We start from the raw sequence: 57,296 nt of genomic DNA, 5'->3' as shown, positions 1-57,296 counted from the left end.
AAGGTCATTTCCAGATTTTTCTGGGTGAAGGTGTCCGCAGTCAGCCCATAGGCCAGCACCGTGCCCTTAATGAGGATCGTGCGGTCGCAAAACTCCGGCACGGAACCGAGATTATGCGTTGAAACCAGCATCACGCGGCCTTCGTCGCGCAGTTCGCGCAACAGCGTAATGATCTGCTCTTCGGTCTTCACATCGACGCCCGTAAACGGCTCATCGAGCAGAATGACACGACCGTCCTGCGCCAGCGCACGGGCAAGGAAAACGCGCTTTTTCTGTCCACCGGACAGCTCGCCGATTTGGCGCTTGCGAAACTCGCTCATATTCACACGAGCAAGCGCATTGGCCACCGCTTCATGATCGGCAGTCTTCGGTATCCGCATCATGCCCATATGGCCATAGCGGCCCATCATCACCACATCCTCGACCAGAACCGGAAAATTCCAGTCCACCTCTTCCGATTGCGGCACATAGGCGACGAGGTTCTTGCGCAAGGCTTCCTCAACCGTCATACCCAGCACCCGGATTGAGCCACGCGCAACACGCACAAAACCCATGATCGCCTTGAACAAGGTCGACTTGCCCGACCCGTTGACGCCGACAAGAGCGGCAATCGTGCCGGTCGGGATGCGAAAACTCGCATCGCGCAAGGCGGTCAGGCCGTTGCGATAGGTCACGGTAGCGCCATCGACGGCAATGCCGTCATCTTCAGAACCGGAACCGAGACGGCTCTGCCAGTCGGGTTGAGCATTCATCGGATAAATCTTTCATAAGGATCGAATAAGCGCCCGCCACGATGACGGGCGCCGGCATGGGCAATGATCAGATCAGGACTGATGGGTCAGTCCCTTGACGATGGTGTCGGAGGTGACGCGCAGGAGATCGATATAGGTTGGCACCGGGCCATCCGCGTCCGTCAGAGAATCCACATAGAGCACGCCGCCATAGCGGGCGCCGGTTTCGCGGGCCACCTGCTCAGCAGGAGCGGACGAAATCGTGCTTTCGGAGAAGACGACGGTGATGCCATTCTTGCGCACGGCATCGATCACCTTGCGCACCTGCTGCGGCGTGCCCTGCTGGTCTGCATTGATCGGCCAGAGATACAGTTCCTTCAGACCGAAATCGCGCGCGAGATATGAAAATGCCCCTTCGCTCGAAACGAGCCAGCGCTTGTCTTCCGGAACGGTGGCAAGCTTCGCCTTGATCGGCTCTATCGCGGCCCGGATCTTCTGCTTGTAGGCTTCGGCATTCGCCTTATAGGTGCCGGCATTTGCCGGATCGTATTTGACGAAGGCATCACGAATATTATCGACATAGATCAGTGCAACAGTGGGCGACATCCAGGCATGGGGGTTCGGCTTGCCGCTATATGGCCCTTCGGTAATGCCGATCGGCGTGACACCGTCTGACACCACAACACTCGGCACGTCCTTCAGATTGTGAAAGAACTTTTCAAACCAGAGTTCGAGGTTAAGCCCGTTCCACAGGACAAGCTGCGCGCCCTGTGCCCGTTTTATGTCGCCAGGTGTCGGCTGGTAATTATGGATTTCCGCACCGGGCTTGGTGATCGATTCCACGACGGCAGCGTCGCCTGCAACATTTCGCGCAATATCGGCAATGACTGTGAAGGTTGTGACAGCCTTGAACTTTTCCTGCGCTGCGGAGGGCGCAACGGCCAATACTGCCGCCAGCGCCGCTCCCGCCATTCCGGTCAGGATCAATCGTCTCAGCTTGTTGAACATCTATTCCTCAATCTTGCTATTAGGAGTTATTTGCAACTGAAATATAGTATTCCGGCCTGCAAACGGGATCACTTGCACACCGGAAAGAATCCTCTGGGCTCCCATATTCTGCAATTGCAAATGAATTGCAATAAGGAATTGCTAAAACGCGGAATTTTTGCCCGCAAAGCGGGTGCAGTCTTCAACAAGCCCCTAAAACCGCATGCCGCAACCGACCATTAGAGCATTTCCAGCAAAAGTGCGTAGCGCCTACGCAGGGAAATCAGTCCACTGGACTGATTCCTGATCCTGCTTCGATGCGTAGGATAATGCGTAAAAACAAATAGATAGGGTGGTTCCACGATTCCGTTTTAACCGGAGCCACTCTAGGCCAGTTGCGGCATGATTGATGAAAGCGCATCCCAAAAAGTGTGAAACAGTTCTCGGGCTGCGCGTAAAGACAGAAGCCAAAAGCACCGCTCTGCTTCAATCAGATTGGCGCTTTTGAAGCTGCGACGCCGCCTATTCCTTCACCGCTCCGGTCATTGACGACACGTAGTAGTCAACGAAGAAGGAATAGAGGATCACCACCGGCAGCGAACCGAACAAGGCCCCCGCCATCAGCGCGCCCCATTCGAAAATATCGCCGCGCACCAGCTCGGTCAGCACGCCCACTGGAACAGTCTTGTTTTCCGAAGACTGAATGAATGTCAGCGCATAGATGAATTCGTTCCACGAAAGCGTGAAGGCGAAGATACCCGCCGAGATCAAGCCCGGCACTGCAAGCGGCAAGATGATCTTGAGCAGAATCTGCCAGCGATTGGCGCCATCCACCAGCGCACTTTCCTCCAGCTCGAAAGGAATGGAGCGGAAATATCCCATCAGCAGCCATGTGCAGAACGGAATGAGGAAGGTGGGATAGGTGAAGATCAGCGCCAGACGCGAGTCATAGATGCCGAGCTTGAACACGATGAACGCCAGCGGAATGAACAGGATCGATGGCGGCACCAGATAGGCCAGAAAGATGAACAGGCCGACAGAGCGTGAGCCGGTAAACCGGATGCGTTCAATCGCATAAGCTCCCAAAACCGAAGCAATCAGCGACAGGAATGTGGAAGCCGTCGCCACCAGCATCGTGTTCCACAGCCAGCCCGGATAAGAGGTCTCGAACAACAGATATTTGATATGGTCGAGTGTTGGCCCCACCACCCAGAAGGGGCTGAAATTGTCATAATCCGTCAGCTGCGAATTGGGTTTTACGGCAGTGATCGCCATCCAGTAGAATGGAAACAGCAGCACGAAGACGAAAAGCGCTATGGGTATGTAAATCGTCACCACCCGCCGCGGCAGGCGATTGAGATAGGACATGCCTTGGCTATCGTCCTTCAAAGCGGCTTCATTGGAAGGTGCCTTGGACTTCATGGTCATCTCCATTGTCAGTCGCTCCCGCCCTGCTGCCATTTGCGACGTTGCAAGCCGAAGAAAGAAAACATGATGGCGGCAAGCAGGAACGGGATCATCGCGACAGCAATCGCTGCGCCCTCACCCAATTGGCCGCCGGGAATGGCACGCTGGAAAGACAGGGTCGCCATCAGATGGGTTGCATTGACGGGACCGCCCTTGGTCAGAACGTAGATCAGCTGGAAATCCGTGAAGGTGAACAGCACGGAGAATGTCATCACAACAGCAATGATCGGCGTCAGCATCGGCAATGTCACATGCCGGAAACGCTGCCAGCTTGAGGCGCCATCCAGCGATGCCGCTTCCTGCAACGAGGCCGGAATAGTCTGCAAACCGGCGAGAAGCGAGATTGCCACGAAGGGAATGCCGCGCCAGACATTGGCCGCAATCACCGAAAGCCGCGCATTGGTCGGATCACCAAGGAAGTTGATGGGCTGCTCGATGAGACCCATTTTGATCAGCGACCATGAAATGATCGAGAACTGGGAATCGTAGATCCACCAGAATGCCAGCGCTGAAAGCACCGTCGGCACCACCCATGGCAGCAGCACGATGGCGCGGAAGAAGGATTTGCACGGCAGGTTTTCGTTCAGCAGCAGCGCAAGCCAGAGGCCGAGACCGAATTTCAGCACCGACGCGACGGTTGTGTAGAGCACCGTATTGAACACCGACAACCAGAAGACGCTGTCATCCCACAGGAATTCGTAATTTTCCAAGCCGATGAAAATGCCATCGCGGCCAATCTTCGTGTCGGTAAAGCCGAGCCAGACGCCAAGACCGAGCGGATAGGTCAGAAAGCAGACCAGAAAGACCGCTGCGGGCAGCATGAACAGAAAGCCCAGCATGTTGTGATTGTTTGCCAGGCGAGACATGAAAGGCCGTTTTATCGCACCGGGGTCTCCGGATAGTCCGCCACCGGTAGAATTGGTCATCGTCATGGATACACATCTCCAGAACCACAAAAGAAACGAGGCGCGGGGTACACCCTCGCGCCTCAGCTCTAGCGACTAGACGCGATAATAGCGGTTGGCTCGCTTTTCTGCGCTCGCGACAGCCTCTTCCGGCGTGGAAGCGCCTGTGACAGCGGCGGCAAACATGTCGACCAGAACATAGTCGGCCATGACGGCTGCCGAAGCATAGCCGAGCGGACCGGCATAACCGTTCGGACGCAGCGTTTCCGAAGCGCGGGCATAAGGCGCATGGATCGGGTTGGCCTTCCAGACCGGATTATCCGCAAACGCCTTGAGCGGCTGGCAGCAATAGGCGCTGGAGCCTTCGAGCCAGGCATTCATCTGGTCGGCTTCCATCATGAACTTGATGTAAGCCTTGGCTGCTTCCGGATATTTCGTATGCTTGAACAACAGAAGCGAACTGGTCTGATGCAGCTCGACGCTCTTGCCGACCGGACCGACGGGGAAGTTGGTGCTGCGCATGTCAGCAGCAAATTCCGCGAGCTTCGGGTCGTTCTTCGCAGCGTAATAGATGGAAACGCCATTGGCCGTCAGCGACACCTGCCCCGCAAGGAAGGCGCGGTTGTTATTGATGTCGAGCCAGCTTTCCGTACCCGGAATGAAGGTCTTGTAAAGCTCCTTGGCATAGTTGATGGCGGCAATCGTTTCCGGCGAATTGATCGTCACCTTGCCGCTTTCATCGACCATCTGTGCACCATGGCTCCAGAGCAGCCAATGCGCATAGTTGTTGCCGTCACCGACAGCCTTGCCATGCGGGAAACCGGCAGGCGTTCCCTTGGCCTTCATGGCCTTGCACAGCTCAAGGAAGCCTTTCGTGTCCTGCGGGAACTCGTTGAAACCAGCCGCTTTCATGTGGCTGTCACGATAGACAATCGCATTGCCAATGGCCGTCAGCGGCATGGCGATGAACTTGCCGTCACGGGTCGCATAACCCTTGAGGCCGTCATAGAAGCCACCATATTTCCCGTCTAGATAAGTGCCAAGCTCGGTCAGATCGACCAGCTTGTCGGGATATTGATGGGCATCGTCGAACCAGCACATCACGATATCGGGGCCGGAACCCACATTGGCGGCAACCGCGGCCTTTGGACGAATATCTTCCCAGCTTTCCTTGTCGATACGGACTTCGACGCCGGTGGCTTCGGTGAACTTCTTGGTGTTGGCGAGCCAGCTGTCCTCGTCGCCCTTCACGAAAGGCGTCCAGCGCAACACGCGCAGGCTTGCACCGGCTTCCGGCTTATATTCCGGTTCGGCTGCGAAAGATGGACGAATGCCCATACCCGAAAGACCAGCCGCACCAACAAGACTTGCCGTTCCCGTCAGGAATGTTCTTCTTCTGATAGTCATTATGCTCCTCCTCCAAAAATGGGACTTTGCTACGCCGCATTCGCTGTCCCTACAGGCGAAAACGGGTATCTGGTGAAATGCGATTTCCCAGAAAAGACACAGCCTCCGGCTCTCCCCTCCTTCAGCGTGTCTTGTGTAAATTCATGCAATAAGACGCATGCCACTCTCTTCGTCGAAGAGGTGAACATTGCCTGGATCGATCGAAATATTGATCGCCTCTCCGGGGCGCACTTCGACGCGCTCGCGGAAAACACAGGTGACTTCGGTACCGCCGAAATTCACCACCATCTGCGTTTCGTAGCCGGTTGGTTCTATCACCACCACCGGCGCAGCCAGCCCGGCACCATCAAGCCGGATATATTCCGGACGCAGGCCGTAAACGAGGTCTCGTCCCGCCGCCTGTGGATAGGCGCGCGACAATGGCAGCCTTGTGCCATCGGTAGCTACGAACACCTGCGGATTTTGTGGATCGAGCTTGCCCTTGATCATGTTCATGGCCGGGGAACCGATAAAGCCAGCCACAAACAGATTGTTGGGATTATCATAGAGTTCCAGCGGCGAACCGACCTGCTCCACAATGCCGTCATGCATGACGACGATCTTGTCGGCCATGGTCATGGCCTCAATCTGATCATGCGTCACGTAGACAGTCGTCGTTTTCAAGCGGTGATGCAGTTCCTTGATCTCGGCACGCATCGCCACGCGCAGCTTGGCGTCGAGGTTCGACAAAGGCTCATCGAACAGAAAGACCTGCGGATCGCGAACGATGGCGCGGCCCATAGCCACGCGCTGGCGCTGACCGCCGGAAAGCTGACGTGGATAACGGTCGAGCAGATTGGTCAGGCCCAGAATGCCAGCGGCATAATTCACGCGCTTGTCGATTTCAGCCTGCGGTGCCGAATTCAGCATCAGCGAGAACGCCATGTTCTTGGCGACCGTCATATGCGGGTAGAGCGCATAGTTCTGGAACACCATGGCGATATCGCGTTCCTTGGGCGGCAGGTTGTTGACCGGCCGTCCGCCGATGCGGATTTCGCCGCCGGAGATATTCTCCAGCCCGGCCAGCATGCGCAGCAAGGTCGATTTTCCGCAGCCCGAAGGACCGACGAGAATGACAAACTCGCCGTCTTCAATATCAATATTGACGCCTTTGATGACGGGGAAATTGCCGAAAGACTTTTTCACTTCGGCGAACTGAACAGTGGCCATGCATCTCCTCCCAGACTGCATTCTGTTTTTTCAGAAAATGTGAACGACGGCTCCTCACTTCCGTCATACCCATCTTCCCTGGTACGCATCTTGTCCGAAAACCGTTTCACACACTCGAGATACGTACGCGCGAATATTCTCCTTACTTCGGTATTTGCTGCGCCGAATTCCTCTTCCGGCGCCTGTTGTTATCGTCTCGCTGACGATTTAGCCCCGGCCCACAAAGGGCATCTTGGTTGCCATGACCGTCATGGTCAGCACATTGGCGTCGAGCGGCAGGCTTGCCATATAGACAACCGCATTGGCGACATGCGCTGGATCAATGGTCGGCTCCGCCGCCATGGTTCCATTGGCCTGAATGACACCTGTCGAAATCTTCTGCGTCATATCGCTAGCGGCATTACCAATATCGATCTGGCCGCAGGCGATATCGAAGTTGCGACCGTCGAGCGCAGTCGATTTGGTAAGCCCCGCAATGGCGTGTTTCGTCGCGGTATAAGGCGCTGAATTGGGGCGCGGTGTGGTCGCAGAAATGGACCCATTATTGATGATGCGGCCCCCACGCGGATTTTGCGCTTTCATCACCCGGAAAGCCTGCTGGGTGCACAGAAATGCGCCCGTCAGATTGGCACCGACAATCGCGCTCCAGTCCTCGAATGTGACGCCTTCAAGCGGCACACCCGGAACGAGAACGCCCGCATTGTTGACCAGAAGATCGAGCCGCCCGAACTTTTCAACAATCGCATCGAAAAGTTTGCGCACGGCGACCGGATCGCCCACATCGGCTGCGATTGGGTGGAAGCTTCCGCCGGTTTGCGATGCAAGATCGGACGCCGCCTTTTCCAGCACATCGATGCGACGACCGGAAATCACGACATGATAACCTTGTGCTCCGAGGGCCTTGGCGATAGCGCGCCCTACACCTGTACCGCCACCGGTGACAAGCGCAATGGCCCCACTCTTCGCACTTGTTGCCTCACTCATCGCAGCATTCCTCCGTGTTGCGGCTCCGGCCTCAGAGCGCGTTCAATCTGAATTTTCTATTGAAGCAAGATCCTGTCGATCCTCGTAACCCGGAGGGCGGATATGCTTCGGCCTGCATGCATTATCGAATTTCAATATTAGGTCGATGCTGCGCAGCCGATGCTCGGTGCGCTTACTGCGTATGCCGTCAATTCCCTGCCGGTACCGTTCTACCCTTAACTGGTAAGGTGAACGGACCACTTGTCCATTGATGGCCGGTCAAACGCCGTGAGTCAATCTCGTTTTGCCGCAATTGGGAAACATTCGAGCACATCCCGAAAAGTGTGAAACGGTTTTCGGAAAAGATGTGCGTGAAAACAGATAGCTAGAGCGCCGATCTGATTCGATCAGATCGAAATGCGCTCTAGCTAAAGAGATTGCGCGACCCGCTGCTATCATCACAAAGCCCTCAAGCCAGACAGCCAGGACAGCCCGGCGTCAGTCGTGGCTTTCGGGCGATATTCGGCACCAACCGGCTTTTCATAGCCGAGCGTATCGAGCAAATGCACGATATGCCGGTAATCCAGCTCGCCATGGTCGGGTTCTGCACGGTCAGGTACGGCGGCAATCTGGACATGGCCGATATACGGTTGCAACGCTTCCAGCCGCTTGCTGATATCGCCTTCCATGATCTGAAGGTGGTAGCAATCGAACATCAATTTCAGGTTGCTTGCTGCCACTTGATTAATGATTACAATGGCTTGTCCCGATGTCTTCAGAAAATATCCCGGTGCATCGCGGTGGTTCAGCGGTTCGATCAGAATTGTTATGCCATGAGCGGCGGCACGCTCGCAGGCATAGGTGAGATTGGCGACGAATGTGCGATGCGCCGCCTCGCCTTCCGCCTTTCCAGCCATGACATGGATATTAAGCGCTCCGATGGCAACCGCATAATCGACTGCCTGACGAATCGCTGCCTGCGCCTCGTCTTCCCGTCCCGGAATCGCCGCCAGACCATTATCACCAGCTTCGACATTGCCACGACTTGTGTTGAGGCCGAGCATCGTCAGCCCGGTTTCACGCAACGCTGCCGCAACCGCCCCCGCATCAAAATTATAGGGCCAGTGGCATTCCACGGCATCAAACCCGGCAGCTTTTGCCGCGCGTATGGCATCAGGTAGCGGCAGTTCCTGCCAGAGAAAGCCGAGATTGGCTGAAAAACTGGCCATATCAGTCCCACTCCACATCAAATTTTTCGACGATCTGGCGAATTTGCGCCTCCGTCAGCATGTTCGGTTTCAAGCCACGCGTGAGCATGGCGAGCTTCGCCGTTTCCTCAAGTTCTTCAACGGCATAGACAGCCGCTTCCAGATCCTTGGCAGCAACGACCGGCCCATGATTGGCCAGCATTACGGCGCTGCGCTTGCCGGCCAGACCGCGGATCGCATCGCCCATGGCAGGATCGCCGGGGATGAAATAGGGCAGCAATTTCACCTTACCGAGTTTCATGATCGAATAGGCCGTCAGCGGCGGCAGCATATTGTCCGGGTCCACATCCGGCAGCATAGACAGCGCGACGGAATGGCAGGAATGCAGATGGACAACTGCACCCGTCTTGGCTGCCCGCGTTTCGTAAAATGCGACGTGCAGCGGCATTTCCTTGGTTGGCTTGTCGCCACCGACGAAGTTGCCCTGCTGATCGAAAAGCGACAACTTTGACGGATCGAGACTGCCAAAAGAACTACCGGTCGGGGTGACGAGCAGCCGTCCGTCCGACAGGCGCGCCGAAATATTGCCCGACGAGCCACCGGTCAGCCCTCGGTCGAACATGGACTTCGCCATCAGGCATATGGTTTCGCGGAGTTTCGCTTCTTCACTCATGCGGCCTCCAGCTTGCGCAGCGCCGTTTCAAAGAAAGCCTCCGAGCCGAAATTGCCGGATTTGAGCGCAAGCGCGACCACATCGCCTTCCACCGAGGCGAAAGTCCATGGAACGCCGGGCGCGATCTCCTGCCCCACCATCACACGGGAAACCCCGAGCGACTGTGCGACAGCGCCGGATGTTTCACCGCCCGCCACAACGAAACGGCGAATACCGAGGCTAAAAGCCTCGCGCGCCAGCGTGGCAAGAGCCTCTTCGACAATCCGGCCTGCGCGCTCCACACCGAGCTTTTCCTGCGCGGCACGGACCGATGCCGGTTCCGCGCTGGCATAGATGAGCTTTGGCTCATCCACCGGACGCTGCCGGAGCCAGTCGACGCCCTCGCCTGCGCCATGCTCTGCCAGTTGCAGCGGATCGAGACGATAGCTCGCCGCCTTTTCCGCGTAATGCGCAACCTGTTTCAGCGTCATTACCGAACAGCTGCCGGAAAGCACAATCTGGCCTTCGCCAACAACAGGCGTCTGCGCCTCTTGTGTGCTTTGCTGCAATTGTCCTGCTTTAGCGAGAAGGCCGGGCAACGGCATGGCAAGCGCGCTGCCACCGGTGAGCAAGGGCAGATCCAGCGTCGCCTCGGCAATGGTTCCCAGATCCTCGTCGGCAACTGCATCGACGATGACATGCGCCACGCCCTGCCCGGCGAGTTCGGCAAGCCGCGCCTTCAAGGCATCGGCACCACGCGCCACAACGAGGCGATTGGCCAGCCCGACCTTGCCTTTCACCTGCGGCTGCAGCAAGCGCACCAGGCTGGAATCCCGCATCGGCGTCAGCGGATGATCCTTCATCGGGCTTTCATCCAGCGGCTGCTCGCCAACGAAAAGATGCCCCATGAAAATGCTGCGACCATTTTCGGGAAAAGCCGGGCAATAGATCGTCTGCGAAGCGCCGATGTCAGCCATCAGCGCTTCCGCCACCGGCCCGATATTGCCTTCAGCGGTGCTGTCGAAAGTTGAACAATATTTCCAGTAGAACCGCTGCGCACCGGCGGCTTTCAGCCACGCATAGGCTGCACGAACCTGACTGACGGCCTCATCAACCGGGATGGTCCGGCATTTCAGCGCGATGATCTCGAAAGGGGCGATCGTTGTCGCATCGGGTGCTTCCGTTTCATCGGGCAATCCGAAGCGCAGGGAAACCGGATAACCGCTGCGGGCCAGCAATCCGGCGAGGTCCGTTGCTCCGGTGAAGTCATCGGCAATGGCGCCCAATACGATAGCCATGGTTATTTCTCCGCGCCCGGCATGCCCGGCAGGACAATGCCGCTACGGGCGGCCAGAATCTTGGCCACGGCGGCATCATCTTCGAGGCCGAAACCGGCTTCGGATGCCTGACTGAACAGCGCCAGCGCGGCTTCACTCAACGGCGTGGAGCCGCCTGCATCGGATGCTTCGCCCGTGACAATGCCCATATCCTTGACGAAAATATTGACCGCAGAGCGCGGTGTGTAATCGCCATCGACGATGTGCGGCCCGCGATTTTCGAACATCCAGGACGAACCGGCGGAAACGCGGATAACATCGAACACAGTTTGCAGATCGAGGCCAACCTTGGCAGCGAGCGTCAGCGCTTCAGCAGCAGCAGCGATGTGAACACCTGCCAGTAACTGATTGATCATCTTTACTTTTGAGCCAAGGCCCGGCTCTTCGCCAAGCCGGAATACTTTGGCCGCAACAGCATCAAGAGCGGTCGAGGCTTTGGCGAAAGCCGCGTCCGCGCCTGACCCCATAACTGTCATTTCACCGGTCAGCGCCTTTTGATAGCCGCCGGAAACCGGCGCATCGATGACCGCCATGCCCGCGGCTTCTAGCTTGGCGGCGATCTCGACCGTGACACTGGGCGCCATCGTTACGCACAGGAGAAACACGGTGCCGGGTGCGGCAGTCTGCACCGCGCCTTTCGGACCAAACAGCACTTCCTTTGCCTGATCGGAATTGACAACGAAGACAAAGACGACATCGCTTCTGCCTGCATCGGCAGGCGATGAAAAGGCTTCGCCACCTTCCGCCGTGAACCGCTTCAGCACTTCGTCGCGGATATCCACGCCCTTGACGTGAAAACCCGCGCGCAACAGGGACAGGGCAGCACCCCACCCCATCGAGCCAAGACCGATCACGGTTGCCGTATTGCCCGGCGCCATTCGAAACCTCCCGTTATTTTCTATGTTACCGCTCGTCGATATCGAGGCCGGTCAAGCTCTAGGAGAGCTCATCCTCGATATGGATGCGGATGATTTCGTCGAAGGATTTGTCACCCACAAAACCGAGCGCGGTGGCGCGGCTTGCATCGAAATCCTGGGGCCATCCAGACACGATGCTTTCAATCAACGGATCGGGCTGACGACGGATGAGCGCCACCGCCTTGTCGCCCGCAACACTGCGAAGAGCTTCGATCTGCTCGCCAATGGTGGCCGACAAACCCGGCATGTTCAAAACGCAGCGATGACCGACTTTAGCCAGATCGATGGTCGCAGCGTGCAGCAGGAAGCCAACCGCGCGGCGCGGGCTCACATGCCAATGACGCACCGATTCATCGACCGGCAGGATCGCTTCCTGCCCGACCAGAGGTTCGCGGAGAATATTGGAGAAGAAGCCCGATGCCGCCTTGTTTGGCTTGCCGGGACGAATGCAGACCGTCGGCAGACGAATGCCGATGCCATCCAGAAAGCCTTTGCGGGCATAATCCGCGAGAAGCAATTCGCCGATCGCTTTCTGCGCGCCATAGCTGGTGCGGGGAGTCAGGAAAAACTCGTCGTCGATCTTTTCCGGGAATGGCGAACCGAACACGGCAATGGACGATGTGAAGACAACACGCGGCTTGTAGGGCGCTTTTTCGCCTTCCTTGCGGATCGCTTCGAGCAGATAGCGCGTACCGTCGAGATTGATCGCATAGCCCTTGTCGAAATCGAGTTCCGCCTCGCCGGAAACGATGGCGGCGAGATGAAAGATAAGGTCCGGTCGCTTGGCAATCAGTGCGCGCGTGATAGCGGGATCGGAAATATCCCCTGCGCTCGCATGGACTGTGCCTGTAAAGCCTTCTGGCGGAGTTGGAGCAATAACATCCACCAGCGTCAGTTGCTCGACGGGTTTTCCGTCAATACTGCCGTCTCGACCGATTGCTTCGGAAAGCTTGCGACCAACCATCCCTGCCGCGCCGATAATCAAAACATGCATGCAATTCTGCCTTTCCCATTCATGGATGCCGTCAGCATCCAACGCCCTCAGCCGCGCTTGTCGCGCACCTTGGCAAGCAAGTTCTTTGTTGAAACGTAAATCCGCTCTTCATGCGCGGCGAAGGCCGCCATGGCCGCGTGTCGGTCGCGCTTTTCCAGCGCCTGCAAGATCGCCTGATGGTCGGAAAAGCTGCCATCAATCGCGCCCGGCTGCGCAACGGCACGCCGGCGATGCTCCAGCATATAGGTGTACAGATCGGTGACGATGTCGGCGAGCAACGGATTTCCGCATTCGCGATAAATGGTGACATGAAACTCGCGGTCGCAGATGAGAAAGCGCACGGGGTCGTTCAGACAATCGATCTGCGCCTTGAGCGAGCTGCGCAATATATCCAGCGCTTCGTCTGAAATGCGCTCGGCGGCATCGCCGACAATCTGCTGCTCGACCAGAAGCCGCGCCGCATGCACGGCATGAACATCATAAAGATCGACATTGAGCCGCGATGTTATGCCAACCGCCATGCCGGAAAGATCAGCTTTGGCAACGCGCGTGCGCGATCCGTGCGAGACTTCCAGCACGCCACGCGCAGCAAGCGTTTGGATAGCGCTGCGTACCGTCTGACGGCTGACCGAAAGCGCTGCGGACAGTTCCCGCTCGCCCGGCAGCTCATCGCCAACCGCCAGCAAACCGGACGCAATAAGGGCAGCAATCTTGTCGGCGATCACATCCTTGATGGTGCGCCGCTCCAGATTTCGCCCCAGACCCGTATTTTTATCGAGCAGAAAATTATGTGCGACGATCAACGGAGTTCCTACTGACCCACTGGTCTTTCCACTAGTCCAGTTGGAATTTATCGATATCGCGGTTGCTGTCAAGAGCCAGCAAGGCTCCTCGCCGCGATCAACTCTGATCGCGGCGTCTTCATATCATCTTTCGGGGGATGTTGCTGAGCCTGAATCAAAAAGCGGCATGTGTGTGCGAAAATGGTAATTTTCGGGTACCGGAGCGGAGCGTACTTTTGGGTACGTGAGCACCGGAAGCCTCGCATAATCCCGAAAAGTTGCAGACTTTTCGGTTCAGATTATGCGAATGCAAATCTCAAATTGCCATTTGCAGCCACACAGGACGACTTTTGGAACAGGCTTTTAGACTGCGTCCAGAATCTGCTTCTGCAAATCAATCGCGCGAGCATCGGCGAGCTCACGTCGCGGACGCTCCAGATCGATGTCGATATCAAGCGCAATGGACCCTTCGCGCAGCACGATCACACGGTCTGCGAGAGCAACGGCTTCCGACACATCGTGGGTGATCAGCACCGTGGTAAAGCCGCGCTCAGTCCAGATACGCTCCAGAAGACGGTGCATCTCGATGCGTGTCAGCGCATCAAGTGCGCCAAAGGGTTCGTCCAGCAGCAGAATTTTCGGATCGCTGACCAGCGCCCTTGCCAGCGCAACGCGTTGCCGCTGGCCACCAGACAGCACGGATGGCCAGTCATCGCCGCGCCCTTCCAGCCCGACATCGGACAAAACCGAAAGTGCGGCCTCACGCCAGTTCTCACCGCGCGCTATGCCCACATTGTCGGTCACACGCTGCCACGGCACGAGCCGCGCTTCCTGAAAAAGCAGACGCACAGACGGGCTGATGCCGGTCAACGCTTCTCCGCCAACAGCTACGCGCCCCCCATCGGACAGATCGAGCCCCGAAATCAGGCGCAGAAGCGTGGACTTGCCACCGCCAGAGCGCCCGACAACGGCCAGAAACTGCCCGGATGGCACCTCCAGATTGAAGTGCCGCAACACTTTGAGGCTGCCGAATGTACGATCGACATGGGAAAGCGAAATGGGCGACCCGCCCTTCGCATCTGCGCCACGAGCGAGCGCTTCCCCATCATATGAGTCCTGAACCGCAGCCATCAGCTTTTGCCTTTTTCCGGCTGATAGGCCGGATGCCAGACGAGCACACGCTTTTCGATCAGACGGGTTGCCGTATCGGCCACCTTGCCAAGCAGTGCGTAGATGATGATGCCGAGCAGCACCACATCGGTCATCAGAAACTCGCGCGCATTCATGGTCATATAGCCGATACCGCTGGTGGCGGAAATGGTCTCGGCAACGATCAGCGTCAACCACATGAAGCCCAGAGCATAACGCAGACCAACGAGGATCGACGGCAGCGCGCCGGGCAAAATAATACGCTGGATCAGTGCCTTGCGATCCAATCCGTAGACATGCGCCATTTCGATCAATTGCGGGTCGATAGTTCGCACGCCGTAGAACGTGTTGATATAGATCGGGAAGAAAACGCCGATGGAAACCAGAAATATCTTGGCGGTTTCGTCGATGCCGAACCACAGGATGACAAGCGGAACAAGCGCCAGATGCGGTATGTTGCGCAACATCTGCAAGGTGCTGTCGAGCAAGGTTTCGGCAGGCTTCCACAGACCGTTGACGATACCGGCGATAAAGCCCAGCCCGCCGCCGATAATGAGACCGATCAGGGCGCGCTGCGTTGAAATATAGGTATGATAGATCAGCGTGCCATCCAGCAGCGATTTCCAGAACGCCGCCGCCACCGTGCTGGGTGCAGGCATCAGTCGCGCCGTGATCAAACCCGTGCGCGCAGCAATTTCCCAGAGGATCAAAAGAACGATCGGCAGCGCCCATGGTGCAAGCGCCTTGCCGAGCGTTTTAAGACGCGGGACATCAGCTGTCCTGCTCTTTCCGGCAAAGCCGGAAATTGTTGAATCCGCCATCAGGCCGCTCCCTTGCGCGTCACCTCGGCAATGGAAATTTCCTTCGGAATGAGGCCGAGTTTGAAGAAAGTGTCTGCAATTGCCTGTTGCTGGGCGATGACCGACGCGTCAAGCGGCTTGACGCCGTAGGACTGACGCTCGACGGCGCGGACAAGCACATTCTCCGGAATACCGACCGAAGGCGCAAGCTCGGCTGCGACCGTCGCTGTGTTGTTCTTGATCCAGTCATCGATTTCGGCAATCGCATCGATAACGATATCGACGGCTTCCGGGTTCGCATCCACGAAAGGCTGCGCACCGAGATAGAACTGGTGATTGGGAACGAGGCCTTCGCCATTGCGCAATTCGCGTGCTTCGATGGCAATTTCCGCAGCCGCCTGAAACGGGTCCCAGATGACCCATGCATCGACTGCACCGCGCTCGAAAGCGGCGCGTGCATCAGCGGGCGGCAGGAAGGTGGTTTTGATATCGGTATAGGCAAGTCCGGCATCTTCCAGCGCCTTGACCAGAAGATAGTGAACATTCGAGCCTTTATTCAGCGCAACATTCTTGCCCTTCAACTCCGCAACCGTCTTGATGGGGCTGTCTTTCGGCACCAGAATTGCCTCGCCGGTCGGCGCTGGTGGTTCATGCGCGATATAGACAAGCGGTGCACCCGCTGCCTGCGCGAAGATTGGCGGCGTTTCGCCGGTGGTGCCAAAATCGACGGCACCAACATTCAACGCTTCCAGAAGCTGCGGCCCCGCCGGAAATTCGGTCCAGCGTACATCAAAGCCGATCTTCTTCAGCTTCTCTTCGAGAATGCCACGCGCCTTGAGCAGAACAAGCGTGCCATATTTCTGATAGCCGATACGTAGCACTTTTTCCTGCGCAAAAGCAGGCACGCTGCCCACCAATGGCAATGCGGCTGCACCGGCGAGAAGACCTGCAAATTTACGTCTTGAAATGCGCATCAATACTGCTCCTGAACACACCGGTTGCCTCTTTTCCTTATGTTAAAGGCAATTGAGCGCAGCCACAGGAACGAACGTCTAACCTCATACGGTCTGGGGAAAATTCTTTACTTCCGCCGTGTCGCTCTGGCGCAAGGAAGTTCATAAGAGCAATCAGGCAGATATTTTTTCCAAGTTTTGCAACGCAGCCCGGTGCGGAAAAAATGGCCTATCCAATGACAAAAGGTCGGACCATCAATCACGATGTTCCGACCTCTCGATTATCCTTTGCGCTTTACCCAGAAAACCAGGCTCAGCGTGCTCCGCGCACGAAGCTTTCGCCCAGCGCCTGCGGCAGGCTTGCCTTGCGGCCTGCGATCAGCAGCACCAGCATGACCATGGCGAATGGCAACATCTGGATCACGTCTGTTGGCACATTAACACCGGCAACCTGCAAGGCCGTTGCCAGCGACAGGCTGACACCGAACAGCAATGCGCCGCCCAATACCCATAGCGGCCTGCCGCGCGCCAGCATGGCAAGCACAATGGCAATGAAACCATTGCCATGGCTCATGAACGGGATAAACACGCCTGCAACTGCGACCGACATGAAGGCACCGCCAAGACCGGCCAATGCACCCGTTATCAACACGGCAATGCTTCGCGTGCGGACAACATCCACACCGGTTGCATCAAGTGCCGCCGGTTTATCGCCCGCAGCCTGCAGGGCCGTACCGAGATGCGTCATCCGGTAGATCCAGGCGAAAACCGCGACCAAAATGACCGCCACATAGACAACCGGATTATGGTTGAACAGGATTGGCCCCAGCACGGGGATTTCGGACAAAGGCCAGACCGGCCATTTCGGAGCACCGTCCAGACGTGGATATGTTTGCGAAAACTGCACAAAATGCAGGAGTGCGGTCAGACCTTGCACAGCGAGCGTCAGGGCAATGCCGATGACGATCTGATTGAGGCCGAGCCGCACGCAAAACAGTACCATGAAGGATGCGATAAACGCGCCCGCAGCGATGCCGCCGACAAAGCCCAGCCCCATGCTGCCGGTAGTCCATGCCACCAGAAAACCGGCATAGGCACCGGCCAGCATCATGCCTTCGAGACCGATATTCAGCACGCCTGCCTTTTCCGACAATTGCTCGCCCAGCCCGGCCAGCAAAAGTGGCGTACCCGCAGCGATTGCGCCGAGGAACAGGGTGATGATGAAACTTTCCGTAAAAAGCGCCATGTTTTCTCCTCCTCAGACCTTCGCCCGGTAACGGCGGTTCTTGTCAAAATATTCCGCCAGCGCCAGTGTGATCAGCAACAACGCCACGATAACGAGCGAGAAGAAGCTTGGCACACCGAGCCGACGCGCCGCGCTTTCCCCACCGATTGTGAGGGCGGAGAACAGGAAGACATAGGCGATGGAGCCAAAGCCGTTGAGCCGCGCGAGGAAAACCAGCGGCACCACCGTGAGGCTATAGGCCGGGTTCCAGTCCGCGCGGACATTACCTTGCGTACCCAGAATATCCACGGCGCCTGACAACCCGGCGAGGCCTGCCGAAATGGCAAAAACAGCGATAGTCAGCTTCGGAACCGACAGACCGGCATGAACGGCGGCGCGTGGATTGGCTCCGACCAGCCGCAATTTCATGCCAAACGAGGTTTTCGTCATCATCAGATGCATGGCGATGATAACGACGAGGCCGATGATCAGGCCCGACGAAATGGTCGTATCAAACAGTTTCGGCAAGCGCGCATCCACCGGAAGCGTGCGCGTTTGCGGGGTCGTGGTCGCCGGATCGAGAAAAGCAAGCTTTACCAAAACATTGGCCAGCGAAACGCCAAGGAAGCTCATCATCAAAGTGGTGATGATTTCATTGATGCCATGCCACGCCTTGAGCATAGCAGGCAACAGGCCCCAGACCGCCCCGACCGCCAGACCGATCAACAGACCAACTGCGAGGTTGAGCCAGATTGGCAATCCGGCCGTGTGCAAAAGCGGTGTGGTAGCCGCGACAATCACCGCAGCGAGCAGAAACTGCCCGTCGCCGCCAAGATTCCAGATGCCAGCGCGGAAGGCCACAATCAGGCTTGCCGCGATCAGCAGAAACGGTCCCATACGGGTCAGTGTTGCTGAAAGGCCGGAAGGCGACAAAATCCCCCGCTCGACCACATAGGCATAGTAACTCAGCGGATTGACGCCCATGGCGAGCAGGATCAGCCCGCCCAGTACAAGGGCCGCGACCAGCGGTCCAACGCTGACGGCAAGGATTCTGCCCCACGCGGAAAAAGGCGGACGTGTCATCTGTCCAGCCATCCCAGCCGTGCCGGCTTGCTGATCGCTCATTCTTCTTCTCCGGTACTCATCAGACGGCCGATGGCATCGCGCGCGCCTGCTCCATTTTGGACCGTACCGAGCACTCTGCCCTGGTCGATCACGGCTATTCTGTCGGCAAGCTCCAGAAGCTCGTCCAGATCGGTGGAAATCAGCAACACCGCCTTGCCAGCATCTGCGGCATCGCGAATACGCTGGCGGGTGGCCCGAATGTTTTTCACGTCGAGCCCATAGGTCGGCTTTGCAAAAATCACCGCTTCGGCTGCGCCCGTCAGTTCGCGCGCCAGTAGAACCTTCTGGATATTGCCGCCCGACAAAGTGCCAACCGGCGTCTGGACATCCGGCGTGCGGATATCGAAATTGCGGACATGTTCGGCAGCCTGAGCGCGGATCTGTTGCGGTTTTTCCAGCCCCTTGCGCCAGAACGGCGCAGCGCCGATGTCCTTCAGCAGGAAATTGGTGGCGACCGCGAAAGCGCCCACCGTTCCCTCGCCCAGACGATCATCCGTCACGTAGCGCAAGCCTGCCGTACGGCGCTCGCCCACCGAAAGCGCGCCGATTTCAGTTCCGTGCAAGCGAACGCTTCCAACGGATGGAGCCTGACCCGCAAGCGCTTCGGCTAGCTCCTTCTGGCCATTGCCGTCGATACCGGCAATTCCCAGAACTTCCCGTGCACGGATTGTCAGCGAAACATCGCGAACCGGAATACGCCCCGCGCTGGAACTCAGCTTTTCGACCGTCAGCACTGTGGCACCCAGATCGCGACTGACACGTGGCGCGGTTTCACCATCACCCGTGGCGGCATTGCCGAACATGAGCTGGATGATATTGGCAGTGTTTTCTGCATCGGTATGGGATTTCAGCTCTTCCGGCGCGATAGCACCAGCGTTCTTGCCGAGGCGCAGCACGGAAATCCGGTCGCCATAGGCAAGCGCCTCGTTGAGCTTGTGGGTAATGAATATGACCGCGAGCCCTTCCGCCACGAGCCGCCGCATCAACTGCCCCAGCGACACGGCCTCGTTGGGCGTCAGCATGGCTGTCGCCTCGTCAAGGATCAGGCATCGGCTGCCGCGCATCAAGGCACGCAGAATTTCCACCTGCTGGCGTTCGCCGAGTGACAGGCTGGAGACCAGCGCGAAAGGGTCGACCCGCAATCCCACGCGGCTTGCCGTTTCGTTGATACGCTTCGCAACGCCGCTGCGATCCGGTTTCCGCCACCAAGCACCACCCAGCGTAAAATTGTCGACGACCGTCAAACTCGGCACCAGCATGGAATGCTGGAACACAGTGCCGATCCCCAACGACAAGGCATGGCGGGGCGATGTGATATTGACCTGTGCGCCATCCACCTCAATCCAGCCATCATCGGGCTGCTGTAGCCCTGACAGCATGCCGACAAGTGTGGATTTACCAGCGCCGTTTTCGCCAAGGAGAACATGAACCTCGCCCGGCCAGATATCTGTGCTGACATTATTATTGGCGACGACACCCGGAAAGCGCTTGGTTATGCCGCGCAGAGCGACAAAGGGCATGCCCGAAGAACTGACCGGAGAGTTTATTGCGTGTGATGAAAGAGGGACTACTTTTTCTGTTGTCGCCTGCATCAAACTGTCCTTCATGGAAATCCGTCTCGTCGCGACCGGATGGATCACGACAATGCCCGGAAGCAACGAGACGGGTATTCGAGCGCTGTGCGTCCTTTCGGACGCACAAAAGTCGCTCTCACTGCTTTATCCATGCATCCTGCTTTTCAGAAATCGAACCCGATTTCCGTGCCGATGCCAGAGCAAGCCGGTTACTTGGAAGCGACCGTTTTCACCAGCGCATGCACGCTGTCGGCATCGAACTTCGGCTCAACCTTGATCTCGCCGGAGACAACCTTGGCCTGAAGATCTTCGATCTCCTTCCACACATTGTCCGGGATGTTCTTGGTCTTCAGAAGACGCAGGCTGCCGTCATCCAGCTTGATATTATAGTTGTGGCTGCCGTATTTGCCGTCTTTCAGGTCCTGAATCATCGCCGCATAAACGGGTTTCAGATCCCAGATGACGGAGGACAGCAGGAAGCCCTTGTCGATCGGGCTCTTGTCGCCGATGACGTCGATGAAATAGGCCTTGCCGCCATCCGTGGCAGGCGTGGTTTCAACGGCCTGCAACATGCCGAAGCTGGAACCGTTGCCCTGTCCAAAGATAACGTCCGCGCCGGAAGCGATAACCGTTTCCGTCACGCGCTTGCCGCCTGCGGCATCCGCATAGGCAGCTGGTCCAATGACGGCGTAACGAACTTCAACCGCCGGGTTTTCAGCCTTCACGCCCTGCGCAAAAGCAACCGACATGTTGTTCCACGATGGCGGCTCACCCGAAACGACGATACCGACGACCTTGGTGCGGCTGACCTTGGCGGCGAGACGACCGGCGAGATAAGCACCATCGCTACCGGCAGCGGTATAATCGGCCACTTTGCCTGCGGAAAGCTTGTCCGGGCTGTCGACAATCGCGACGGGAACCTTCATTTCCTCACCGATTTCCGGCGCGGCCGTGTTGTAGCCGGAAGCATGAGCGATCAGCAGACCGGCGCCATCTTCGGCAAGCTCGCGCAGCGTCGGGCGCACATCGCCATAGCCGAGATTTTCCGCAACCACGACCTTCACACCGGCAGCTTCGCCAGCGGCCTTGGCAGCGGCTACGCCCTGCTGGTTCCAGCCCATGTCGGTTCCCATTTCCGGAGCCAGAATAGCAATTGATTTGATATCTTCCGCCAATGCAGTACTGGCCATCCAGCCGCTTACTGCAAGAGCAAGCACAGCTTTACTTACTGTACTGATTCCCATTTTCTTCATTTTGTCGTTCCCTATTGTAGAATTTTGTTGACTATTTCTTACTCTCCGGTTGAATCTTAAGTACAAACGGGAGCAAAGTTTGAAAATGCGAATTCACCTTACCTTTCTTGCTACAGCACTTCTTGGACTAAACACCGCGCAGGCCGCCATCAGCGGCCAGTCGCTCGACATTACGGTCGAGAACAGTGGAAAGACTTCACTGGCATGTTCGGCTGCTTTCGCGCACTGGTTCTCCGCCGATCTTGGCGAAGTTGCACCCGGCGCTAGCCGTTCATTCAGCTTTGGTGTCGATGTGAAGACAGGCAATGTCTTCCAGTTGAACTCGGTCGGCGACAAGATGGCCGTGCAGCGCATCTGGTGCGGGCACAAGGGCGATGACTGGGCAACACGCGCCGAAATTCCGATGGAGCGCCGCGCAGGCGTGACGCCGGAACCGGTGCATCTGCGCTGCGAGGCAGGCGTCAAGGCAACCCGATGCGCCGCCCCATAGCGGCGCTCGACCAAGCCCTGGATTGGGCGAATTGCCAATCTGTTACAGCCTCGCATCTGACCCCTCCATTTGGAACGAAGCGGGTCCGAAACGCAGATCACCGAAAGATCTCTGCTGCGCATGAACCTCACCCCGATTGACAGTGCGAGAATACGATAGCATGATCATACCGTAATACAATATTGAAAATCGACTAGCGGTGAATTTGCAGAAAATCCTTGCATCCATTTGGATATAAAGGAAAATTTTAAAATAGGCCGCAGATCAGCATTCATAAGAGAGAGAAAATGCGCACAGCAATTGTTACCGGAGCGAGCCGCGGATTGGGGAAAGCCTTCGCTATCGGACTGGCAAAAGACGGGTTCGCACTTGGTCTTTGCGCCCGTGATGCGGCAGCTCTGGAAGAGACTGCGGAGGCTGCACGCGCCGCTGGTGCGCCGGAGGTCGTGGTCATTGCCGCCGATCTTTCACAACCGGGTGCAGCTGAAAAAGTTGTCGCCGATACGCTCGCCGTCACCGGACGGATCGATGCGCTGATCAACAATGCAGGCGCGACCAAGCGCGGCGACTTTCTGTCGCTGAGCGATGATGACTTTCTGGAAGGCTTTGCGCTCAAATTTCATGCCACCGTGCGTTTCTGTCGGGCCGCGTGGCCAGCCCTTGTCGAGAGCAAAGGCAGCATTGTGAATATATCGGGCGTCGGCGCGCATACGCCCGAGCCCGACTTCACGATTGGCGGCTCGGTCAACTCAGCCCTGATCAATTTTACAAAGGCGATTTCAAAGCGCGCCCAAGGCACCGGCATGCGGATCAATACGCTCTGCCCCGGCCATATCGTGACCGACCGGCTGCTACGTCGTATCGAAGTGCTGGCGAAGGAACGGAATATTTCTCTGGACGCAGCACGCGATGCGCTACGTGACGCGCAAGGCATCCAGCGCTATGGAGAAGCAGAAGAAGTTGCCGACGTCGTGCGCTTTCTTTGCAGCCCTGCGGCTGCCTATGTGCATGGCACGGTCATCAATGTCGACGGTGGTGCGACGCCGGGAATATGATCCCGGCGCCGAACTTTCGGTTTAAGAAGCGCTGGCCTCTTCGGCCAGCCGCTCGCGCAGAATAGCGATTGCGACTTTGCCTGCGTTCATGACGTGATAAGCCGCCGCCTTGCGGGCTTCCTTGCCGCGTCTGGCTGCCAGATGGCCAACGACCTCTTCCAGCTCGGTGAGGCTTTCGCGCGTTCTACCCGGTGCGCCGAGCGACGTTGCGCGGAGAACCATGACGCGGGCGTTCAGTGACGACAGTGTATGCCCCAGCGCCTCATTATGCGCACCGTAGATCAGGCAGTCATAGAAGGCGTTTTTGGCCGTCAGCCGCTCCAAAGGATCCGTGATCTTGTCGCTGTTCTTCAGCACTTCGAATGCTGCCTTCAGAGCTGCAATGTCGTCATCAGTCGCATTTTGGGCGAACAGTTCGCAGGCGAGACCTTCCAGTTCGATACGCACCTGATAGATGCCCTCGGCCTGTTCGGGCTTCAGCCGCGCGACGATCGGGCCGCGATGCGGCACCACTTCCACAAGGCCTTCACTCTCCAGCTGACGCAGCGCCTCGCGCACAGCCGTGCGGCTCACGCCAGTCATTTCGCACAGATCACGTTCCGTGATGCGCTGTCCGGCGGTGAAATACCCAATCGCGATAGAGTTACGGATACTTTCCGTAACGCTATGACGGACAGGTGCAGCGGCCTTTATCACTTTGAAATCAATAGGTGGGTTTTTTCCGTTCATCAATATCGCCATAAGTTTGCGCCCCATAAGCGAAAAGCGGGCATATTACCGTATTACTATACGATAACTGCACTTTTTGAAAGCATCCCCTTGTTCTCCCTGCCCGTTTTAGGTGCAGAACGTTAAGCGGGTGCCTCTTCAATCACCGCCATCGCCGCCGCAACACCTGCGCCAACGTCGATATTTGGCACACCTGCCGCCTTAAGACCGCCTGCAATGGCAGCAACCGAGACGAGCGAATAGGTCGGACGTGCTGTCGGCCCCATATGTCCGATGCGGGTCAGTTTGCCGAGCGTTTCCCCGCGCCCTGACGAAAAGACAACTCCATAGCGGTCGCGGATTGCCGCCCGCAATTTCGCCTCATCCACCCCTTCCGGGATTGCCACAGCCGTACAGGTCGGCGATGCGATCTCTTCCCGTGCAGCCCAAAGTTTGAGACCGGCTGCCTGAATGCCTGCGCGGCAGGCTTTGGCAGTCCATGCATGGCGCGCCCAGACGGCCTGTTCGCCCTCTTCCAGATAGAGATCGAGCGCCGCATCCAGCGCGTTGATTTCGGAAACAGATGGTGTGAATGGGAAGGGCTTGTGTGCTTCATGGGCACGCTTCCAATCAATGATCGACAGGATGGAAGCTTTCGGCGCATTGGGATTGGCGGCGATTTTCTCCCAGGCCTTTTCGCTGACATGCAGGAGTGTCAGCCCGGGCGGGCAACCGAGACACTTGTTCGGACCGGTCACGAACATATCGGCATGCGCCGTTTCAGGCAGCACATCCATACCGCCGAATGCCGATACGGAATCGACGATGAACAATTTGCCCTCAGCCTGAACGACCGCTCCGATTTCAGCGACCGGATTGACCGTACCGGATGGCGTATCGTGGTGGCAGATCGACACAACCGCAACATCAGGACGATTTTTGAGGAAATCAGCCACTGTTTCGGCGGTCAGCACCTCATTATAGGGCACTTCCAGCTCGACCACTTCCTTGGCATAGCGCGCAGCCCAGAAGCCGAAGCCTTTTCCGTAGACGCCCGAAACGAGATTGAGCACCACATCGTTTCTGGTGATCAGCGAAGCGGCTGCCGCTTCCAGCCCAAGAACAGGCTCTCCATGCAGGATAACCGGCGGTGTTTTGGTGTGAAACACGCGCTGCACCTTGGCATTTACAGCCTCGTAGAACGCAAGAAATGCCGGATCGTAATCATAGAGAACCGGTCGCGACAGGGCCCGCAATACAGCCGGATAGGCATCGACGGGACCGGTGGTCAGCGTAAAAATCGGGTCGGCAATTTTTCCTGCATTCATTTCGTTCTCCCTTGCTTATGCTTTTATGTCGATGCGCTATCTGGCTCGCGCCAGGCTGAGAAATGACGTGGCGTCGGCGGTCTTCTCTATCCCTTCAAGGGCAGCGATCAGCGCCTCGCCGTCGATTGCAGTTCCGCGCCAGTCGATCTGCGCCTTGAATTTCTGCGCCAGTTCGGCGTTGCTCATTGGATGAGCCAGCCCACCCTTGGCGCCATCGATCCTGCGCACCAGTTTGCGCCCATCCTCAAGCAGAACGCAAACCTCGACCGCCTCGAATGAAAACGACGGATCGTCGACGAAGGATAGTTTTTCACCCAGCGCCTTCAGTTCGGGATCAGCTACGGCAGCATCTGAGAATGCTGCCAGATCGGCCTTGCCCCACAGCAAGCTGACCGCAACGGCGTGTTGGGCGCTAACCTGCGCCAGCCGCCCGGTGGTAACGCCGGGCCTATCCGTGCGCTGGCGGAGCAGCGGGTGGCCGGTCAGTGTTACAGAGGTAATGGCATCGACCCGCAGACCGCCTTCACCGTGAAGTTCAAGGCAAGCTTCAATCACCGGATTGAGCACCACACCGCATGGATAGGGCTTGAATGTGTTCTTCAAAATTTCCCAGTCGCTGCCAAGTCCGCCGGTCAGCGCATCAAAGTCTGGCGTATCGGAATGCAGGGCCAGAAAGCCGCGCGCACCCTCCAGCGGCTCCGCGGGGCCGGTATATCCGTCGGCAGCCAGCAAGGCCGACATCAGGCCTGATCGCGCCGCCTGCCCTACGGAAAGGCTTTTGGACATGGTGCCCAGTGTTTCGACCGAGCCGGATGCCTGAGCCAGAGCATGGCCCAGCGCATCGACGAGTTGCGACGGTGAAAGCCCCAGCAGTCGACCCGTCGCCAGTGCGGCACCAAATGTCCCGCAGGTGGAGGTAATGTGCCAGCCGCGCGCATAATGAACCGGATGAAGAGCATTGCCCAACCGGCACGTCACTTCCGCACCGAGCACGAAAGCCTCAATCAGATCGGCGCCCGATACCGGACGCCCTTCCCCGGCCATGGCTTCGGCCAGCGCCAGAATAGCTGGCGCGACCGGTGCCGATGGATGGATAACTGTCGGCACATGCGTGTCGTCAAAGTCGAAAATATTGGCGGAAGCGGCATTGATATAGGCCGCCCAAAGCATGTCAGCTCGCTCGGAACGGCCAATGATGCTCGCTTTCGCCGGTCCAGAAAAAGCTGGCAGCATGGCCACCAGCTTTTGTGTCGCTGCTTCGTTCGAGCCGCCTATGGCCGTACCGACCATATTGAGCAATGAGCGCCGTCCCGCAGCGCGCACTGCTTCAGGCAAAGCTGGCGGAGCATGGACAAACTCCGCCAGAGTGAGGCTTAAACCCTTCATGTTATGCGCCAGCAGCTTTGCCGCGCACTTCGGCACCTGCCCACTTCTCGAGCGGGCGAATGATGGCGGTCATGTCGGCATCCGCACCGAGATCGGCCTTGGTGATCGAGAAGAGCATGCGCACCGCATTGCCCACCATCATCGGCACACCGAGCCGTTCGGCTTCTTCGAGGCACAAACGGATATCCTTGAGCGACAAGCCAATTGCAAAACCGAAATCGAAACCGCGCGGCAGCACGAAGCGTGGGATTTTATCGGCGCTCGCGGAGGTGCGACCGGAACCGGCATTCAGGACTTCGATCATGACATCTGCGTCGAGACCGGCCTTGGCACCCATTACCATGGCTTCTGACGTGATCGCCAATGCAGCAGCCGAGCAGATATTATTGATCAGCTTCATCACCTGCGCCTTGCCCGGCTCTTCGGCGACACCGATCACCTTGCCGAGCGCGAGTAGCATCGGCTCCACGACCGAAAAATGCGCCGAAGGACCAGCAGCCATAAGCGCAAGCGTTCCCTTCTTGGCACCTGCGACGCCGCCCGAAACCGGACTATCAATCAGGGCAATGCCCGCAGCCGACAATATTTCAGCCAGATCCATCTCGGCCTTCGGCCCGGTGGTCGACAGATCGACGACGCGTTTCACCACGCCGGGATTGGCCGCAATACTGCGTCCGACAGCGATCACCACCTCGGGCGTCGGCAAAGACAGGAAGATCGTCTCTGCGCGCGCGGTCAATTCGCCGATGGTGCCAGCCTCTTCCGCCCCTGCGGCAACCAATGCGGCCACCGCCGCTTCGGCGCGGTCATTCACGGCAAGCTTGTAGCCTGCGCCGATGATGCGCTCCGCCATTGGGCGCCCCATATTGCCAAGGCCGACAAAACCGACTTCACTCATTCCACTCTCCTGTTATCGCGGTCGCGCCATCAGGCAAACGACCAGCCATTATCCACCGGTATCGCCGCACCGTTGATTCCTTCGCTGGCAGCGCCGCAAAGGAACAGCGCCAAGGCGGTCACCGTCTCCATCGGAATAAATTTGCCACCCGGCTGACGGGTGGAAAGGAAAAGACGCGTCGCCTCTTCAGTGCTGATGCCCTTTTCTGCGGCCAGCACTTCAATGCGGCCAAGGGCGGAATCGGTTGCCATCAGCCCGGGGCAGATCGCGTTGCAGGTGATCGCGGTTGAGGCCAGCTCCAGCGCGACCGTCCGCGTCAGGCCGATCATTGCGTGTTTGGTGGTGACATAATCCGCACGACCGGCCAGCGCGATGAGACTGTAAACCGACGCCATATTGACGATCCGCCCCCAACCCCGGGCCTGCATGCCCGGCAGACAGGCGCGAATCAGACGGAAAGGAGCAGACAGATTGACCTCCAGCGCCTTGTCCCAATCGGAATCGGCCAGCGCCTGCACCGGCGACATTTTGCGGATAACCGCATTGTTGACCAGAATATCGATCCCGCCCAACTGTTCGGTTGCAATGGCTGCAAGATGATCGGCTGCCCCGGTTTCAGACAGATCGATCACCGATGAGCCGACCGGCTGGCCTGTTTCGCGGCTCAGCGCCGTCGCGGCATCGCTTACTTCGGGCAGAACATCGGTCAGAAACACACGATCTCCGGCCTTTGCAAAACTGCGGGTCAGTTCCAGCCCGAGACCAAAGGCCGAACCGGTAATCAGAACACCACGTCCTGTTGCAAGCGTCATCGCGCCAGCTCCTCCCACGTCAAACTTGGGGCGACATCAAGCCGAACGACGATCCCCTCCAGTTCTGCCGAAGGTGCTGAATAGGCCTGCATAACCGCCGGATCGTGGCCCGGAACAATGTGATCGAGGCTTGGCGCCAGTTCGGTCAGCCGTGCATAGCCGCGAATAAGAGAGGCTTCATCGTAGAGCACGGGAAACGGATTGCGATGCTCCACATTGGCGTAAAAATGCGTTGCATCGGAAGCCAGGACTACCCAACCCCGCGCGGTATAGACGCGAACCGCCTGCAAACCGGCGCTGTGGCCCGGCACAGCATGAAGCCAGAATCCGGGCGAAAGTTCCCGGTCGCCCCGGTGAAACTCGATCCTGCCCGCATAAAGGCTGCGGATATAGGCGACAATGTTTTCAACATCGAAAGGAGCACGCGCTTTCGGGTCGCACATGCAGGGGCCGGTCGCGTGGCCCGCCTCATCAACCTGCAAATGAAAATGCGCAGCCGGGAAATCACCAAGCGTTCCCGCATGATCGTAGTGGAGATGCGTCAGCACGACCTGGGACACTTTGTCTGCATCCACACCGAGAAGTGCCAGCGCATCCACCGGCTTTCGCAGCAAGGTTCTCCCCCGCGCATCGGCAGCATCCTGTCCGAAGCCGGTATCGATGACGAAAACCTCGTCACCGCGTCGGGCAAGCCAGACGAAATAGTCGAGATCGGCACCCGACTCATGCGGATCCGAAACATGCAGAAAATTGTCTTTGATTGTCCGTCCGCCATGGGTGGCGTAACGCAAGGCATAAAGCTCGAAGGGCGCTATTTCCCCGTCAGATCCCGTTATCGGCTCCGCCATGATCCTCCCGCCCCACAAGCGCATTCGACGTTGATGCGCCGAACAATTTCATCTTAGCCTACAGTATGACCGTAATCTTGTCATACAATCTATTGACAGGTCAAGTCCGGCATGTCTAACCTTGGGTCAATAAGAAAGACAAAACCACGGGGACAAGCTGGCGCACTGCCACCTTAACGGAGAGATGTATGACTCGTCCTGAATTCAACGGTGAACAATTCCAGAAGGGGCTGAAGGTTCGGCGCGAAGTGCTTGGCGAGGCTTATGTCGCGCCATCGCTGGCCAATGCCGATGACCTGACCGCACCGCTTCAAAAGCTCGTCACCGAATGGTGCTGGGGTGAAATCTGGACCCGCCCCGGTCTCGAGCGCAAGACCCGCAGTTTTCTCAACCTCGCCATGCTGACGGCGCTGAACCGTCCGCATGAAATCAAGATCCACGTTCGCGGCGCATTGAACAATGGCGTGACCGAAAACGAGATCGTCGAGGTCATTCTTCAGGCCGCAATTTACTGCGGTGTGCCTGCCGCGCTCGACGCCATGCGCGTTGCTTCGGATGTGATCCGGCAAATGCGTGAAGAAAAGGCCGAAAGCGCCTGATTTATATAACCGGAAACGCTCCATAAAACCGGGGAACACCGGCGATTCCAATTGCAAATAGGAGGCCCAATGACACAGGGAACAGCTACAAAACCAGCCAGCACGCCGCATCGGCTGAAGACCGGCGCGGAGTATAAGGAGTCCCTCAAGGACAACCGCCAGATCTGGGTCGGCGGTTCGAAACTGAACTCCGTCTATGACGAACCCGCGCTGGCCAGGGGCATCGACCTTCTGGCCTCGATGTTCGACGATCAGTTCACCGAAGAACATGCCGACGCCACCACCTATTACGACGAAAAGGCCGGCGCTGTTCTCAGCCGTTCGTGGCAGATTCCGCGCACCAAGGAAGACCTGGCCGCACGTCGCCGCATGATCGAATATACTTCGCTCAAGACCGCAGGCACTTTCGGACGTCCGCCAGATCTCGCGCCTTCCATCGTTGTTGGCCTCTATGCCTATCTGCCGACCTTCAAGAAGAAGAAGTCGCTGATCGACGGCATCGATCCAGACTTCGCTGAAAACATCGAACGCTACATGGAATATGGTCAGAACAACAATCTGACCGCATCGGAAAGCCTCGCCGGACCGCAGGCTGACCGTTCCTCACCCAAGGCTTCGGAAGCCTCGCTCCTGAAGGCGCGCAAGGTTACGAAGGACGGCGTCTATATCTATGGCGCCAAGACCGTCGGTTCGATTGCCGCTCAGGCCAATGATATTTTCTTCACCAATCTCGGTGGCATTCAGGAAACTCCTGCGGATGCCTGCATCTGGGGTTCGGTTCCAATCGATACGCCCGGCATCAAGATGATCTCGCGTGAAATGGTCTCGCAGCCATTGTCGAGCAAGTTCGACCATCCGGTGTCGAGCCTCGGCGAAGAAGCTGACCAGTTCATCGTGTTTGACAATGTCTTCGTACCGAAGGAACGGCTCTTCAACCTCGGCGATCCGACGGCGATGAGCTATTACGGCCCGGTCTGCGTTTTTGCACACTGGCATGTCCTCACCCGTCTCGCCGTGAAGGCGGAATTGTTCGTCGGTGCAGGCCAGATGGTTCTCGATTATCTCGGCACCGGCAAAATTCCGGCTGTTCAGATGATGCTGGGCCAGCTGGTCGAATATGCGCAGACGCTCCGCGCCTTCGTCACCGCTGCCGAGGCGCTGGCTGTCCCGACCGAAGGCGATGTCATGCGTCCCGATGTCGGCATGCTCACCGCCGGTCGCCTGTATTCGATCGAAAACTACCCGAAGATCATCCATATCCTTCAGGAACTGTGTGGTCAGGGTCTGGTGATGCGTTTTGGCAAGAAGGCGTTCGACAATCCGGAAGTCGGCCACTTCCTGCATGAACTGCTGCCCGGACATGGCGTATCGGCCATGGTCAAGGAACAGCTGATGAATTTCATCTGGGACATGACCTCCGGTTCGCTGGCTGGCCGCGTTGCGCTGTTTGAAAACGTCAACGCCACACCGGCTCCGGCCCTGCGCGCCCGTCTTTATAATGAAGTCAAGCGCGACGGCTATGTCGCCCAGGTGAAGAAGATCGCCGGGATCGAGTAAAGCTCTGACGACCCCGCCTGATGCCAATCGGGCGGGGTTTCTTCTTTCGCGACATGTTGGAGATTGCGATGGATCAGTCCACGCTTATCGACCGCTTTTATAGCGCTTACACTTCGCGCGATGCCGAGGGAGCGGCTTCGCTTTATCACGCCGATGGCTGGCACGAGGAAGTCGCCATGGCAAAACGCCGTCAGGGACACGCCGCTCTGGCCGAGGGGCTGACCGGCTTCTGGCGCATGCTGCCTGACGTTGCATGGGAACGGCGCGGCTATATCCGCTCCGGCAATCAGGTTGCGGTTCCCTATCACATGACCGGCACCTTCACGCCGCGCGGCGACAATGTTGAACCACGCCAGATCGCGCTTGACGGCCTGCATATATTCGAGTTCCAGGACGGTCTGCTGGCGGGCACCAAAGACATGTGGGACCTCGATCTTTTCAAAGCGCAGATGAGTTGAGACGATGAATGATCTGGCGAAACTCGACGGCATCGCGATTGCCGGTCTGATCTCCAGCAAAGAGATCAGCGCAAGCGAAGTCCTCGAAACCACTATCGAACGGATCGAGCGGCTCAACCCGCAGCTCAATGCCGTCGTGCACCCGCATTACGATCTCGCGCGCAAGCAGGTCGCTGACGGCTTGGCCAAAAGCCCGCTTTCAGGCGTTCCGATGCTGTTGAAGAACACCGGCTTCGAAGCGGAAGGCATGCTTCTGTCGAGCGGGTCGGAACTGCTGCGCAATGTCATCAGCAAACGCGATTCCACCATCACCGCGCGCTATAAAGCGGCGGGCATGGTGATTGTCGGCAAGTCCAATACGCCGGAATTTGCGCTGAGCTTCACCACAGAATCCGACGCCTTTGGCCCAACCCGCAATCCTTGGGATATCAACCGCACGGCGGGCGGCTCGTCAGGCGGCTCGACTGCGGCTGTCGCCAGCGGCATGGTGCCGCTTGCCAACAGTTCGGACGGTGCGGGTTCCACACGCCTGCCTGCCAGCCATTGCGGTCTTTTCGGGTTCAAGCCGTCGCGGTTGGTCAATCCCGTTGGCCCGGCTGTGGCTGAAGCCATTGGCGGCATGTCCACACCACACGCCGTTACCTGGTCGGTGCGCGACAATGCGGCCATGCTCGACGTGACAGGCGGTAGCGATCTTGGCGACCCATGGGCGTCTCCGGCCGCCACGCCGGGCAGCTATCTGGCGGCGCTCGACAAAACACCACCTCGCCTCAAGGTCGCGATGATTGTCGCTGCACCAGACGGCAGCCCCATAGACCCAGAAATGGTCGACAGCGTGCGCGCCACGGCGCGGTCGCTGGAAGACCTCGGACACAGTGTCGAAGAAGTTACAGATGCAGGCTATGACGCGGAAGCGCTGAAAGCAGCATGGCGCATCATCGTCGGCGTCAATGTGGCCTTGGGTGTCAGCGGTGGCGATGCAGCCTCTGCCAACATCGCCAAGCTTGAGCCCGTCAATCAGCAATGGGTCCGCGAAGCCTTGGCAATACCCGGCACCCGCTATTTGTGGGCCGTCAACCAGCTGCACGCTTCGGCACGAGCGCTCGGGCGGTTCTTCAGCATATATGACGTCATGCTGACCCCTGCTGCGGCAGAACCCGCGCCGCTCTTGGGCAAGCTTGCCGGTCAGGGCAAGAACATCGACGAATTCTACGATCTGTTCTGGTCGCATTCGCCTTTCACTGCCGTTTTCAACACATCCGGCTGCCCAGCAATGTCGGTTCCACTCGGCATGAGTTCCCATGGCCTGCCCATCGGCTCGCATCTCGGTGCCGGTTTTGGAAACGACGCACTGCTTTTTGCGCTGGCGGCGGAGCTTGAACGCGCCGCTCCCTGGATCGACCGGCGCCCATCCATATTCGGCTGAGGAAATGTTTGATGAACAACTCTGAAATCCTTGCCCTTGATGCTCGCGACATCGCTGCTGCCGTAGCCTCCGGTGCTCTCACCACCCGTGCGGTCACGGAAGCCTATCTTGAACGCATTGCGGACAGGGACGGCCCGGTCATGGCGTGGCAGCATCTTGATGCCGCGCAGGCGCGCGCCGCCGCCGATGCGATGGATGCATCTGGAGCCAAGGGAGCGCTGGCTGGCGTCCCGATTGGCGTCAAGGACGTCATCGACACAGCCGACATGCCCACGGGCTATGGTACGAGCATCTATGAGGGCTTTCAGCCGCCATGGGATGCGCCAGCCGTGCAGATCACCCGCAATGCAGGCGGCTTGATCCTGGGCAAGACGGTGAGCACGGAACTTGCCATGGCAAGCCCGAACAAAACCCGCAACCCTCACAATCCGGCCCATACGCCGGGCGGATCGTCATCCGGTTCCTGTGCTGCTGTTGCCGCTGGCATGGTGCCTCTGGCCTATGGCACGCAAACTTCCGGTTCGGTTATCCGCCCCGCAAGCTTTTGTGGTGTGACGGCCTTCAAGCCAACCTTCGGGGCGATCAACACGGTCGGGATCAAGGTGCTCTGCCATGGGCTGGATACGCTCGGCATTCTCAGCCGCAATATTGGCGATGCCGCCCATTGCGCCGCAGTGCTGACCGGCAAATCCGAACTGGCCACCCTCACAGCACCAGCGCGCCCTCGCATCGGTGTCCTGCTCGGCACGCGACTCGAAAAGGCGGAAGCCTATGCGATCGACATCGTCAACCGGCTGGCGTCCCTTGCGGAAGCATCCGGCGCAGACGTAACCGTGCTGGCCGCTCCGTCCTGGTTTGATGGCATTTTCGACCTGCATGAAGCCGTCATGGGCTGGGAAGTCACCCAGTCACTCGTCTCCGAGACCAGCCGCCATTGGGATCGGCTGACACCCGTTACCCGCGCCATGATGGAAGATCAGGGTCGCGTTGATGAAGTGCGCTATCGTGCCGCCATGGGCGAGATTCCGGGCATTCGCCTGATGATGGACGCGATCCTCTCGCGTTTCGATGCGGTGTTGACGCTGGCCGCTCCGGGCGAAGCGCCGGAAGGAACGCCAACTGGCGACCCGATTTTCAACCGGCTGTGGAGTGTCCTGCAAGTGCCACTCATCTGCCTCCCCGCAGGCAAAGGCCCGAAGGGATTGCCAGTCGGCGTCCAGCTTGTCGGCGCGCGCGGCGCCGACCACCGGCTAGCCTCAGCGGCGCTCTTTCTTGAAACCGTGCTTGCTGCAAAAGGAGGCACCCTATGATCCAGCCAGCTACCGATCAGCTGACCGATGATTTTCGCTCCGCCATGCGTCAGCTTGCAGCGACGGTAAACATCATCACCGCCGGTGAAGGCGATCAGCGGCGCGGCCTGACGGCAACTGCCGTCTGCTCCATGTCGCTGACGCCGCCTTCCATGCTTGTCTGCGTCAATCGCTTCGGTGAGGCGCACAAGGCGATCACCTCGGCGGGAAGCTTCTGCGTCAATATTCTCGCCGACCGCCAGCGTGAAGTCGCCATGCGTTTCGCAGGCCAGATCGGCCAGATGGGCGAAGACAAATTTGCGCCCTATCGCTGGACAAGCCTTGCCACGGGTGCACCCGCTCTTGATGACGCCATGGCCAATCTCGATTGCGAGATCGCCACGGTTTCCGAGACGGACAGCCATTCGATTTTCATCGGCAATGTAAAGGCAATCCGCTTCGGGCCAGAAACATCGCCGCTACTGCACTACAACCGCAACTTTTTCACACTGGCAAACCAAAACGCACTCTAGAGCGGTTTCAGCAGAGGTTGAATCGTAATAACCGCTCTAGCCTTTTGTTTTGTCGCACATCCCGACAGAGTGGGAACAGGCTGCACCAGAAAATTCATAATAACAAATAGATAGAGCACTTTCTTCATCGGTACTGGCCGACGTGCTCTCTGGTGCAGCCACAATGTCAAACGGGCATACGCCCAATGGAGGTATCATATCATGTCAATCAGCGACGCTCAGTTCCTGAAGGGCTGGAGACAGGTGCTCAAAATGTGCAACCTGAAAGCTGGCGAACAGGTCACGATTCTGACGAGTGACGACAGCAACAAGCAGATCGCCTATATCGCCAAGCTTGCAGCTTCCGATCTTGGCGCGGTTGTCACCGAACTGAACCTTGCTCCGGTCAACGCCGAAAAAGCGATTTCGCCAGACAAGTCTGGCTATATCGGCAAGACGCCGCTCGACGGCAATTCGGCCGCACTGGCTTGCCTTATGGCGTCCGACATGGTCATCGACACATTGCAGCTTCTGTTTTCCAAGGAACAGGAAGAAGTGCTGAAGACCGGCACGCGCATGCTGCTGGCGGTGGAACCACCGGCAATCATGATGCGCCAGATTCCGCGCCCAGAAGACAAGCTGCGCGTTCTCGCTGCCGCCAAGAAGATCGGCGCGGCCAAGGAAATGCACGTGACCTCGAAAGCCGGTACGGATTTTCGCTGCCGTCTCGGCCAATATCCGGTTCTCACGCAATATGGCCTTGCCGATGAGCCGGGCCGTTGGGACCACTGGCCAAGCTGCTTTTCCGCCCGCTGGCCGGATGAAGGCAGTGCCGAAGGCACCATCGTCATCGACGAAGGTGACATTCTGCTGCCGTTCAAGAAATACGCTCGCGCGCCGATTACGGTCACCATCGAGAAGGGCTTTATCGTCGATATCAAGGGTGGTTACGACGCCGAGTTCATGCGTAAGTTCATGGACAGCTTCAATGACCCCCGCGCCTATGCCATGGCCCATGTCGGCTGGGGTCTGGAAAACCGCGCCAACTGGACGGTGCTCGGCCTTTACAACCCCGAGGCACAGCTTGGTATGGATGCGCGCTCGTTCGCAGGCAATTTCCTGTGGTCGTCGGGTCCGAATACCGAAGCCGGCGGCGATCGCGATACGCCGTGCCATCTCGATATTCCGCTGCGCAATTGCTCTGTCTCCCTCGATGGCGAAGTCATGACACTGGAAGGCGTCGTGGTTCCTGCGGATCAGAAGTAAGGCCATGGCACAATACGACGTGGCAATCATTGGCGCCGGCTCTGCTGGCGCCCTTCTCGCCGCACGGCTGAGCGAAGATCCGGCACGGCAAGTCGTGCTGATCGAGGCCGGTGGCGAGCCGACAGACCCCGATATCTGGAAACCGGCCATGTGGCCCGCCATCCAGCATCGCCCCTATGATTGGGATTATAATACCGTCCCGCAGCCAGGTGCTGCCGGTCGCAGTTTCGCTTGGGCACGCGGCAAGGCGTTGGGTGGCTCCAGCCTGCTGCATGCCATGGGTTACATGCGCGGCCATCCCGCCGACTTTGCTGCCTGGGCGGAAGCGACGGGCGATGAACGCTGGAGTTGGGAAGGCTTGCAGAAAGCCTTCATGGCAAATGAAGACCACGCACTGGGCGGCGATGGTATCCACGGCAAGGGCGGCCCGATGCCGGTATGGATACCGGACGAGGAGGTCAGCCCCCTGACCCGCGCCTTCATCGAAGCGGGTGCTGCACTTGGCCTGCCCCGCATTCCCGGTCACAGCACCGGCCAGATGATCGGCGTCACGCCGAACTCGCTGATGATCCGTGATGGCCGACGCGTAACGGTCGCCGAAGCATGGCTGACGCCAAGCGTACGCGCGCGTCCCAACCTGACGATACTGACAGGTACCCGCACCCGACATCTCAATTTCGACAACACCCACGTCGTGGGTCTTGAAATAGTCGGCCCGGAAGGTTCCGCCACAATCACCGCCGACCAGATCATCCTTTCAGCGGGTTCATTGGAAGGCCCGGCCCTTCTCATGCGTTCCGGCATTGGACCGGAAGACGTGTTGCATGAGGCTGGCGTGACCTGCCGTATCAAAGCACCTGAACTGGGCCGCAATCTGATGGATCACCTGCTTGGCGCAGGCAATCTCTATGCTGCCAGACAAAAACTTGCACCATCTCGTCTGCAACATTCGGAGAGCATGGCCTATATGCGTGCCGATGGCACTGCTGCTGACGGCCAGCCCGAAATCGTCGTCGGATGCGGTGTTGCGCCCATAGTGTCGGAACTTTTCACGGCACCGGCACCGGGTAGCGCCTATTCCTTCCTGTTCGGCGTTACGCATCCCACAAGCCGTGGTGAAATACGCATAACCGGCACAGGTCTGGACGATCCCCTTAGGATCGACCCCAAATATCTCCAGACCGAGAACGACAGACGATTGTTTCGGGCTGCCCTCGCAGCAGCGCGGGAAATCGGCCATCGCCCCGAACTGGATGGGTGGCGCGACCATGAAATTCTTCCCGGAGCGGTAGAAACCGAGGATGATATCGACGCCTTCATCGCCAAGGCTGCGATCACGCATCACCACCCATCGGGAACCTGCCGCATGGGCAAGGACGATGCCGCAGTGGTCGATCCCGATTTGCGGCTGAATGGGTTGGATAATGTCTATGTCGTGGATGGCTCCGTTCTGCCGAGCCTGACCGCTGGTCCCATTCACGCGGCCATTCAGGCCATTGCCGAGCGCTTTGCCAGCGATTTCATCGGCAAGGCAAATTGACGAAACGGGGCGCCTGCGCATCGCCGTCAAAATTCCCGGCTCTGGTCTGTCATCAATGGAGATGAAAGCGCCCTGAATGAATAGGAGTGTTACTCGCCAGCAGCTTCCAGTTGCTGGCGCTTCCTTTTGCGGGATGACAAAACGGAATCGCTCTGCCTGACCACGAGATCAGCGCCGACGAGCACCTTGACTGCGGGCTGCTTGTCAGCCGCATTGATCAGATCGTCGAGTATCGAAACCGCCAGATTGCCGATCTTGCGCTTGGAGACGTCAACCGTTGTCAGCATCGGCTCCATGGTGGCGCTTTGCGGCAGATTGTCAAAGCCGATCACCGAAACATCTTCCGGAATACGCACGCCGCTTTCCTTCAGCGCCCGGATGAAGCCATAGGCAATGATGTCGTTGGTGCAGAAATAGCATTCAGCCAGATCGTGCCCGGATTTCAGCAATTCACGCGTATCGCGATAAGCGCCTTCATAGGTCGATTCGACCGACAGGATATCCTCGGGCTGAACCTTGAGGTTGAGCCGCTGCATGTTCTTCACATAAGCTTCGCGGCGCAGACGGAAGTTCATCGTCTCGGTGGGGCTGGCGACAAAGCCGATGCGGGAAAAGCCGGATTGCTTGAAGTGCGACAAGACCTTGAAGACGGCGTCTTCATTGTTCATATCCACGAAATTGGCCTCGACGACATCATAAAATGTGTCGATGAAAACGGTAGGCAGGCCCATGCCCTGTATCATGTGGATATCGACGGCCGACAATTCGGTGCCAAGCGCGATGACACCACGAACAGGCGCACCCGCAAGTGATTCCGCCACAGTGCTGACCGGCTGCCCTTCAAAACTGGCAACTTCCAGCGTGTAATTGCGGCGGGATGCTTCCGACGACATGCCGTCGATATAGTCTGAAACAAAGACGCTATGATCGCGATTGACCGTGCCGCCATGTTTGGAAATCTTCAGGAATCGGATGGTTTCACCCGGTCCGCTTGTGCCATTGCCAGTTTTGGTGACGCGTGGCACATAATTCAGCCGTGAGACAGCCTCAAGAACGCGCGCTCGCGTCTCACCCGAAATCTCGCCCTTGCCGTTGAGCACAAGCGAAACCGTGGCCGGAGAAACACCCGCATTCTCGGCGATATCCCTGATCGTAAAAGATTTCTTCTTTTTCATACGCTCCGCACGGCTGCCGTCATCAGCACGTCATTCCCCTATTTGGCCGCTTCAGGCCTCACCCGCCCGACTGACCCGCTTTGGCAGCGCCAGAATGACAGGCTGGATTCCTCTTCACTGCGTATCTTATTCGGAAATCTGCGCCACGCTACTCAGAAAGCACGGCGATAAAACACTATTTGTTTAGTAAACACAACTGCCGTGTTTTTAAAACGATTAAGCTGAAAACCTGCGTAAATCAACCAAAAATTAGGCACACTCCGCTTGACATCGCCGTTAGCAAAGCAATAGGTTTAGTGAAATAATTTTTTGTTTAGTAAACGCTGTAGGAGGAGACCATGCAGAGGACAAGCAACCCGCTTGCCATGCTTGTTGTCATTAATGTGGGATTGCTCGCGCTTGGCGCGTACATCTCCGGCGGGTCTTTTCTCTCCCTGTTCAACTTGCAGTCCATGGCTGGTCAGGTTCCTGAAATCGGCCTTCTTGCCATCGGCGTGATGCTTGCCATGTGCGCCGGTAACGGCGGCATCGATCTGTCGGGCATCGCGCTTGCCAATCTGGCAGGCGTGGTTGCAGCGGTTATTGCATCGTCCTTCGTGTCCGCCTCCGTGAACCCGCTCGCCTTTAGCGTCGCATTCATCGTGCTTGCGCTGATCATCGGCCTTGCAGGCGGCATCATCAACGGCATCCTGATTGCGCGTTTCAACATCACGCCGATTCTCTGCACGCTTGGTACGCAGATGGCCTTCATGGGTCTTGCTGTCGTGGTTTCAGAAGGCCGCGCCGTGATGGTCGGCAGTCCCGACCTTCTGTCGCGCATTGGCAATGACATGTTCCTGGCCGTGCCGATCAGCTTCCTGATTTTCCTTGCGGTCGCCATTCTCATCGGCGCTGTGGTTCGCTTCACGCCTTTCGGCGCTTGGCTGATGCTGATGGGCACCAATCCGAAGGCAGCTGTCTTCGCTGGCTTCCCCCGCGCTCGCGTTCTGATTGCAACCTATGCAACGAGCGGCCTTTTGGCTGGCATTGCAGGCGTCATCATCGCCGCACGCAACGTCAACGTGAAATATGATTACGGCAGCTCCTATCTGCTGGTGGCCATTCTCATCGTCGTTATGGCGGGCGTGAAGCCTGAAGGTGGCTATGGTCGCATCATCTGCGTGGTGCTGAGCGCCATCGCCTTGCAGCTCATGTCGAGCCTGCTGAATTTCGGTGGACTGTCCAACTTTGTCCGCGACTTCGCCTGGGGCCTGCTGCTGCTCGCATTCCTCGCTGTCGGACGATACGACGTCGCCAGTTTCTTTAACTTGGGCAATCGCACCAAGGCACCAATTGGTGCTCAACCCTCAAGCACCAAACGGTAATACTGAGGGACTCTCACTGAGGAGGAAATCATGAAAGCCAAGACGAAGAAGCTGCTCGCTGGAACGCTCATTGCTGCCACTGCACTTGCAGGCGGCGCAGGCACGCTGGCCGCGCAGGACAAGCCGGTCATCGCAACCGTTGTCAAGATCAGCGGTATTCCGTGGTTCGACCGCATGAACACCGGCGTTGAAGCCTATCAGAAGGCCAACCCGGATGTGGTTGCAACCCAGAGCGGCCCGGCAACTGCCGACGCAGCACAGCAGCTTCAGATCGTTCAGGATCTGGTCGCCAAGGGCGTCAATGCGCTTGCCGTCGTTCCGATGGACCCGGCTGTTCTCGAAGGCACGTTCAAGCGCGCTATCGAACGCGGCATCGTTGTCGTGACCCACGAAGCCGACAACCAGATCAACACCATGGCTGACGTCGAAGCTTTCGACAACGCCGACTACGGCAAAGCCCTGAACGAACGTCTGGCACAGTGCATGGGCAAGAGCGGCAAGTGGACGACCTTCGTTGGTTCGCTCGGCAGCCGTACGCATATGCAGTGGGTTGGCTCGGCTGAAGAAAATGCCAAGCAGTATCCGGACATGCAGCTTGTCGACCCGAACAACGAATCCTTCGACGATGCCAACGGCACCTACGAAAAGGCCAAGGAAATCCTGCGCAAGCATCCTGACCTGAAGGGCTTCCAGAGCTCGGCTGGCAACGACGTTCTCGGCATTGGCCGCGCGATCGACGAAGCTGGTCTGAGCGGCAAGGTCTGCCTCGTTGGCACTGGCCTTCCGAACCCATCGGCTGATCTTCTGGAATCCGGCGCCATCACGGCTATCGGTTTCTGGGATCCGCAGAAGGCTGGCATGGCGATGAATGCTGTTGCCAAGCTTCTTCTGGAAAAGAAGGAAGTCAAGGACGGTATCGACCTCGGCGTTGAAGGCTACAACAAGGTTTCCGTGAAGAAGGGTGCAGGCGAAGGCCTCCTCGTCATCGGCAACGGCATGGTTATTGCCGACAAGGATTCCTACAAGGAACACCTGTTCTAAGAAGCCTTAGAAGATCCGACTGCTAGTGGTGTGGATTCCGTTCACCCCCGCCATATAGCGTCAAAGCCTCGGATGCTTTCCGCGAATGGAAAGCATCCGGGCAACCAACCCCGGTTGATTTTAGGGCTTTAATGCCGCCAACCAGCCGACAGCGGAACCGTTGCGCGCAAGCGCGATGATGCGTTGTGGCAGAGGAATTAACGTGTCAACTACGATGAACAATAAGACGGAAAACGGCCGGGCACCGGAACGTTTTCTCGAATTGCGCAACATCCACAAGCGGTTCGGCGGCGTGCATGCATTGCGCGGCATCGACCTCACGCTCAATCTCGGAGAGGCTTATCACCTTCTCGGCGAGAATGGATGCGGCAAGAGCACCGTCATCAAGATCATGTCCGGCGCACATGGTCCGAGCGAAGGTGAAATTGTTCTCAATGGCAAGACCTATAAAGAACTCGATCCGATCCAGTCGCTGGCTGCGGGCATCGAGACCGTCTATCAGGATCTTTCGCTGATCCCCAACCTCACGGTTGCCGAAAATGTAGCGCTTAATCAGCAGCTCGTCGAAGGCAATGGCAAGCTGTTGCGCCGCTTCGACCGCACCAAGCTGCGCCAGACTGCGGAACGTGCACTGAGCACTGTCGGCCTGCCCACAGATCGCGCCTTCCTGAACACCATCGTTTCCGAACTGCCGCTTGCCATGCGCCAGCTGGTCGCCATTTCCCGTGCGATCGCGACGAGCGCCAAGCTGGTCATCATGGATGAGCCGACCACGTCGCTGACGCGCCGCGAAGTCGATAACCTCATCGAAGTCGTCAATCGCCTGCGTGCAGACAATGTCGCCGTCCTCTTCGTGACCCACAAGCTCGACGAATGCTACCGCATCGGCGGTAACGCTGTCGTTTTCCGCGATGGCCAATGCGTGGCGCAGGGGCCGATTGAAAACTACACCAAGAAGCAACTTTCCGAGCTGATGATCGGCCGTGAAATCGACGCCGAGCGCTATCGCACGGGCACGCCGGGCGAGGCGGAACTGCTGAAGCTGGACGGCCTGTCATCACCGGATTTCAGGAATATCAACCTGACGCTCCGCAAAGGTGAAGTGCTCGGCATTACAGGTCTGGCCGATTCAGGCCGCAACGAGCTGGCGATGGCGATCACCGGCGTTGATCCGGCATCCAACGGCGCGATCACGCTCGAAGGTCGCAAGATCAACGTCAAAAGCCCTGCCGAAGCCATTGAACTTGGCATCGGCTACGTGCCGGAGGATCGTCTCGCAGAGGGACTGTTCCTCGACAAGTCGATTTTTGAAAACGAAGTCGCGTTGATCCTGACCCGTCTCAGCAACAGCCTCGGTGTCATCAACCAGAAGAAGGGCCGCGAAATCGCAGCCTCGCTGATGGAGCAGATGCGCCTCAATACCAAGAACCTGGATCTGCCGGTCGGCGCTCTTTCGGGCGGCAATCAGCAGCGCGTTCTCATCGGTCGCTGGCTCAGCATCGGTCCGAAGCTCCTCGTGCTGCACGGCCCGACTGTGGGCGTCGATGTCGGATCGAAGGATACGATCTATCGCGCCATCCAGACACTGGCCGAAGCCGGCATGGGCCTCATCATCGTCAGCGATGACCTGCCGGAACTGCTGCAAAACGCCGACCGCATTCTCGTCATGAATGCGGGAAGCATCGTCAAGGAATTTGACGCCGCCGACGCGACGGAAGACCAGCTCTACCAAGCCATGATGTCGTCGCAAAAGGAGCTACCGCAATGAGCGTGTCGCAGTATCAGCCGGAACTGGGCCAGACCCGGTCCTTCAAGCTGGGTGACTTCATTCGCAGGCGCCCTGAATCCATCACCTTCTTTCTTCTGGTCGCGATCTGCGTGATCGTGTCGATTGTCAATCCAGCTTTCCTGCAGGCTTCGACACTGATCGATATCGGTCGCGCCAGTGTCGTGATGGGCCTTTTCGCGCTTGGCGTCTTCATCATTCTCGCTGCTGGCGGCATCGATGTATCGTTCACGGCCATTGCCGCCTGCACGGTCTATTCGCTGACCTTGCTGGTACAGGCCTATATGCCGACGCTTCCCATCGTCTTCGTCATCCTGATGGCGATTGCCGGCGGCGTCTTTCTCGGCCTGATCAACGGCGTTCTGGTGCATAGTCTGAAAGTCCCGTCGCTGATCGTCACCATCGGCACGCAATATCTGTTCCGTGGCTTCCTACTGGCTTTTGTCGGCACGGTCTGGATCATGTCGCTGCCGCCAACGATGGGCGCTTTTGGCCGCCTGCCCCTGTTCCAGTTCGAATCCGCCAACGGCGCAACCATCACCATGCCGTTCTACTTCCTGATCCTGCCTGCGGCAGCGATCCTGACCTGGTGGATCTTGAACCGCACGCTGATGGGCCGCGCCATTTTCGCCATGGGTGGCAACAGCCAGATCGCAAGCCGCCTAGGTTATAATCTGCGCACCATCCATCTGTTCCTGTTCGGATATGCCGGTGGTCTTGCCGGTCTTGCAGGCATCATCCATGTTTGCGCCAACCGTCAGTCGAGCCCATTCGATTTTGTCGGAACCGAAATCAGCGTCATTGCCGCTGTGGTTCTGGGTGGCGCACGTATTACCGGCGGCACGGGCAGCGTTTTCGGCACCATTCTGGGTGTTCTGCTCATCACCGTCATCAACAGCGTTCTGGTCCTGGTCGGTATTCCCAGCACGTGGCAGCGTCTCGTCGTCGGCTGCTTCATTCTTCTGGCCGCCGCCTTCTTCGTCACCCAGCAACGCAAGAAATAACCCGATAATCTCAAGAGGAAATCATGAAGAAGTTCCTGAACGATCCAGTCAATTTCGTTGATGAGATGCTGGAAGGCATCTATCGGGCCCACCCCGAACTGACCTTTGTCAACGACGACAAGCGCTGCATGGTCACTGCCAAGCCGAAGGCTGGCAAGGTCGGTATCGCAACCGGCGGCGGCTCGGGCCATCTGCCGACCTTCCTCGGCTATATCGGCGAAAACATGATCGACGGCGCAGCTGTCGGCGGTGTGTTCCAGTCGCCGAGTGCCGAACAGATGTATCAGGTCACCAAGGCAATCGATCAGGGCGCAGGCGTGCTCTACATCTATGGCAACTACACGGGCGACATCATCAATTTCGACATGGCTGCCGAACTGGCCGATCTCGACGGCATCACCGTCAAGCAGGTTGTCGGCAATGACGACGTTGCCTCGTCGGTTGTTGGTGAAGAGCACAAGCGCCGCGGCGTTGCGGGCATTTTCTTCATCTACAAGGCAGCCGGTGCAGCAGCAGCCAACGGCCTGTCGCTTGATGAAGTAACGCGTCTCGCCGACAAGGCTCGCCTGCGCACCCGCACGATGGGCGTAGCCCTGTCGAGCTGCGTTGTGCCGGAAATCGGCCATGCGACCTTCTCTATCGGCGATGATGAAATGGAAATCGGCATGGGCATCCATGGCGAACCGGGCATCAGCCGCACCAAGCTTGCTCCGGCTGACTCCGTTGTCGATCAGCTTCTGGGCCGCATCTTCGCCGAGCAGGATTATGCCAAGGGCGATGAAGTTGCCATCCTGCTGAACGGTCTCGGCGGTACGCCGCTGGAAGAACTTTACATCATGTTCCGCCGCGTTGCACAGCTCTTCGACGAGCGTGGCGTCAAGGTAAAGCACATCTGGATCGGCGAATTCGCCACCGCCATGGAAATGGCCGGTGCTTCGATCTCCGTGCTGCATCTCGACGACGAACTGGAGCCGCTTATCGCTGCTTCGGCGAACACGCCGTTCTTCAAGCATATTGCCGGTTGAGGTGACGCCATGAACACCATCAAGGCTTCCGATCTCATCAATCTGTTCGACAGCTGGAAACAGCTCTTCGCAGAACAGCGCGAATTCCTGATCTCGCTCGACGGCAAGGTTGGCGATAGCGATCTGGGCATCACCATGAGCAAGGCTTTCGCAGCCGCTGCTGAAGCAACCGCCGAAGAAGGCGAAGCTGCTGGTATTGCCAAGCTGCTGCGTCTGGCCGGCGCCACTATGGCCCGCGTCGCTCCGTCCACCATGGGCACACTGACGGCAACGGGTTTCCTGCGTGCAAGCAAGGCCTGTGAAGGCGTTGACGCGATTGGCACTGCTGAAATGGCCGCCTTCTGGCGCGCCTATCGCGATGGTGTTGCAGAACGTGGCAAGGCCAAGGTTGGCGACAAGACCCTGCTTGACGTCCTCGATCCGATTGCTGTCACGCTTGAAGCTCAGGCTGCTGCCGGAGCTTCCCTGCCCGACGCACTGGCTGCGACGGCAAAGGCTGCCGAAGACGCGCTGGAAGCAACCAAATCTCTGGTTGCCCAGCATGGCAAGGCTGCTGCCTTCCAGGAAAAGACCATTGGTCTTCAGGACGCTGGCGCCACGGTCGGCACCTTCCTGATCGTCAGAATGTCGGAGTTCGTATCAGCTCATTCCTGATACATCTCCACACATGTCGAAGGCCGGAAGCCCGCCAGGTTCCGGCCTTCGATGCTTTTTAGAGATAGGCCAGCGTCACGATTTTCGGCGCTCGGCAAAAGACGACCCGGACATTTCTGCCCGTCGTGGTGCGCGCATGGCCGTGCTGAAGATCGACGATGATATCGTCATAGTTCAATATCACACAGTCCAGTGGATAGACGGCCTTATAGACCGCCTCCTTGGCGCAAAACAGAATACGATCTGTATCGGCTGTGCCTTCTGGTAACCGGTCGCCGGGCTGTTTCACCAACACGGCAATATCCTCCGGCAGCGCAATGGCCGGTTCCACATCAATCCCGACCGATAGAAAATCGGCGCTGCTTGCCACAGCAGCAACGGCCATATCGTCATCATGGGCGAGAGAGCCGACAATGCCCGACGGCCAGATTGGCTCGCCCGAAGCGCCGCGCAAAATCGCAAAGTCACCTTTGTCGTATGTTTTGAGCAATTCCCGCGCTGCAATACGTGCCGCGCCGCTGGCGCGACGACGAACCGGATTTCGTGCCGGAAGCGTAGCAATCTCATCACCCAGTAAGCGGGTTTCATCCCCGTCCCGAATGACCCGACAAGCGGTTGCAATGCCCTTGGGCGCGATTGCGCGCATGGCTTCGTTCAGCGCATTTTCCAAATACGACTTTTCGGAAATGCCGGACTGAGGTTCTGCCATATCGGTATTCTCAACCGCGAAGATCAAGATGGGCGATCATCTCGCCGTCTTCGTCGAGACCGTCTTCAACAAAGCCCGCCTTGGCATAAAGCTGGCGCGCGCCTTCGTTTTCCGGCTCGTAGCAGATGGAAACGCGGTGAATGTGACCCAGCGCCTTTATCTCGGACAGAACCAGCTGCAATGCCGCCTTTCCGTAACCGCGCCCCTGAAAAGCGCGGTCAATCATGAAGCGATAAATCTGCGCATTGTCGCCATCGCTCGTCGCATCATACATGAGGAAACCGACCAGCTCGCCGCCTGCAAAAACAGCGCGTGGCCGGGCATCCTCATCTTCATCTGCCTCTTCCAGCGAGCTGGCATTATCCGCGACAAGGTTTTCCTGTCCCGGGGCCAGCTCCAGCGCAGCTATCCGTGACCGCAAGTCGTCCGTTACGGATTGAAGCCGGATATCACTGGTGCTGGAAGTTGGATCGGTCAAGCGGAGGCCCCCACCGGACGAAGAGCAGCGGAACCCGCCGCCTGTTTGACATTGGCCAGCACCGTTCCGTCCTTCGTCACCGGAACGACAAAACGGTTGAGCTTGGCCGGATTGCCACGCCAGACGGAATATGGCTCAAGCACCTCGCCCTTCATGACGAAGGAATCGACATCAACGATAGAACCATCGCCCATGACCACGCCATAATGCACGAATGCCGATGGTCCGAGTGTGCAGCCATTACCGATGCGGATGAAGTCGGACTTGAAAGCGCCCTCCTCCAGCGAATGCGGCTGGATCACGCAACCTTCATTCAAGGTCGCATCATCGCCGATTTCAACCAGCGAACGCTCGGTCAGATTGGCGCCACCGTCATAGACGCGGCGACCGACCTTCACGCCGAGGCAGCGCAGGATCATCGGACGGAATGGCGTTCCGGCGAAGAGCTGCGTAATCGGCGAATCCGACAGTTTCCAATGGCGCTCATGTCGCCAGAAGGCTTCATCATAGATCGTCGTCATGCGTGGCTTCAGTTTCCCGAAGCCCAGCGAAAACCGCTCGATGAAGATATAGAACGGTATCGCGATGCCCGCCGTCAGCACCACGGCCACAAACAGCGCATTGTACTTCCAGTCGTCGTAATAGTTCAGCGCGCGGTCCCAGATCGCCAGCGTGGCAAACAACATCAGCCACTGCTCCGCGAGGAACATCAGCCCGGTGCGGAAATTGTGGAAGTTCTTGCGGTGCAAACGGCGCAGGCGGTCATCTTCGTCAATATTCGCGATCAGTTCCTTGTCGCGATTGACCATACGCGGGATTTCGAAGCAAGGCGAACCCAGAAGCCCGACATTCTCACGCACTGGTCCCTCGATCGGAACCATAACCTTGGTGCCTAGCAGGCAGTTTTCCCCGGTCCGTCCATCGGACGGATAAAAGATGTTATTGCCGAAATAGTTCCGCTCGCCGACCTTCGTATGTTCCAGCCGGAACGTGGCCGCCGATTTGTGCGTGTTGATCATGAACAGACCATCCGACACCATGGTCTGGCTGCCGATTTCGCACAGGAGCGGGTTTTCATGCTGCTGGTTGGTGCCGAAATTGGACCCGGTCTGAACCACCTTGTTCAGGTTCCAGCCGATAGCCCGCATATAGTGCACCACCGCCGAGCTATCGCCGAACAGCAGGTTGAGAAGGCGCGAATTGCTGGCCAGCTCCACCATCGACTGAAGCCAGTAATGGAAACCGTAAAGCGTATAGGTGCGGTTCGGCTTCAGGAACAGGCTGGCCAATCGCGGAACTGCAACTGCGGCAATAAACGAAACTACCAGCACACCGAACAGCGTGACGGTGGTGCCGATGGCCACGATACCGATGGTTTCCTGATAGTCGTCGCTGACATTCTGCCAGTAGCTGTGGAACAGGAACGGAAACGGCGTGACCAGCATGAATAGACCAACCAGCTGCACGATCTCGAAGATGATGCGGCGGGTTTTCGACAGCGTGATGCTGCGCACCTTGCAATAATCCGCAGTGGTCGGCGCTGCGGGCGATCCATGCCAATGTTCACCGTCGGGGATGCTCTGACCACGCTGCAAGGAGGACGCATGACCGAGCTGCGCTCCATTTCCAATCCTGGTATCGATATCGATGGTGGAACCGACGCCCACAAAGGCGCCGTCGCCAATGGTAATGCTGCCCGTGTGGATATAACCGCTTTCGGCCTTGAAACCGAGAATATTGGATTCCCGGCGCAAAATGGAATTCTCGCCAATGGAAATCAGGTCGGTACAAACTGGAATCGCCCGGCATTCAATGGCCGTGTTGCGGCCAAGCTTTGCGCCGAGAAGACGCAAATAGAGGCTATAGAGCGGATTGCCGCGGAACAGGACCACAGGCGCGGTGCGGATCAGCGTCTTGACCACCCAGAAGCGATAGTAACGCAAGCCCCAGATCGGGAAGCTCTCCGTCTTCCAGCGGCCGATCAGCACCCATTTCGCAACAATGGCAAAACCCGTTGTCGCGAAGAAGCTTGCTGCCGCCAGTACAACGCATCGGAAATAGAGCTGAAGCGGGTTGTCGAGTGCGTCATACACCCAGTCGAGACCGCCATCGAAGAAAACCAGCGCGATATAGGCATAGACCCCGTAGAAGGCGAGCTGTGCAACGCCACAGGCCCAGTAAGCGAAATTGGATGCCTTATGGGTAAGCTGACGCTCAACCGTGGCCGCCGTTTTCTGCTGCGGTGCATGGAGATGCGTCGCCAGACTTGCGATGGTCGGATGCAGGTAGATATCCCGCATCGATGCTGTTTCCCAGCCCTGCGCAGTGCGCACGCGTGCGCAGAAACGTGCCATGAGCAAGGAATTGGCACCCAGATCGTCGAAGAAATGATCCTCGACCGAAACTTCGTCCAGATTGAGCACTTCCGCCAGTGCATCCGCCATGAAGCGTTGATCATCATTGCTCGGCGGCACGATTTCCCGTTCCGCTGACAGACGAACATTGGTCGGCTTCGGCAGGCGCTTCAAATCGGCCTTGTTCGAGACCGTCATTGGAATGGCAGCCAGCTCTTCGAGATAGGCAGGAACCATATAGGACGGCAGACGGCGCTTCAGTTCGCGCGCAATATCGGCGCGCTGCAGCGGCGGCACGCCGGATTTTGGCGCGTAATAGGCCACCAGTTCCACCCGGCCCGGCTCGATTTCCCAGGTGGTGACGGCAGCCTGTGCAACACCCGGCTGATCGAGCAGAACGGCTTCGATCTCACCAAGCTCGATGCGATAGCCGCGAATCTTCACCTGCGTGTCGATACGCCCGTGATACTCGATCTCGCCCGCAGCATTGATGCGTCCCAGATCGCCCGTGCGGTAGATACGCGCGGACGGGTTGTTTGGCAGGCCAATGAAATCGGGAATGAACTTCTGGTCGGTCAGATCCTGCCGGTTGAGATAACCGACAGCAAGGCCGATACCGGCGATACCAATTTCGCCCAGCTCATCCGGGTCGGTCAGCTTCGATTCCGTCGGTTCGATGATGACAATCGAATAGGTCGGCAGCGGTGCACCGATTGTCACTGGCTTGTCGGGCGTCAGAACACCCATCGTCGCAGTGACGGTCGCTTCCGTCGGACCATAGGTGTTGAGAAGCAGACGCCCCGGCTTTGTCCAGCGCGTTACCAGATTGAGCGGACATGCTTCGCCGCCCACCATCAGCAGGCGCAGCTTCGGCACATCGGTTTCGATGGAGGAGAGCAGCGTCGGGCTGCACGCCATACAGTTGATATCATTCGTCCGCAGGAAATCGGCGAGTTCTTCGCCAACCAGCGTCATCGGCCCCGGCGCAGGCACGACGGTCGCGCCTGCGGTAAATGGCACCCAATATTCTTCCGCCGAAAAGTCGAAGGCGATGGTCATACCGTGATAAACACGGTCCCCCGGTTTGTAACCGTAGGACATCGCCGCGACACGCAGGAAGTTGCAGAAGCTCTGATGCAGGATCGCGACGCCTTTCGGCCTGCCGGTCGTTCCTGACGTATAGAGAATATAGCAAATCTGGTCAGGGTTGGCGGCTCTGGCGACCTTGTCCAGCGGTGCGACCGATTGCCTGGAAATTTCCGCGCCCGCGCCATCGATCAGCACATGCGGCACAGGCATCTGTTCGACGCGGGCCGTATAGGCCTCAAGCGAAATGACGAGCCGGACATTGGCATCCTCGATGATGAGGGCCATGCGATCTTCCGGAAAAGCAGTCGCCAGCGGCACATAGGCCGCGCCTGCCTTCATAACAGCGAGCAGCGCAATATAGGTATCGGCAGAACGGTCGAGCAGCAAGCCGATGCGGTCGCCCGGACGAACGCCGTGTTCAATCAGCAAGCGCGCAAACTGGTTGGCGCGATTGTCGAGTTCCCGATAGGTCCAGTCGCGCCCGTCCGATACAACGGCGACAGAATCCGAAAACCTGTCGGCCAGTTCTTCAAAAAACAGGTCCAGCCGCTCGCCCGGCTTTCCGGGCTCGGCAAAATCGGCACCGGTCAAAATCTGCCCACGAGCGGAGAGACGATTCGCCCCGCCCTGTGCCCCTTGTGCCTGCACATCCTCGATGGGCAGACCATTCTCGCTTGTTGTCGCTGCGGCCTCGCCGTGTCCAGCGCCACGATTTTCATAGTTCATTTTCAACACTCACTGACCAAAGGTCGAGCATCAACGGGCAATTATACGCGTTAGGCGGCACGCTTGCCTGCAATGAGGCATAATCTGTCGTCGAACCGTTCACTGCGGGTGAAGAAGACCGCTATTGGCGCAGGCCACTACTCAAACTGGTGAAAATAAGAAAGTGAATTATTTTTATTTTAGCTATTCATCCATCAGTGTTGCAAAACTAGCATACAACGCTGGCCAGATCATCCAGTTTTAGTTCGTATCCACCGCTCTTGCAATCCTTTGCTTGCCACGGTTAACTGCCTAAATGGCGTTTACATTAAGGCAGTTACAGTATTTCGTTGCAGTTGCGGAGCAAGGGTCTGTCACCCGCGCGGCGCAAAAGCTGTCGATTTCGCAATCTTCGGTCACGGAAGCGATCAAGGAACTGGAAACCGACCTGAATGTCGAACTTTTCGAGCGTCATCCCCGTGGCCTGACAGTCACGCATAACGGCCATCAGTTTCTCCGCCATGCCACCAAGATTCTGACCGGCGTATCGGACGCCCGCCGCTCTTTCGCCGACCAGCGCATTCAGGAGAAGGGTAAGCTCAACCTGGGCGTGACCTCGCTGGTTGCGGGCTATGTGCTGTCCGACCTGCTTGCCCGCTATCGCCGGGCTTTTCCGGGCGTCGAAATCAGCGCCATCGAAGACAATGGCTCCTATCTGGAACATTTGCTGGTTGGCGGTGAGCTGGACGTTGCGGTGATGGTGATTTCCAACCTGCGCGACCGCATGGCGCTGCACGCGGAAATTCTCGAAACCTCGCCCTATCGGCTGTGGTTACCCCTCGGTCATGAACTCGTCTCCATCGACAGCATTTCAGTGAGCGATATCGCAAAAGAACCGCTGATCATGCTGACCGTGGATGAAATCGAGGAAAACACCGGCAAGCTTCTGGCTGCTCTCGGTGCGCGCCCGCATGTGGCCTTCCGCACGCGTTCAGTGGAAGCCGTGCGCAGCCTCGTCGCCACCGGTGCGGGGATCGCCCTTCTCCCCGACCTTGTCTATCGCCCCTGGTCGCTGGAAGGCGACCGGATCGAAAGCCGCGATGTTTCAGGATCGCTGCCCGTCGTGCAGATCGGCATGGCCTGGCGCAAGGGGTCCAGCCTGCCCCAATCCGCGCGGGACTTTATCGGCATCGCCGAAGCCGCCCGCTCTGGCCGACTACGTTAGCACAACAGTTGCATTCTTCGTGATGCCGGGCTGCAACGAGCAATTTTCTGTGCTCCGGTGCTCACGTACCTCTATGTACGCTCCGCTCCGGTGCTCGAAAATCACTCGTTTCGCCACGACCTGACGAATTTACAACTGTCGTGCCAAGCTCCGATATCGGAAAAATCGATACCAGCTTTCCGATAAATGAATTTGCGAAAGACAGGGTTTCAGCACACCATCCGCTCCGGGAACAAAATCACTGAATGTGAATAAAACGGGAGTGGTCGATGAGAAAATTTCTGCAATCCTGTACCGCTTTGATGGCTGTCGCGAGCTTTGCCACGCAGGCCATTGCCGCCGAACCGCTGAAAGCGATTGGCGAAGGTGAAGGCGCGCTGAGCATCGTGGCCTGGGCGGGCTATATCGAACGCGGTGAAACCGACAAGAATTACGACTGGGTTACGGATTTCGAAAAGGAAACCGGCTGCAAGGTCAGCGTGAAGACCGCCGCCACTTCCGACGAGATGGTAGCACTGATGAATGAAGGCGGTTTCGACCTCGTCACCGCTTCCGGCGACGCCTCGCTGCGTCTCGTTGCAGGCAAGCGCGTGCAGCCCATCAACACCGACCTTATTCCAAGCTGGAAAACCGTGGACGAGCGGCTGCAAAATGCGCCGTGGTTCACCGTGAAGGAGGTGCATTACGGCGTGCCCTATCTCTGGGGCCCGAACGTACTGATGTACAATACCGACGTCTTCAAGGGCGAAGCGCCGAAGAGCTGGAACGTCGTGTTCGAAGAACAAAACTTGCCAGACGGCAAGTCCAACAAGGGCCGTGTGCAGGCCTATGACGGGCCGATCTATATCGCCGACGCAGCGCTTTATCTCATGAAGCACAAGCCGGAACTCGGCATCAAGAATCCCTACGAACTCAACGAAGACCAGTACAAGGCGGCGCTCGATCTTCTGCGTGGACAGCGCAAGCTCGTCAGCCGTTACTGGCACGACGCCATGATCCAGATCGATGACTTCAAGAATGAAGGCGTCGTGGCTTCCGGCTCGTGGCCCTTCCAGGTCAACCTCCTGAAGTCTGAAAACGCCAAGGTCGGCTCGACCTTCCCGGAGGAAGGCGCGACCGGCTGGGCCGACACCACCATGCTGCATGTGGATAGCGAGCACCCCAATTGCGCCTATAAGTGGTTCGAGCATTCGTTAAAACCGAAAGTGCAAGGTGATGCCGCAGCATGGTTCGGCGCAGTACCATCCGTTCCGGCGGCCTGTAAGGGCAATGCGCTTCTGACCGACGAAGGCTGCGCGACCAACGGCTACGACAATTTTGCGAAGATCAGCTTCTGGCGCACACCGACTGCCAAATGCGAAAGCCAGGGCGAATGCGTGCCCTATCATCGCTGGGTGTCGGATTATATCGGCGTCATTGGCGGTCGCTGACATCGACTATCGTAAGCACGAAGATTGCCCTTCCTTCAGCTGAAGGAAGGGAACGGACCGACGCGCCCGCACGCCAAACAGATGCTGGCGCTCTCCATGATGGGTAGAACCATGACAGCAGCAGTTCGTTTTGAAAATGTGAGCCGGCACTTCGGCGAAGTCCGGGCGGTCGATCACGTCAACCTGACCATCGCGCCCGGAGAATTCTTTGCCATGCTTGGCCCCTCCGGTTCCGGCAAGACGACCTGCCTGCGGTTGATCGCGGGTTTCGAACAGCCGACCGATGGCAGAATAGAGATTTTTGGCGAAAGCGCTGGCGGCGTGCCGCCCTATCGGCGCAACGTCAACACGGTGTTTCAGGATTATGCGCTGTTTCCGCATCTCAGCATACTGGACAATGTGGCCTATGGGCTGATGGTGCGTGGCGCTGGCAAGGCCGAGCGCCACCGCGCCGCCGAGGAGATGCTGGAACTGGTCAAACTGCCCGGCTATGGCGCCCGCAAGCCGAGCCAGCTTTCCGGCGGGCAGCGGCAGCGCGTTGCACTGGCCCGTGCCCTCGTCAACAAGCCGAAAGTGCTGCTGCTCGACGAGCCGCTCGGCGCGCTCGACCTCAAATTGCGAGAGCAGATGCAGGAAGAACTGAAGAGCCTGCAAAAGGCGCTGGGCATCACCTTCGTTTTCGTCACCCACGATCAGGGCGAAGCCTTGTCCATGGCCGACCGCATCGCAGTCTTCAACAATGGCCGTATCGTTCAGGCCGGAACACCGCAGGAAATTTATAACCGCCCGCAGACCCGCTTCGTTGCGGATTTCGTCGGTTCATCCAACGTCGTCGCACCCGAAATCATGGCCGCGTTTGGCGGTGAGCGGCGCTGGGCCAGCCTCCGGCCGGAATCCATTCGCCTTGCCGACAAGGGCGACAAGATCGGCGTCGCTGCGCGGATCGAAACCGCCAGTTTCCTCGGCTCCGCCACACGTCTCGGCGTGGAAGCCGAAGGCGCCAGACTGCACGTCATGCTGCCCGCTGGCGCGAGTGTTCCCAAGACCGGTTCCGATATCCGCATCGTCTGGAATCCGGGTGACGTTCATTACATGGATCAGGCAGCATGAGCGGCGCTAAGGCTTCCACACTCGGAAACTCCGGAGCAAATCCCGGGGCTAATCCGACCTCCATCCTGCCGCAGCGCGGCGGGATGCTTGGTCGCCTCTCCGATCTGTTCTGGCGTCGTCCGGGGCTGCTGCTGTTTCTCATGCTCACGCCGCCGCTTTTGTGGCTGGGCATCATCTATATCGGCTCGCTGATCGCGCTGCTCTTGCAGAGTTTCTTCTCGGTCGACGATTTCTCCGGGTTGATCGACTATAATTTGACTCTCGCCACCTATGCGCAGCTCTTAAACTCAGCCAATCTCGACATCATCATCCGCACCGTGCTGATGGCAGTACTGGTGACGGTTGCCTCCGCTTTCGTCGCCTTCCCCATCGCCTATTACGCCGCCCGCTATGCACGCGGCCGCTGGAAGGCGCTGTTCTATCTCGGCATCATGCTGCCGCTCTGGTCGAGCTATCTGGTCAAGGTCTATGCCTGGAAACTGATCCTCGCCAAGGAAGGCATCCTGACCTGGATCTTCGCAAAACTGCACCTGTCCTGGTTGCTCGACGGCGTTCTGTCCCTGCCTATTGTCGGCGGCAATTCCCTGTCGGTCAGCTATCTCGGCACTTTCATCGTCTTCGTCTATATCTGGCTGCCCTATATGATCCTGCCGACACAGGCGGCACTGGAGCGTGTGCCGGGCAATCTGGTGGAAGCCTCGTCCGACCTCGGCGCAACGCCTGCACAAACGTTCCGAACCGTGCTGATGCCGCTCGCCATGCCGGGCATCATCGCCGGATCGATCTTCACCTTTTCGCTGACGCTTGGCGATTACATCATTCCGCAGATCATCGGTTCGTCGCGCCTGTTCATCGGACAGGCGGTCTATACCCAGCAGGGAACGGCGGGCAATGTGCCGCTCGCTGCCGCATTCTCCGTCGTGCCGATCGTCATCATGGCCATCTATCTCTGGATCGCCAAGAAACAGGGGGCTTTCGATGCGCTCTGATCGCAACAACCGCGCTTCTTTCGGATTGAAGCTTGCTGCCGGACTGGGCCTCGCCTTCCTGCATCTGCCGATCCTGCTGATCTTCGTCTATGCCTTCACGACGGAAGAAAAGAGCTATCAATGGCCGCCTCCGGGCTTCACGCTGCAATGGTTCGCCGTGACATGGAACCGCGCCGATGTGTGGTCGTCGCTTGCGCTCTCCGTGCAGGTGGCCACGATTGCGACCATGATCGCGCTCGTACTCGGAACGCTATGTGCCGCTGCCGTCAGCCGAACCCACTTCTTCGGACGCGAAAGCATCTCGCTGCTGGTCATCCTGCCCATCGCCTTACCGGGCGTTGTCACCGGCATCGCCCTGCGCTCGGCTTTCTCGCTGTTCGACATTCCGTTTTCGATGTGGACCATCGTGCTCGGTCACGCGACCTTCTGCGTGGTGGTCGTCTACAACAATGCTGTCGCCCGTTTCAGGCGCACGTCGGGTTCGCTGATCGAAGCCTCGATGGACCTTGGTGCAAACGGGTTCCAGACCTTCCGCTATGTGATCCTGCCGAATATCGGAACGGCCCTGCTCGCAGGCGGCATGCTCGCATTCGCACTGTCTTTTGACGAGGTGATCGTCACCACATTTACCGGCGGCCAGCAGATGACCCTGCCGATCTGGATGCTTCAGGAACTGATCCGGCCACGCCAGCGCCCCGTCACCAATGTGGTGGCCATGGTTGTGGTTCTGGTGACCTTCCTGCCCATCCTCGCCGCCTACTATCTCACCCGCGATGGCGATCAGGTCGCCGGTCACGGAAAATGACACAAGGGAGAACGACATGAACACCGAAATGCTGATTGGCTCACGCTTTGAAGCTGGCACGGAAGTCGAGGAAAACGTCCTCAATCCAAAGACCGGCGAGACCGTTCTCAAACTGCCGGAAGCCTCGCTCGGCCAGATCGACGCCGCCGTGGCCGCTGCTGACAAGGCATTCAAAACCTGGTCGCGCACCACGCCCGGCGAGCGCTCCAACTATCTTCTGAAGATTGCGGATGCGATTGAGCGGGACGCAGAAGCCTTTGCCACGCTGGAAGCGCTCAATTGCGGCAAACCGATCAATGCCGTCATCAATGATGAAATTCCGGCCATCGTCGATTGCTATCGCTTCTTTGCCGGCGCAGTGCGCAATCTTCATGGGCCCATTGCCGCGGAATATATTCCGAACCACACATCAATGATCCGACGCGATCCGGTCGGCATTATCGGCTCCATCGCGCCTTGGAACTATCCGCTGATGATGATGGCATGGAAACTCGCGCCAGCCATTGCGGGCGGCAATACGGTGGTTTTCAAACCGTCCGAACA

General features: G+C 58.0%; 52 protein-coding genes (2 of these 52 cut by a window edge). 22 read left to right on the top strand and 30 right to left on the bottom strand.

Features of this window, described 5'->3' with window-relative positions:
- The 20 genes from ACTJKP_RS12860 to ACTJKP_RS12765 form a co-directional block, all read right to left on the bottom strand.
- Positions 1 to 752, bottom strand: the 5' portion of a protein-coding gene (locus tag ACTJKP_RS12860; RefSeq protein WP_440630935.1) for a manganese/iron ABC transporter ATP-binding protein. Its footprint begins 154 nt before the window's first position; 752 of the gene's 906 nt are visible here — the first part of the coding sequence; it begins with the start codon at positions 750 to 752; the stop codon falls past the left edge of the window.
- 72 nt (positions 753 to 824) lie between these two features.
- Positions 825 to 1,739: a metal ABC transporter substrate-binding protein gene (locus tag ACTJKP_RS12855; protein WP_440630934.1), complete on the bottom strand. Its 915-nt coding sequence runs from the start codon at positions 1,737 to 1,739 to the stop codon at positions 825 to 827.
- 501 nt (positions 1,740 to 2,240) lie between these two features.
- Entirely contained in the window at positions 2,241 to 3,140 is a 900-nt protein-coding gene (locus ACTJKP_RS12850) for a carbohydrate ABC transporter permease (RefSeq protein ID WP_138783666.1), read from the bottom strand.
- A 14-nt stretch (positions 3,141 to 3,154) separates the two neighbouring features.
- Positions 3,155 to 4,117 carry a carbohydrate ABC transporter permease gene (locus ACTJKP_RS12845; protein WP_440630933.1) on the bottom strand — a complete coding sequence of 321 codons (963 nt, stop codon included), beginning with the start codon at positions 4,115 to 4,117 and terminating at the stop codon, positions 3,155 to 3,157.
- Between the two features lie 69 nt (positions 4,118 to 4,186).
- Positions 4,187 to 5,497, bottom strand: coding sequence for an ABC transporter substrate-binding protein (locus tag ACTJKP_RS12840; RefSeq protein ID WP_440630932.1), 1,311 nt, complete (start codon positions 5,495 to 5,497; stop codon positions 4,187 to 4,189).
- 141 nt (positions 5,498 to 5,638) lie between these two features.
- Positions 5,639 to 6,706 carry an ABC transporter ATP-binding protein gene (locus ACTJKP_RS12835; protein WP_440630931.1) on the bottom strand — a complete coding sequence of 356 codons (1,068 nt, stop codon included), beginning with the start codon at positions 6,704 to 6,706 and terminating at the stop codon, positions 5,639 to 5,641.
- A gap of 207 nt (positions 6,707 to 6,913) precedes the next feature.
- Positions 6,914 to 7,690, bottom strand: coding sequence for an SDR family oxidoreductase (locus tag ACTJKP_RS12830; RefSeq protein ID WP_440630930.1), 777 nt, complete (start codon positions 7,688 to 7,690; stop codon positions 6,914 to 6,916).
- Positions 7,691 to 8,127: 437 nt separating this feature from the next.
- Positions 8,128 to 8,898, bottom strand: a complete 771-nt coding sequence (locus ACTJKP_RS12825; protein WP_440630929.1) for a hydroxypyruvate isomerase family protein — start codon at positions 8,896 to 8,898, stop codon at positions 8,128 to 8,130.
- A 1-nt stretch (position 8,899) separates the two neighbouring features.
- Positions 8,900 to 9,550: a 3-oxo-tetronate 4-phosphate decarboxylase gene (gene otnC, locus ACTJKP_RS12820; protein WP_440630928.1), complete on the bottom strand. Its 651-nt coding sequence runs from the start codon at positions 9,548 to 9,550 to the stop codon at positions 8,900 to 8,902.
- Positions 9,547 to 10,827, bottom strand: a complete 1,281-nt coding sequence (otnK, locus tag ACTJKP_RS12815; RefSeq protein WP_440630927.1) for a 3-oxo-tetronate kinase — start codon at positions 10,825 to 10,827, stop codon at positions 9,547 to 9,549. The genes otnC and otnK overlap by 4 nt, the downstream gene beginning before the upstream one ends.
- A 2-nt stretch (positions 10,828 to 10,829) precedes the next feature.
- Positions 10,830 to 11,744 carry an L-threonate dehydrogenase gene (gene ltnD / locus ACTJKP_RS12810; RefSeq protein WP_440630926.1) on the bottom strand — a complete coding sequence of 305 codons (915 nt, stop codon included), beginning with the start codon at positions 11,742 to 11,744 and terminating at the stop codon, positions 10,830 to 10,832.
- A 58-nt stretch (positions 11,745 to 11,802) separates the two neighbouring features.
- Positions 11,803 to 12,777, bottom strand: coding sequence for a D-erythronate dehydrogenase (gene denD, locus ACTJKP_RS12805; RefSeq protein WP_440630925.1), 975 nt, complete (start codon positions 12,775 to 12,777; stop codon positions 11,803 to 11,805).
- A 47-nt stretch (positions 12,778 to 12,824) separates the two neighbouring features.
- A complete protein-coding gene (locus ACTJKP_RS12800) occupies positions 12,825 to 13,580 on the bottom strand; it encodes a FadR/GntR family transcriptional regulator (RefSeq protein ID WP_440630924.1) in 756 nt (251 codons plus the stop codon).
- Between the two features lie 342 nt (positions 13,581 to 13,922).
- On the bottom strand, positions 13,923 to 14,690 hold the full coding sequence (locus ACTJKP_RS12795; RefSeq protein WP_440630923.1) for an ABC transporter ATP-binding protein: 768 nt from the start codon (positions 14,688 to 14,690) through the stop codon (positions 13,923 to 13,925).
- Positions 14,690 to 15,529, bottom strand: coding sequence for an ABC transporter permease subunit (locus ACTJKP_RS12790; protein WP_440630922.1), 840 nt, complete (start codon positions 15,527 to 15,529; stop codon positions 14,690 to 14,692). Before ACTJKP_RS12790 ends, ACTJKP_RS12795 begins: the two co-directional genes overlap by 1 nt.
- On the bottom strand, positions 15,529 to 16,482 hold the full coding sequence (locus ACTJKP_RS12785) for a sulfonate ABC transporter substrate-binding protein (RefSeq protein ID WP_440630921.1): 954 nt from the start codon (positions 16,480 to 16,482) through the stop codon (positions 15,529 to 15,531). The genes ACTJKP_RS12790 and ACTJKP_RS12785 overlap by 1 nt, the downstream gene beginning before the upstream one ends.
- Positions 16,483 to 16,774: 292 nt before the next feature.
- Positions 16,775 to 17,707, bottom strand: coding sequence for a putative B6 ABC transporter permease subunit 1 (locus ACTJKP_RS12780; RefSeq protein ID WP_078339138.1), 933 nt, complete (start codon positions 17,705 to 17,707; stop codon positions 16,775 to 16,777).
- A 12-nt stretch (positions 17,708 to 17,719) separates the two neighbouring features.
- Positions 17,720 to 18,811: a putative B6 ABC transporter permease subunit 2 gene (locus ACTJKP_RS12775; protein ID WP_440630920.1), complete on the bottom strand. Its 1,092-nt coding sequence runs from the start codon at positions 18,809 to 18,811 to the stop codon at positions 17,720 to 17,722.
- The gene (locus tag ACTJKP_RS12770; RefSeq protein WP_440630919.1) at positions 18,808 to 20,403 is read right to left on the bottom strand and encodes a putative B6 ABC transporter ATP-binding protein; all 1,596 of its coding nucleotides are present in this window, start codon (positions 20,401 to 20,403) and stop codon (positions 18,808 to 18,810) included. The genes ACTJKP_RS12775 and ACTJKP_RS12770 overlap by 4 nt, the downstream gene beginning before the upstream one ends.
- Before the next feature lie 191 nt (positions 20,404 to 20,594).
- Positions 20,595 to 21,638, bottom strand: coding sequence for a putative B6 ABC transporter substrate-binding protein (locus ACTJKP_RS12765; RefSeq protein ID WP_078339141.1), 1,044 nt, complete (start codon positions 21,636 to 21,638; stop codon positions 20,595 to 20,597).
- An 85-nt stretch (positions 21,639 to 21,723) separates the two neighbouring features.
- On the opposite strand from ACTJKP_RS12765, the gene ACTJKP_RS12760 reads away from it, so the two are divergent.
- Positions 21,724 to 22,128: a hypothetical protein gene (locus tag ACTJKP_RS12760; protein ID WP_078339143.1), complete on the top strand. Its 405-nt coding sequence runs from the start codon at positions 21,724 to 21,726 to the stop codon at positions 22,126 to 22,128.
- A 287-nt stretch (positions 22,129 to 22,415) separates the two neighbouring features.
- Positions 22,416 to 23,183 carry an SDR family oxidoreductase gene (locus tag ACTJKP_RS12755; RefSeq protein ID WP_440630918.1) on the top strand — a complete coding sequence of 256 codons (768 nt, stop codon included), beginning with the start codon at positions 22,416 to 22,418 and terminating at the stop codon, positions 23,181 to 23,183.
- Between the two features lie 21 nt (positions 23,184 to 23,204).
- Here the strand turns inward: ACTJKP_RS12755 and ACTJKP_RS12750 are convergent, their stop codons facing one another.
- The 6 genes from ACTJKP_RS12750 to ACTJKP_RS12725 all read right to left on the bottom strand — a co-directional run bounded on the left by ACTJKP_RS12750 (position 23,205) and on the right by ACTJKP_RS12725 (position 29,163).
- The gene (locus tag ACTJKP_RS12750) at positions 23,205 to 23,912 is read right to left on the bottom strand and encodes a GntR family transcriptional regulator (protein ID WP_210238404.1); all 708 of its coding nucleotides are present in this window, start codon (positions 23,910 to 23,912) and stop codon (positions 23,205 to 23,207) included.
- A 122-nt stretch (positions 23,913 to 24,034) separates the two neighbouring features.
- Positions 24,035 to 25,219 carry a pyridoxamine--pyruvate transaminase gene (ppaT, locus tag ACTJKP_RS12745; protein ID WP_440630917.1) on the bottom strand — a complete coding sequence of 395 codons (1,185 nt, stop codon included), beginning with the start codon at positions 25,217 to 25,219 and terminating at the stop codon, positions 24,035 to 24,037.
- Between the two features lie 36 nt (positions 25,220 to 25,255).
- Positions 25,256 to 26,605 carry an MmgE/PrpD family protein gene (locus ACTJKP_RS12740; RefSeq protein WP_440630916.1) on the bottom strand — a complete coding sequence of 450 codons (1,350 nt, stop codon included), beginning with the start codon at positions 26,603 to 26,605 and terminating at the stop codon, positions 25,256 to 25,258.
- A 1-nt stretch (position 26,606) separates the two neighbouring features.
- Positions 26,607 to 27,503 (bottom strand): NAD(P)-dependent oxidoreductase, encoded by an 897-nt coding sequence (locus ACTJKP_RS12735; protein ID WP_440630915.1) that lies wholly within the window; start codon positions 27,501 to 27,503, stop codon positions 26,607 to 26,609.
- Between the two features lie 29 nt (positions 27,504 to 27,532).
- Positions 27,533 to 28,315 carry an SDR family oxidoreductase gene (locus ACTJKP_RS12730; RefSeq protein ID WP_440630914.1) on the bottom strand — a complete coding sequence of 261 codons (783 nt, stop codon included), beginning with the start codon at positions 28,313 to 28,315 and terminating at the stop codon, positions 27,533 to 27,535.
- Positions 28,312 to 29,163: an N-acyl homoserine lactonase family protein gene (locus ACTJKP_RS12725; RefSeq protein WP_440630913.1), complete on the bottom strand. Its 852-nt coding sequence runs from the start codon at positions 29,161 to 29,163 to the stop codon at positions 28,312 to 28,314. Before ACTJKP_RS12725 ends, ACTJKP_RS12730 begins: the two co-directional genes overlap by 4 nt.
- A gap of 188 nt (positions 29,164 to 29,351) precedes the next feature.
- Here ACTJKP_RS12725 and ACTJKP_RS12720 point away from each other — a divergent pair, with 188 nt between their 5' ends.
- The 8 genes from ACTJKP_RS12720 (at position 29,352) to ACTJKP_RS12685 (ending at position 37,810) form a co-directional block, all read left to right on the top strand.
- Entirely contained in the window at positions 29,352 to 29,762 is a 411-nt protein-coding gene (locus ACTJKP_RS12720) for a carboxymuconolactone decarboxylase family protein (RefSeq protein ID WP_121539385.1), read from the top strand.
- 69 nt (positions 29,763 to 29,831) lie between these two features.
- Positions 29,832 to 31,319, top strand: a complete 1,488-nt coding sequence (locus ACTJKP_RS12715; RefSeq protein WP_440630912.1) for a 4-hydroxyphenylacetate 3-hydroxylase N-terminal domain-containing protein — start codon at positions 29,832 to 29,834, stop codon at positions 31,317 to 31,319.
- 68 nt (positions 31,320 to 31,387) lie between these two features.
- The gene (locus ACTJKP_RS12710) at positions 31,388 to 31,777 is read left to right on the top strand and encodes a nuclear transport factor 2 family protein (RefSeq protein ID WP_162762629.1); all 390 of its coding nucleotides are present in this window, start codon (positions 31,388 to 31,390) and stop codon (positions 31,775 to 31,777) included.
- Between the two features lie 4 nt (positions 31,778 to 31,781).
- On the top strand, positions 31,782 to 33,203 hold the full coding sequence (locus ACTJKP_RS12705; protein ID WP_440630911.1) for an amidase: 1,422 nt from the start codon (positions 31,782 to 31,784) through the stop codon (positions 33,201 to 33,203).
- Between the two features lie 11 nt (positions 33,204 to 33,214).
- A complete protein-coding gene (locus tag ACTJKP_RS12700; protein WP_440630910.1) occupies positions 33,215 to 34,513 on the top strand; it encodes an amidase in 1,299 nt (432 codons plus the stop codon).
- Positions 34,510 to 35,025, top strand: a complete 516-nt coding sequence (locus ACTJKP_RS12695; protein WP_138783643.1) for a flavin reductase family protein — start codon at positions 34,510 to 34,512, stop codon at positions 35,023 to 35,025. Before ACTJKP_RS12700 ends, ACTJKP_RS12695 begins: the two co-directional genes overlap by 4 nt.
- A gap of 201 nt (positions 35,026 to 35,226) precedes the next feature.
- Positions 35,227 to 36,270 (top strand): 2,5-dihydroxypyridine 5,6-dioxygenase, encoded by a 1,044-nt coding sequence (locus ACTJKP_RS12690; protein WP_440630909.1) that lies wholly within the window; start codon positions 35,227 to 35,229, stop codon positions 36,268 to 36,270.
- A 4-nt stretch (positions 36,271 to 36,274) separates the two neighbouring features.
- Positions 36,275 to 37,810, top strand: a complete 1,536-nt coding sequence (locus ACTJKP_RS12685; protein WP_440630908.1) for a GMC family oxidoreductase — start codon at positions 36,275 to 36,277, stop codon at positions 37,808 to 37,810.
- Between the two features lie 89 nt (positions 37,811 to 37,899).
- On the opposite strand, the gene ACTJKP_RS12680 is transcribed toward ACTJKP_RS12685, so the two are convergent.
- Entirely contained in the window at positions 37,900 to 38,985 is a 1,086-nt protein-coding gene (locus tag ACTJKP_RS12680; protein WP_440630907.1) for a LacI family DNA-binding transcriptional regulator, read from the bottom strand.
- Between the two features lie 338 nt (positions 38,986 to 39,323).
- Here ACTJKP_RS12680 and ACTJKP_RS12675 point away from each other — a divergent pair, with 338 nt between their 5' ends.
- The 6 genes from ACTJKP_RS12675 (at position 39,324) to ACTJKP_RS12650 (ending at position 45,859) form a co-directional block, all read left to right on the top strand.
- Positions 39,324 to 40,349 (top strand): ABC transporter permease, encoded by a 1,026-nt coding sequence (locus tag ACTJKP_RS12675; protein WP_440630906.1) that lies wholly within the window; start codon positions 39,324 to 39,326, stop codon positions 40,347 to 40,349.
- A gap of 30 nt (positions 40,350 to 40,379) precedes the next feature.
- A complete protein-coding gene (locus ACTJKP_RS12670; protein WP_078339163.1) occupies positions 40,380 to 41,390 on the top strand; it encodes a substrate-binding domain-containing protein in 1,011 nt (336 codons plus the stop codon).
- A 214-nt stretch (positions 41,391 to 41,604) separates the two neighbouring features.
- Positions 41,605 to 43,158: a sugar ABC transporter ATP-binding protein gene (locus ACTJKP_RS12665; protein WP_440630905.1), complete on the top strand. Its 1,554-nt coding sequence runs from the start codon at positions 41,605 to 41,607 to the stop codon at positions 43,156 to 43,158.
- On the top strand, positions 43,155 to 44,180 hold the full coding sequence (locus ACTJKP_RS12660; RefSeq protein ID WP_078339166.1) for an ABC transporter permease: 1,026 nt from the start codon (positions 43,155 to 43,157) through the stop codon (positions 44,178 to 44,180). The genes ACTJKP_RS12665 and ACTJKP_RS12660 overlap by 4 nt, the downstream gene beginning before the upstream one ends.
- A 23-nt stretch (positions 44,181 to 44,203) precedes the next feature.
- Positions 44,204 to 45,205 (top strand): dihydroxyacetone kinase subunit DhaK, encoded by a 1,002-nt coding sequence (locus ACTJKP_RS12655; protein ID WP_078339167.1) that lies wholly within the window; start codon positions 44,204 to 44,206, stop codon positions 45,203 to 45,205.
- 9 nt (positions 45,206 to 45,214) lie between these two features.
- On the top strand, positions 45,215 to 45,859 hold the full coding sequence (locus tag ACTJKP_RS12650; protein WP_138783637.1) for a dihydroxyacetone kinase family protein: 645 nt from the start codon (positions 45,215 to 45,217) through the stop codon (positions 45,857 to 45,859).
- 58 nt (positions 45,860 to 45,917) lie between these two features.
- Here the strand turns inward: ACTJKP_RS12650 and ACTJKP_RS12645 are convergent, their stop codons facing one another.
- Genes ACTJKP_RS12645 through ACTJKP_RS12635 form a run of 3 tightly spaced genes read right to left on the bottom strand, consistent with a single transcriptional unit; the run spans position 45,918 to position 51,215 of the window.
- Positions 45,918 to 46,568, bottom strand: coding sequence for a 4'-phosphopantetheinyl transferase family protein (locus tag ACTJKP_RS12645; RefSeq protein WP_440630904.1), 651 nt, complete (start codon positions 46,566 to 46,568; stop codon positions 45,918 to 45,920).
- A gap of 10 nt (positions 46,569 to 46,578) precedes the next feature.
- The gene (locus ACTJKP_RS12640; protein ID WP_440630903.1) at positions 46,579 to 47,046 is read right to left on the bottom strand and encodes a GNAT family N-acetyltransferase; all 468 of its coding nucleotides are present in this window, start codon (positions 47,044 to 47,046) and stop codon (positions 46,579 to 46,581) included.
- The gene (locus tag ACTJKP_RS12635; protein ID WP_440630902.1) at positions 47,043 to 51,215 is read right to left on the bottom strand and encodes a Pls/PosA family non-ribosomal peptide synthetase; all 4,173 of its coding nucleotides are present in this window, start codon (positions 51,213 to 51,215) and stop codon (positions 47,043 to 47,045) included. Before ACTJKP_RS12635 ends, ACTJKP_RS12640 begins: the two co-directional genes overlap by 4 nt.
- Positions 51,216 to 51,510: 295 nt before the next feature.
- Between ACTJKP_RS12635 and ACTJKP_RS12630 the strand changes: the two genes are divergently transcribed.
- The 6 genes from ACTJKP_RS12630 to ACTJKP_RS12605 all read left to right on the top strand — a co-directional run.
- Entirely contained in the window at positions 51,511 to 52,419 is a 909-nt protein-coding gene (locus ACTJKP_RS12630; protein WP_138783633.1) for a LysR family transcriptional regulator, read from the top strand.
- Positions 52,420 to 52,688: 269 nt separating this feature from the next.
- Entirely contained in the window at positions 52,689 to 53,849 is a 1,161-nt protein-coding gene (locus tag ACTJKP_RS12625; RefSeq protein ID WP_440630901.1) for an ABC transporter substrate-binding protein, read from the top strand.
- Positions 53,850 to 53,960: 111 nt separating this feature from the next.
- Positions 53,961 to 54,959 (top strand): ABC transporter ATP-binding protein, encoded by a 999-nt coding sequence (locus ACTJKP_RS12620; protein WP_440630900.1) that lies wholly within the window; start codon positions 53,961 to 53,963, stop codon positions 54,957 to 54,959.
- Positions 54,956 to 55,948, top strand: a complete 993-nt coding sequence (locus ACTJKP_RS12615; RefSeq protein WP_440630899.1) for an ABC transporter permease — start codon at positions 54,956 to 54,958, stop codon at positions 55,946 to 55,948. Before ACTJKP_RS12620 ends, ACTJKP_RS12615 begins: the two co-directional genes overlap by 4 nt.
- A complete protein-coding gene (locus tag ACTJKP_RS12610; RefSeq protein ID WP_078339175.1) occupies positions 55,938 to 56,753 on the top strand; it encodes an ABC transporter permease in 816 nt (271 codons plus the stop codon). The genes ACTJKP_RS12615 and ACTJKP_RS12610 overlap by 11 nt, the downstream gene beginning before the upstream one ends.
- A 16-nt stretch (positions 56,754 to 56,769) precedes the next feature.
- Positions 56,770 to 57,296, top strand: the 5' end (the start) of a protein-coding gene (locus tag ACTJKP_RS12605; RefSeq protein ID WP_440630898.1) for a gamma-aminobutyraldehyde dehydrogenase. The gene runs 898 nt beyond the window's last position; the window shows 527 of its 1,425 coding nt (coding positions 1–527); it begins with the start codon at positions 56,770 to 56,772; the stop codon falls past the right edge of the window.

The sequence above is a fragment of the Brucella sp. 22210 genome, assembly GCF_052045675.1.
In the GTDB taxonomy this organism is placed as follows: domain Bacteria; phylum Pseudomonadota; class Alphaproteobacteria; order Rhizobiales; family Rhizobiaceae; genus Brucella.
This window is presented reverse-complemented; position numbering and strand designations above follow the sequence as displayed.

What these genes read in the sequence shown, in the direction of transcription:
- ACTJKP_RS12775 (WP_440630920.1), bottom strand. Translation starts at nt 18,811, where the DNA reads ATGAGCGATCAGCAAGCCGGCACGGCTGGGATGGCTGGACAGATGACA.
- ACTJKP_RS12715 (WP_440630912.1), top strand. Translation starts at nt 29,832, where the DNA reads ATGACACAGGGAACAGCTACAAAACCAGCCAGCACGCCGCATCGGCTG.
- ACTJKP_RS12655 (WP_078339167.1), top strand. Translation starts at nt 44,204, where the DNA reads ATGAAGAAGTTCCTGAACGATCCAGTCAATTTCGTTGATGAGATGCTG.
- ACTJKP_RS12855 (WP_440630934.1), bottom strand. Translation starts at nt 1,739, where the DNA reads ATGTTCAACAAGCTGAGACGATTGATCCTGACCGGAATGGCGGGAGCG.
- ACTJKP_RS12635 (WP_440630902.1), bottom strand. Translation starts at nt 51,215, where the DNA reads ATGAACTATGAAAATCGTGGCGCTGGACACGGCGAGGCCGCAGCGACA.
- ACTJKP_RS12650 (WP_138783637.1), top strand. Translation starts at nt 45,215, where the DNA reads ATGAACACCATCAAGGCTTCCGATCTCATCAATCTGTTCGACAGCTGG.
- ACTJKP_RS12685 (WP_440630908.1), top strand. Translation starts at nt 36,275, where the DNA reads ATGGCACAATACGACGTGGCAATCATTGGCGCCGGCTCTGCTGGCGCC.
- ACTJKP_RS12790 (WP_440630922.1), bottom strand. Translation starts at nt 15,529, where the DNA reads ATGGCGGATTCAACAATTTCCGGCTTTGCCGGAAAGAGCAGGACAGCT.
- ACTJKP_RS12625 (WP_440630901.1), top strand. Translation starts at nt 52,689, where the DNA reads ATGAGAAAATTTCTGCAATCCTGTACCGCTTTGATGGCTGTCGCGAGC.
- ACTJKP_RS12770 (WP_440630919.1), bottom strand. Translation starts at nt 20,403, where the DNA reads ATGCAGGCGACAACAGAAAAAGTAGTCCCTCTTTCATCACACGCAATA.
- ACTJKP_RS12850 (WP_138783666.1), bottom strand. Translation starts at nt 3,140, where the DNA reads ATGAAGTCCAAGGCACCTTCCAATGAAGCCGCTTTGAAGGACGATAGC.
- ACTJKP_RS12730 (WP_440630914.1), bottom strand. Translation starts at nt 28,315, where the DNA reads ATGACGCTTGCAACAGGACGTGGTGTTCTGATTACCGGTTCGGCCTTT.
- ACTJKP_RS12690 (WP_440630909.1), top strand. Translation starts at nt 35,227, where the DNA reads ATGTCAATCAGCGACGCTCAGTTCCTGAAGGGCTGGAGACAGGTGCTC.
- ACTJKP_RS12835 (WP_440630931.1), bottom strand. Translation starts at nt 6,706, where the DNA reads ATGGCCACTGTTCAGTTCGCCGAAGTGAAAAAGTCTTTCGGCAATTTC.
- ACTJKP_RS12710 (WP_162762629.1), top strand. Translation starts at nt 31,388, where the DNA reads ATGGATCAGTCCACGCTTATCGACCGCTTTTATAGCGCTTACACTTCG.
- ACTJKP_RS12660 (WP_078339166.1), top strand. Translation starts at nt 43,155, where the DNA reads ATGAGCGTGTCGCAGTATCAGCCGGAACTGGGCCAGACCCGGTCCTTC.
- ltnD (WP_440630926.1), bottom strand. Translation starts at nt 11,744, where the DNA reads ATGGCGCCGGGCAATACGGCAACCGTGATCGGTCTTGGCTCGATGGGG.
- ACTJKP_RS12610 (WP_078339175.1), top strand. Translation starts at nt 55,938, where the DNA reads ATGCGCTCTGATCGCAACAACCGCGCTTCTTTCGGATTGAAGCTTGCT.
- ACTJKP_RS12735 (WP_440630915.1), bottom strand. Translation starts at nt 27,503, where the DNA reads ATGAGTGAAGTCGGTTTTGTCGGCCTTGGCAATATGGGGCGCCCAATG.
- ACTJKP_RS12845 (WP_440630933.1), bottom strand. Translation starts at nt 4,117, where the DNA reads ATGACGATGACCAATTCTACCGGTGGCGGACTATCCGGAGACCCCGGT.
- ACTJKP_RS12695 (WP_138783643.1), top strand. Translation starts at nt 34,510, where the DNA reads ATGATCCAGCCAGCTACCGATCAGCTGACCGATGATTTTCGCTCCGCC.
- ACTJKP_RS12670 (WP_078339163.1), top strand. Translation starts at nt 40,380, where the DNA reads ATGAAAGCCAAGACGAAGAAGCTGCTCGCTGGAACGCTCATTGCTGCC.
- ACTJKP_RS12615 (WP_440630899.1), top strand. Translation starts at nt 54,956, where the DNA reads ATGAGCGGCGCTAAGGCTTCCACACTCGGAAACTCCGGAGCAAATCCC.
- otnC (WP_440630928.1), bottom strand. Translation starts at nt 9,550, where the DNA reads ATGAGTGAAGAAGCGAAACTCCGCGAAACCATATGCCTGATGGCGAAG.
- ACTJKP_RS12785 (WP_440630921.1), bottom strand. Translation starts at nt 16,482, where the DNA reads ATGCGCATTTCAAGACGTAAATTTGCAGGTCTTCTCGCCGGTGCAGCC.
- ACTJKP_RS12760 (WP_078339143.1), top strand. Translation starts at nt 21,724, where the DNA reads ATGCGAATTCACCTTACCTTTCTTGCTACAGCACTTCTTGGACTAAAC.
- ACTJKP_RS12630 (WP_138783633.1), top strand. Translation starts at nt 51,511, where the DNA reads ATGGCGTTTACATTAAGGCAGTTACAGTATTTCGTTGCAGTTGCGGAG.
- ACTJKP_RS12740 (WP_440630916.1), bottom strand. Translation starts at nt 26,605, where the DNA reads ATGAAGGGTTTAAGCCTCACTCTGGCGGAGTTTGTCCATGCTCCGCCA.
- ACTJKP_RS12780 (WP_078339138.1), bottom strand. Translation starts at nt 17,707, where the DNA reads ATGGCGCTTTTTACGGAAAGTTTCATCATCACCCTGTTCCTCGGCGCA.
- ACTJKP_RS12830 (WP_440630930.1), bottom strand. Translation starts at nt 7,690, where the DNA reads ATGAGTGAGGCAACAAGTGCGAAGAGTGGGGCCATTGCGCTTGTCACC.
- ACTJKP_RS12795 (WP_440630923.1), bottom strand. Translation starts at nt 14,690, where the DNA reads ATGGCTGCGGTTCAGGACTCATATGATGGGGAAGCGCTCGCTCGTGGC.
- ACTJKP_RS12620 (WP_440630900.1), top strand. Translation starts at nt 53,961, where the DNA reads ATGACAGCAGCAGTTCGTTTTGAAAATGTGAGCCGGCACTTCGGCGAA.
- ACTJKP_RS12755 (WP_440630918.1), top strand. Translation starts at nt 22,416, where the DNA reads ATGCGCACAGCAATTGTTACCGGAGCGAGCCGCGGATTGGGGAAAGCC.
- ppaT (WP_440630917.1), bottom strand. Translation starts at nt 25,219, where the DNA reads ATGAATGCAGGAAAAATTGCCGACCCGATTTTTACGCTGACCACCGGT.
- ACTJKP_RS12725 (WP_440630913.1), bottom strand. Translation starts at nt 29,163, where the DNA reads ATGGCGGAGCCGATAACGGGATCTGACGGGGAAATAGCGCCCTTCGAG.
- ACTJKP_RS12665 (WP_440630905.1), top strand. Translation starts at nt 41,605, where the DNA reads ATGAACAATAAGACGGAAAACGGCCGGGCACCGGAACGTTTTCTCGAA.
- ACTJKP_RS12705 (WP_440630911.1), top strand. Translation starts at nt 31,782, where the DNA reads ATGAATGATCTGGCGAAACTCGACGGCATCGCGATTGCCGGTCTGATC.
- ACTJKP_RS12700 (WP_440630910.1), top strand. Translation starts at nt 33,215, where the DNA reads ATGAACAACTCTGAAATCCTTGCCCTTGATGCTCGCGACATCGCTGCT.
- denD (WP_440630925.1), bottom strand. Translation starts at nt 12,777, where the DNA reads ATGCATGTTTTGATTATCGGCGCGGCAGGGATGGTTGGTCGCAAGCTT.
- ACTJKP_RS12720 (WP_121539385.1), top strand. Translation starts at nt 29,352, where the DNA reads ATGACTCGTCCTGAATTCAACGGTGAACAATTCCAGAAGGGGCTGAAG.
- otnK (WP_440630927.1), bottom strand. Translation starts at nt 10,827, where the DNA reads ATGGCTATCGTATTGGGCGCCATTGCCGATGACTTCACCGGAGCAACG.
- ACTJKP_RS12645 (WP_440630904.1), bottom strand. Translation starts at nt 46,568, where the DNA reads ATGGCAGAACCTCAGTCCGGCATTTCCGAAAAGTCGTATTTGGAAAAT.
- ACTJKP_RS12675 (WP_440630906.1), top strand. Translation starts at nt 39,324, where the DNA reads ATGCAGAGGACAAGCAACCCGCTTGCCATGCTTGTTGTCATTAATGTG.
- ACTJKP_RS12765 (WP_078339141.1), bottom strand. Translation starts at nt 21,638, where the DNA reads ATGAAGAAAATGGGAATCAGTACAGTAAGTAAAGCTGTGCTTGCTCTT.
- ACTJKP_RS12680 (WP_440630907.1), bottom strand. Translation starts at nt 38,985, where the DNA reads ATGAAAAAGAAGAAATCTTTTACGATCAGGGATATCGCCGAGAATGCG.
- ACTJKP_RS12750 (WP_210238404.1), bottom strand. Translation starts at nt 23,912, where the DNA reads ATGAACGGAAAAAACCCACCTATTGATTTCAAAGTGATAAAGGCCGCT.
- ACTJKP_RS12840 (WP_440630932.1), bottom strand. Translation starts at nt 5,497, where the DNA reads ATGACTATCAGAAGAAGAACATTCCTGACGGGAACGGCAAGTCTTGTT.
- ACTJKP_RS12825 (WP_440630929.1), bottom strand. Translation starts at nt 8,898, where the DNA reads ATGGCCAGTTTTTCAGCCAATCTCGGCTTTCTCTGGCAGGAACTGCCG.